This window comes from Streptomyces sp. NPDC002790, assembly GCF_040295505.1.
In the GTDB taxonomy this organism is placed as follows: domain Bacteria; phylum Actinomycetota; class Actinomycetes; order Streptomycetales; family Streptomycetaceae; genus Streptomyces.
The window spans coordinates 1-42,482 of record NZ_JBEOVM010000057.1 but is presented as its reverse complement, the minus strand read 5'-3'; the positions used below and the strand labels follow the sequence as shown (position 1 = coordinate 42,482).

Sequence of the window (42,482 nt, the reverse complement as noted above, 5' to 3'; positions counted from 1 at the left end):
GCCGGCGGGACTTGATGATTCAAGCCCCGCCGGCGATTGAGGCGATCTTTCAAGCCCCTGCGGCGATTGAGCAGCGGGGTCCGGGGCGGCGCCCCGTGGCGTGGGCTCAGTCGACCAGGTCGCGGACCACCGCGTCCGCCAGCAACCGCCCGCGCAGCGTCAGCACCGCACGCCCCCGGTCGAACGGCTCCCGCTCCAGCAACCCGTCCCGCAGAGCGCCTCGCGCGGCCGCGAGCCCATCCGCCCGAAGCAGCTCCAACGGGCAACCGTCACGGAGCCGTAGCTCGAGAAGGATCCGCTCGACGCGGCGGTCCTCCTCCGCCAACACCTCACGCCCCGCCCCGGGCGACCGCCCCTCCGCCAGCGTCGCCGCATACGCCCCCGGGTGCTTGACGTTCCACCACCGCACCCCGCCCACGTGCGAGTGCGCGCCGGGCCCGGCCCCCCACCAGTCGGCCCCGCGCCAGTACAGCTCGTTGTGGAGGCAGCGCCCGGCCTCTGACGTCGCCCAGTTCGACACCTCGTACCAGTCGAACCCGGCCGCGCCGAGGACTTCGTCGGCGATCAGGTAGCGGTCCGCGTGCACGTCGTCGTCGGTCATCGGCACCTCGCCGCGCCGGATCCGCCGCGCGAGCTGCGTGCCCTCCTCGACGATCAGGGCGTACGCGCTGACGTGGTCGGGCCCGGCCCCGAGCGCCGCGTCCAGCGTGGCCCGCCAGTCGTCGTCCGTCTCGCCCGGCGTGCCGTAGATGAGGTCGAGGTTGACGTGGTCGAAGCCCGCCGCCCGCGCCTCCGCCACACATGCCTCGGGCCGCCCCGGCGTATGCGTACGGTCGAGGACCTTCAGGACGTGCTGCCGGGCGCTCTGCATACCGAACGAGATCCGGTTGAAGCCGCCGGCCCGCAGCTCCGCCAGGTACGCCGGGTCCACAGACTCCGGGTTCGCCTCGGTCGTGATCTCCGCGTCGTCCGCGAGCCCGAACTCGTCGCGGACCACGGCCAGCATCCGTACGAGGTCGGCGGCGGGCAGCAGCGTGGGCGTGCCGCCTCCGACGAAGACGGTGCGGACCGGACGCGGGTCGTCTCCGAGGACCTTGCGCGCGAGGCGCACCTCGTCGGCGAGCGTCTGCGCGTAGTTGTCACGGGACGCGAGTACGCCGCCCGTGCCGCGCAACTCAGTGGCCGTGTACGTGTTGAAGTCGCAGTAGCCGCAGCGCGTGGCGCAGTACGGGACGTGCAGGTAGAAGCCGAGGGGTCGGGACCCGGCCCCGGCGAGGGCGGACGCGGGCAGCGAACCGTCGTCGGGCACGGGCTCACCATCGGGAAGTGCGGAAGGCATGCCCCCATTGTCCCGCCTCGCGGGAACTTCCTGAGCGCACCCGCACCGACCCGTGCTCCCGCTCCTCCCGCCTCACTGCGCCTGGAGCACCAGCAGCGCCAGGTCGTCGTCCGGCGGGCTGTCGCCGAAGGCGTGCACGAGCCGCCGGATCCGCTCCGCGAGCAGCGGCGCCGTCAGGCCCGCGCACCCGGCGAGCGCCTGCGCGAGCCCGTCGCCGTCGTCGAACTGGAGGGCCCCGCGGCGCCGCTCCGTCACCCCGTCGGTGACGCCCAGGAGCGTGTCCCCCGTGCCCATCACGAACGTTTCGCTCGTGTAGTCCGGGTCGTCGACGACGCCGAGCAGCATCTGCGGCGTGGCCGCGGCGACGACCTCGCCGCCGGGCCGCATGAGCAGCGGCAGCGGATGCCCGGCGGAGGCGAGGGTGCAGAGCACGCCGTCCTCGGTGGGGGTCAGCTCGCCGTAGAGGAGCGACAGGAAGCGGGCGGTGGAGCCCTCCGGTGGCACGCCGCGGCCGTCGGCCGCGGCGAGCGCGCGGGCCGCGGCGTCGGAGGCCTCGGTCGCGTCGTCGAGCAGCAGCCGGTTGAGCCGGTCGAGGACCTGCGAGACCTGGTACTCCTCGCGGGCCAGGAGCCGCAGCCAGGGGCGTACGAGCCCGATGACGACGGCGGCCTCGGGGCCCTTTCCCTGGACGTCGCCGAGCGCGAAGCACCAGCGTCCGGCGCCGGCCGGGAACACGTCGTAGAAGTCGCCGCCGGGGCCGCCTGCCTCCTTCGGCTCGTACACGAGGGCGCTCTTCACGCCGGGGATCTCGGCGATGGACGTGGGCAGCAGGCCGCGCTGCAGGATGCGGCTGATGGTGGCCTGCCGGGTGAAGCGGCGGGCCGCGCTGACGGCGAGGGCGACGCGCCGGCTGAAGTCCTCGACGAGCCCGGTGACCTCGTCGGGGAATCGGTGCAGTCCGGCCCGTCCGATCAGCAGGATGCCGAGCGCGCGGCCGCCCGCGGAGAGCCGGTAGGCGACCGCCGCGCCGGTGTCCTGGGTGACCGGGCCGCCCTGCCCGTCGAAGGGCCAGGGCACGGGGACGGCGCCGGAGAGGCGGTCGGGCAGCCGCGGGGGTTCCTTCTCCAGGAGTCCGCGGAGCTCTTCGGTGCGGCGTTCGTGGGTGTGCCAGACGCGGGCGAGCCGGGGCAGCTGCACCGGTCCCGCGCCCAGCTCGTCGTGTTCGACAACGCCCGGCAGGCCGCGCCCCTCCTCCTCGTAGAACCAGATGGCGCACCAGTCGGCGAGCCGTGGGACGAGGAGCTGGCCGACGAGCGCGGCGACCATGTCCTCGTCGAGCTGGCCGGCGAGCAGGTCGGAGGCCTCGGCGAGGAAGGAGAGCGCGCCGCGGTTGATCCAGTCCTGGTCCTGGGGGGCGCGCCGGGACGCGGGCGCCAGGATCTCCGCGGCGCGCAGGCCCCTCTGCAGGCTGCGCATGCGGGCCGGGGTGTCGGGAATCTCCGCGGCGGCCGGCGGGGCGTCGGCGGGGACGCGCGCCCAGACGGTCTTGGTGCCGTGCCCGTAGGTGATGCCCCACAACTCGGCGAGGGAGGCGACGAGTTGGAGGCCGCGGCCGTACTCTGGGGTCTCCGGTGAGCGGAAGCCGCGGTCGTTGCGGACGGCGCGGGCCGGGTGTCGGTCGGTGACCTCGACGACGAGTCCGGCGGTGACGCTGCCGTCCGGGGCGGCGTCCTCCAGGCGGCACAGGAGGTCGACTCCGGTGCCGGCGTGCACGACGGCGTTGGTGACGAGTTCGCTGAGTACGACGGTCGCGTCGTCCATGAGGCGTCCGTCGAGGGTGAGAGCCACCGAGAGCTCGGGCAGTTCGGTCCAGTCGGCGAAGGCGGCACGCAGGAACCGGCGGGCGGCAGCGGGCGCGAGCGGGTTTCCGGGCAGCGACGTGCGCGCGACGATCGGCTCCCCGGTCGGCTGCTCGGGCGCGTCCGGGGCGCCAAGAGCGCTCTCCCGCTGGATCGGAATGGAACCCACGTTTCGGCTCCTGAGTAGTTGTGGCAAAGACGCCTCAGGCGACACCGACAGAGTGACAGACTGACCACGCCCATAAGCGCGGAGTTACCTAAGTAGGCCGCTATGAGTGAGAACAGTGGTATGCGTGCACCTCAGAAGGGCTACGGTGACGAAGCCATCCGTGCGAGCGATCTCCGGCCTCTGCTGGCGGCGCTGACGGCCGCCCGGGACGGCACGTTCACGCATGTGCCGATCGCCGCGGACGGGATCGTCGGTGAGCTCGGCGCGACATTCAACCAGCTCGCGGACCGCAGCGTGCACTTCAACGCCGAACTCGCGCGGGTGCGGCGGGAGATCACCCGGCACGGCCGACTCGACGAGCGCCTGGAGGCGAGCCCGGGGCAGGGTACCTGGGTGACCCGGGTGGGCGACGTCAACACCATCGTCGACGCGCTCGTCGCGCCGACCGCGAACGCCACGCGGGTGCTGGAAGCGGTGGCGGGCGGTGACCTGACGCAGCGCGTGGACCTGCACGACGGCAGTCGCCAACTCCGGGGCGATCTGCGGCGGTTGGGGCGTTCGGTCAACAAGATGGTGGACCAGCTCTCCCTGTTCACCGGCGAGGTGACGCGGGTGGCCCGCGAGGTCGGCACCGAGGGCCGGCTCGGCGGGCGCGCCAAGGTGACGGGCCTGTCCGGGAGTTGGCGCGATGTGACCGAGGCGGTCAACACCATGGCGTCGCGGCTCACGGCGCAGGTGCGGGACATCGCGCTCGTGACGACGGCGGTGGCGCGGGGCGACCTGACGCGCACGGTGACGATCGAGGCGACGGGCGAGCTGCTCGAACTGAAGCTGACCGTGAACACGATGGTCGACCAGCTCTCCGCCTTCGCCGACGAAGTGACACGAGTGGCCCGCGAGGTCGGCACCGAGGGCCAACTCGGCGGCCGCGCCCAGGTCCGCGGCGTATCGGGCGTCTGGAAGGACCTCACCGACAACGTCAACTTCATGGCGTCGAACCTGACCTCCCAGGTCCGCAACATCGCCCAGGTCACGACCGCCGTGGCCGACGGCGACCTGAGCCAGAAGATCACGGTCGACGCCCAGGGCGAGATCCTCGAACTCAAGTCGACGATCAACACCATGGTCGACCAACTCTCCGCGTTCGCCGACGAGGTGACACGGGTGGCCCGCGAGGTGGGTACAGAGGGCCAACTCGGCGGCCGCGCCCAGGTCCGCGGCGTATCCGGGGTCTGGAAGGACCTCACCGACAACGTCAACTTCATGGCCGACAACCTGACGTCGCAGGTGCGCAACATCGCGCTCGTGTCGACCGCGGTGGCGCAGGGCGACCTCGGCAAGAAGATCACCGTCGAGGCGAAGGGCGAGATCCTCGAACTCAAGTCGACGATCAACACCATGGTCGACCAGCTCTCCGCCTTCGCCGACGAGGTCACCCGCGTCGCCCGCGAGGTCGGAACCGAGGGCAACCTCGGCGGCCAGGCCCAGGTGCGGGGCGTGTCCGGGGTCTGGAAGGACCTCACCGACAACGTCAACTTCATGGCGTCGAACCTGACCTCCCAGGTCCGCAACATCGCCCAGGTCACGACCGCCGTGGCCCAGGGCGACCTCGGCAAGAAGATCTCGGTGGACGCGCGCGGCGAGATCCTCGAACTGAAGGACACCGTCAACACGATGGTGGAGCAGTTGCGCGGCTTCGCCGACGAGGTGACCCGCGTGGCCCGCGAGGTCGGCACCGACGGCCGGCTCGGCGGGCGTGCAACCGTCCACGGCGTGTCGGGCGTCTGGAAGGACCTGACCGACAACGTCAACTACATGGCGGACAACCTGACTTCACAAGTGCGGAACATCGCGCAGGTCGCCACCGCCGTCGCCCAGGGCGACCTCTCCAAGAAGATCGATGTGGACGCGCGCGGCGAGATCCTCGAACTGAAGACGACCATCAACACGATGGTCGACACGCTCTCCTCGTTCTCCTCCGAGGTGACCCGCGTGGCCCGCGAGGTGGGCTCCCAGGGCCAGTTGGGCGGCCAGGCGCGGGTCGAGGGCGTGTACGGCACGTGGAAGCGCCTGACGACGAACGTGAACGAGCTGGCGCTGAACCTGACCACGCAGGTCCGCGCCATCGCCGAGGTCGCCTCCGCGGTCACCTCGGGGGACATGTCCCGCTCGATCACGGTCGACGCGCAGGGCGAGGTCGCCGAGCTGAAGGACAACATCAACCTGATGGTGGCCAACCTCCGCGAGACGACCCGCGCGAAGGACTGGCTGGAGTCCAACCTGGCCCGCCTCGCCGCCCTGATGCAGGGCCACCGCGACCTGATGGAGGTCGCCGACCTGATCCTGCGCGAGCTGACACCGCTGGTGAACGCCCAGTACGGCGCCTTCTTCCTCGCGGAGGAGGACGACGACGGCACGCGGCAGCCAACGGCCGTACCCACCAAGGGGCTTGCGTACATCGCCGGGTACGGCTCGGGCTCCGCATCTGTCATCGACACGGGCGGGATGCCGGTCCACGGCCTCGTACGGCAGGCGGCCCTGGAGAAGAAGCGGATCCTGGTGGAGGAGGTGCCGCCGGACTACATCAACATCAACAGCGGGCTCGGCGAGGCGGCGCCCGCCTCGGTCGTGATCATCCCGATCCTCTTCGAGGACAAGCTCCTCGGCCTGATCGAGCTGGCCTCCTTCTCCCGCTTCTCCGACGTCCACCTGGCGTTCTTCGACCAGTTCGTGAACACCATCGGCGTCGCCATCAACACCATCATCGCCAACTCCCGTACGGAGTCCCTGCTCGGCGAGTCCCAGCGCCTCGCCATCCAGCTCCAGGAGCGCTCGAACGAACTCCAGCGCCAGCAGGCGGAGTTGCAGCGCTCGAACGCTCAACTGGAGGAGAAAGCCGCCCTGTTGGCGACCTCCTCGCAGTACAAGTCGGAGTTCCTGGCGAACATGTCGCACGAGCTGCGCACCCCGCTCAACTCCCTGCTCATCCTGGCCCGGCTGCTCTCCGACAACCCGGACGGGCATCTCAACGGCCAGGAGGTCCAGTTCGCGACGACGATCCACCGCTCGGGCTCCGACCTGCTCCAGCTCATCAACGACATCCTCGACCTGTCGAAGATCGAGGCCGGCCGGATGGACGTACGCCCCAAGAAGCTCCCCCTCATCAAGGTCCTCGACTACGTCCACGCGACGTTCCGGCCCATCACCCTCGACCGCGGCCTCGCCTTCGAGGTGTCGGTCGGCGAGGACGTGCCGCGCGAGATGTTCTCCGACGAGCAGCGCCTCCAGCAGATCCTGCGCAACCTCCTGTCGAACGCGATCAAGTTCACCGCACAGGGCCGGGTCGAACTGCGGGTCCGCCTGGTCAAGGCCCCCGAAGGGGCCCAGTCGGCCGAGGGCGACGATCTGCTCGCCTTCGCCGTCACCGACACCGGGATCGGCATCCCGCGCGACAAACTCGCCGTCGTCTTCGAGGCGTTCCAGCAGGCCGACGGCACGACGAACCGCAAATACGGCGGCACGGGCCTCGGCCTGTCCATCAGCCGGGAGATCTCCGCGCTGCTCGGCGGCCACATCGTCGCGGAGAGCGAGCCCGGCGAGGGCTCCACCTTCACGCTGTACGTCCCCGTGCGCTGCCCCGGGCACGAGCCGCCTCCCGGGCAGGAGCCGTCCACCCTGCCGCAGTCGGCCCTCGTACCCGAGCAGGGCTCCCCGACGGACATGTACGCGTCGCAGCAGCCGGAACAGGAGGACAACTGGCCGGCGCCGACGAAGCTGGAGCAGTGGAAGACGGGCAGGCCGGGCCTGGTCCTGCCGGGCCGCCGCGTCCTGATCGTCGACGACGACATCCGCAACGTCTTCGCGCTCACCCACGTACTGGGCCGCGTCGGCATGCCCGTCCTGTACGCGGAGAACGGCCGCGAGGGCATCGAGACCCTGGAGAGCCACCCCGATGTCGAACTCGTCCTGATGGACATCATGATGCCCGAGATGGACGGCTACGAGACGATCTCCGTCATCCGCGGTACGCCACGATGGGCCGGACTGCCCATCGTGGCGCTCACCGCCAAGGCCATGCCCGGCGACCGCGAGAAGTCGATCGCCAAGGGCGCGAACGATTACGTACCGAAACCGGTGGACGTCGACCAGTTGCTGAACGTTGTGTGCGAGCTGCTGGCCCCCGAGGAGGCGGACCCGTCCGCAACCGAGGTCTCCGGTACACCGGCGACCACTGAGTGAGGCACCGTCAACATGACCACTGCAGAGTCCACTTCAGCGGATCGGGCCAGCATCCTCCTTGTCGACGACATGGAGGACAACCTGACCGCACTCGAAGCCGTACTGGGCCCCCTCAACGAGCCGTTGGTCAGGGCCCGTTCGGGAGAGGAGGCGATGAAGGCGCTGCTGCGCAGGCAGTTCGCCGTCGTCCTCCTGGACATCCGGATGCCCGGCATGGACGGCTTCGAGACGGCGACGAACATCAAGCGTCTCGACCAGACGAAGGACGTCCCGATCATCTTCCTGACGGGCACGGAGGCCGACACCGGCTACGCCTTCCGCGGCTACGCGACCGGCGCCGCCGACTACCTGACCAAGCCCTTCGACCCATGGGTGCTGCGCGCGAAGGTGACGGTCTTCCTCGACCTGCACCGCAAGAACCGCCAGCTGCAGCGCCTCCTGGCGCGCGAGCACCAGCAGTTGGACGACCTCGCGGCCCGCATGACGACGATGGAGCGCCTCCTGGCCGAGGACGCGAACCCCGACGTGCGCGAACTGCGCCACGACATCGGGGAGATGAAGGAGACGCTGCGGATGGTGCGCCGGGGTTAGGGCCTGTCCGGCGGATCATGGCGCAGTCGCGGGCTCTGGCACGCCCATCTGCGGCGTTGTCGTCAATCACCATCGCTCCGCGATGCCTCAATCCTCCGCCTTGCAGCTCGACGCACCAGAGCCCGCTTGCCTGCACCGATCGATCGAGGCCACACGCAAGCGCCATGATCCGCCGGACAGGCCCTAGCGCACTTCGACCGCGGCGCCTCCTTCCTCGGGCCGTCAGCCCTCGATGCTCCCGGCGTACATCTCGTCGAGCAGCGCCTTGTACTCCCGCTCCACGACCGGGCGCTTCAGCTTCAGGCTGGGCGTCAGCTCGCCGTGCTCGATGTCGAGGTCGCGCGGCAGGAGCTTGAACTTCTTGATGGTCTGCCAGCGCTGCAGGCCCTCGTTGAGCTCCTTCACGTAGCCCTCGACGAGCTGCACCGTCTGCGGCGCCGCGACGACCTCCTCGTACGAGGAGCCGCTGAGGCCGTTCTCCTTGGCCCACTCCAGGATCGACGGCTCGTCGAGCGAGATGAGCGCCGTGCAAAAGTTCCGGTCGGCGCCGTGCACCAGGATGTTGGAGACGTACGGGCACACGGCCTTGAACTGGCCCTCGACCTCGGCGGGCGCGATGTACTTGCCGCCCGACGTCTTGATGAGGTCCTTCTTGCGGTCGGTGATCCGCAGGTAGCCGTCGTTGGACAGCTCGCCGATGTCGCCGGTGTGGAACCAGCCGTCCGACTCCAGGACCTCGGCGGTCTTGTCGGGCAGCCCGTGGTAGCCCTCCATGATGCCGGGGCCGCGCAGCAGGATCTCGCCGTCGTCCGCGATCCGCACCTCGGTGCCGGGCAGCGGCTTGCCGACGGTGCCGGTGCGGTAGGCCTCACCGGGGTTCACGAACGAGGCGGCGCTGGACTCGGTCAGGCCGTAGCCCTCCAGGATGTGCACGCCCGCGCCGGCGAAGAAGTAGCCGATCTCGGGAGCGAGCGCGGCAGAGCCGGACACACACGCCCGCAACTGCCCGCCGAAGGCCTCCCGCAGCTTGCCGTAGACCAGGCGGTCCGCCGCCTTGTGCTTCGAGGCGAGCTTGAACGGCACGGACGCGACGCCGGTGCGGCGGAAGTTGTCCTGGCTGACCTTCGCGTACTCGCGTGCGACCCCGGCCGCCCACTGGAAGATCTTGTACTTGGCGGAGCCACCGGCCCGCGCCTTCGCGGCGACGCCGTTGTAGACCTTCTCGAAGATGCGCGGTACGGCGGCCATGTACGTCGGCTGCACGATCGGCAGATTCTCGATGATCTTGTCCACGCGGCCGTCGACCGCGGTGACGTGCCCGACCTCGATCTGGCCACTGGTCAGCACCTTGCCGAAGACGTGCGCGAGCGGCAGCCACAGGTACTGCACGTCGTCGCCGCTCACGAGCCCGGTCGCCGCGATGGCCTTCGCCATGTACGACCAGTTGTCGTGCGGTAGCCGGACGCCCTTGGGCCGGCCGGTGGTGCCGGAGGTGTAGATGAGCGTGGCGAGCTGGTCCTTCTCGATCGCCCCGACCCGCTCCGTCACGGCGTCCGGGTTCTTCTCCAGGTACGCGGCGCCGCGCGCCTCCAGGTCCTCCAGGGTGAGCACCCAGCCGTCGGGGTCTGCGGCGTCGGGCTCGACACCCGTCGCGTCGATCACCACGACGTGCCGCAGCTCGGGCAGCTCGGCCCTGCGCGCCCGCGCCTTGGCGAGCTGCGCGGCGTCCTCGGCGACGATGACCTTGGACTCGGAGTCGGACAGGATGAACGCCGACTCCTCCTCGTTGGTCTGCGGGTACACGGTGGTGGTCGCCGCGCCCGCGCACATGATGCCGAGGTCGGCGAGCACCCACTCGACACGGGTCGAGGAGGCGAGCGCCACCCGCTCCTGCGGGCCCACTCCCAGCTCGACGAGGCCCGCGGCGATGGCGTACACGCGCTGCGCGGCCTGCGCCCAGCTCAGCGACTTCCAGTCGTCGGGGCCCGTGCCGGAGGCCGAGGGCACCGGATAGCGGTAGGCCTCCGCGTCCGGCGTCGCCGCCACGCGCTCCAGGAAGAGGTTCGCCACGGAGGGCGGACGGTTCTCGATCAAGGTCTGTGTGTCGCTCACGACGTCCTCCGGGGCCCGCGGCAGTGCGGCTGGTTCAGCGGCTTGTTTAACTGGTGAGTAACCATTGGGCAGTGATCAGGGTAAGGGTCACCGTCCTGGCGCGTAAGGGGCTCCGGCCTCCGACTTCATCGGACTCTCCCCCATCTCCCCCACCCCACACACGGCCCTCACAAAAGCAGCGGGCGCCTGCCCTGAGAAACGGACAGACGCCTCTTGCTTCGTACGATCCTCATGCGCGGGGACCGGCGCGGCGGGTTACTTCTTGCTCTTGGCGCCGCCACTGTCGTCACTGGAGAGCACAGCGATGAAGGCTTCCTGCGGCACCTCGACGGAGCCGACCATCTTCATGCGCTTCTTGCCCTCCTTCTGCTTCTCGAGGAGCTTGCGCTTACGGGAGATGTCACCGCCGTAGCACTTGGCGAGGACGTCCTTGCGGATGGCGCGGATGGTCTCGCGGGAGATGACACGGGAGCCGATGGCGGCCTGGACCGGGATCTCGAAGGCCTGCCGCGGGATGAGCTCCCGCAGCTTGGCCACCAGACGCACGCCGTACGCGTACGCGGCGTCCTTGTGGGTGACGGCGGAGAACGCGTCGACGCGGTCGCCGTGCAGCAGGATGTCGACCTTCACCAGGTCGGAGGCCTGTTCGCCGGTGGGCTCGTAGTCCAGGGACGCGTAACCGCGGGTCTTGGACTTCAACTGGTCGAAGAAATCGAAGACGATCTCGGCGAGGGGGAGGGTGTAGCGGATCTCCACCCGGTCCTCGGAGAGGTAGTCCATGCCGAGCAGGGTGCCGCGACGGGTCTGGCAGAGCTCCATGATCGCGCCGATGAACTCGCTGGGCGCGAGGAGCGTGGCGCGCACGACGGGCTCGAAGACCTTGTCGATCTTGCCCTCGGGGAACTCGCTCGGGTTGGTGACCGTGTGCTCGGTGCCGTCCTCCATGTCCACGCGGTAGACCACGTTGGGGGCGGTGGCGATGAGGTCGAGCCCGAACTCGCGCTCGAGCCGCTCCCGGATCACGTCGAGGTGCAGCAGCCCCAGGAAGCCGACGCGGAAGCCGAAGCCGAGCGCGGCGGAGGTCTCCGGCTCGTAGACCAGAGCGGCGTCGTTCAGCTGCAGCTTGTCGAGGGCCTCGCGCAGGTCCGGGTACTCCGAGCCGTCCAGCGGATAGAGACCCGAGAAGACCATCGGCTTCGGGTCCTTGTAACCGCCGAGGGCCTCGGTGGCGCCCTTGTGCAGGGAGGTGATCGTGTCACCGACCTTGGACTGCCGGACGTCCTTCACGCCGGTGATGATGTAGCCGACCTCGCCGACGCCGATGCCGTCGGCCGGGGTCATCTCGGGGGACGACACACCGATCTCGAGCAGCTCGTGCGTGGCCCCGGTGGACATCATCCGGATCCGCTCACGCTTGTTGAGCTGACCGTCGACGACTCGTACGTACGTCACGACGCCCCGGTAGGAGTCGTAGACCGAGTCGAAGATCATCGCGCGGGCGGGGGCGTCGGCGACGCCGACCGGCGGGGGGATCTCGGCGACGACCTTGTCGAGCAGCGCCTCGACGCCCACGCCGGTCTTCGCGGAGACCTTGAGCACATCGTCGGGGTCGCAGCCGATGAGGTTGGCGAGCTCCTCCGAGAACTTCTCCGGCTGGGCGGCCGGAAGGTCGATCTTGTTGAGCACCGGAACGATCTTGAGGTCGTTCTCCATCGCCAGGTACAGGTTGGCGAGGGTCTGCGCCTCGATGCCCTGGGCGGCGTCGACAAGCAGGACCGTCCCCTCGCACGCGGCGAGCGAGCGGGACACCTCGTACGTGAAGTCCACGTGACCCGGCGTGTCGATCATGTTGAGGACGTGGGTACTGCCCTTGTCGGGCCCCTCCGTCGGGGCCCAGGGCAGCCGCACCGCCTGGGACTTGATCGTGATGCCGCGCTCTCGCTCGATGTCCATCCGGTCGAGATACTGAGCACGCATCTGCCGCTGCTCGACCACCCCGGTCAGCTGGAGCATCCGGTCGGCGAGCGTCGACTTGCCGTGGTCGATGTGCGCGATGATGCAGAAGTTGCGAATCAGAGCCGGGTCGGTGCGGCTCGGCTCGGGCACATTTTTAGGGATCGCGGGCACGCAGGGTCCTGTCTCTTGAGGCCTTCTGCCTCGGGTCGGCCTCGGTTGGGATCAATACGTAGCCTCCATGGTCCCATGAGCGGGGGGCTGCGCCCGGTTTGGGCCGCCCGGATGACGGCTGATACCGTGGGCAGCTGTGTCTCATGCCCTCTAAGCCGAGGCACACACTCAGTGACAATCACCGGTACGGGTCCCTGACCGGCCCCGTGCCTGAACCTGAAAAGGCTCATTTCGTGGCGAACATCAAGTCCCAGATCAAGCGGATCAAGACCAACGAGAAGGCGCGACTGCGCAACAAGACGGTCAAGTCCTCCCTCAAGACCTCGATCCGCAAGGCCCGCGAGGCCGTTGCCGCCGGTGACGTCCAGAAGGCCGTCGAGGCTCAGCGCGCTGCCGCGCGTCAGCTCGACAAGGCCGTCTCCAAGGGCGTTATCCACAAGAACCAGGCCGCCAACAAGAAGTCGGCGCTTGCTTCGAAGGTCGCGTCCATCCAGGCCTGAACCTGACCTGACCTGACCTGATCGACCGTCGGTGGGACCCGGGCGGGCCCTCTCTCTCCGCCCCCGACCGACACCCAAGAGCCCGCACGCGACTGCGTTCGCCACGCGGGTGCGGGCTCACACAGCTTGACCCGAGGCCCCACCCTTTTCAGGGCGGGGCCTTCGGCGTTCCCTGGAGTCTCTTCCTCTTCTCCAGCCCGTCCGGCCATCTCCAGCCCGTCCGGCGTTTGAGGACAAGGGGGTCTGGGGGCGCAGCCCCCAGGGACGGGAAGGGGCGGCGGGGGCGATTCCCTAACGCCCCCGCGCCCGGGCAGCCCGCGCCACGGTCACCACAGCCTTCTCCAGCGCGTACTCCGGGTCGTCCCCCGCCCCCTTCACCCCCGCATCCGCCTCCGCCACCGCCCGAAGCGCCACCGCAACCCCATCCGGCGTCCACCCCCGCATCTGCTGCCGCACCCGATCAATCTTCCACGGCGGCATCCCCAACTCCCGCGCAAGATCCGCCGGCCGCCCCCCACGCGCGGACGACAGCTTCCCGATCGCCCGCACCCCCTGAGCCAACGCACTGGTGATCAGCACCGGCGCCACCCCGGTCGACAACGACCACCGCAGCGCCTCCAGCGCCTCGGCCACCCGCCCCTCCACGGCCCGGTCGGCGACGGTGAAGCTGGACGCCTCGGCCCGCCCCGTGTAATACCGCCCGACAACGGCCTCGTCGATGGTCCCCTCGACGTCGGCGGCGAGCTGCGACACCGCGGACGCCAGCTCCCGCAGATCACTCCCGATGGCATCGACGAGCGTCTGCGACGCCTCACCAGTGGCAGACCGCCCGATCGCCCGGAACTCGGCACGCACGAACGCCAGCCGATCCGCCGCCTTCGTCATCTTGGGGCAGGCGACCTCCCTGGCCCCGGCCTTGCGCGCCGCGTCGAGCAGGCCCTTGCCCTTGGCGCCACCGGCGTGCAGCAGCACCAGCGTGATCTCCTCGGCGGGCGAGCCGATGTACGCCTTCACGTCCTTGACCGTGTCCGCGGACAGGTCCTGCGCATTGCGTACGACGACGACCTTGCGCTCGGCGAACAGCGAGGGACTGGTCAGCTCGTCCAGCGTCCCCGGCTGCAACTGATCAGAGGTCAGGTCCCGGACGTCGGTGTCCGCGTCCATGGCGCGCGCGGCCGCCACGATCTGCTGCACCGCGCGGTCGAGCAGCAGCTCCTCCTGCCCCACCGCGACGGTGAGAGGAGCGAGCGGTTCGTCATTTGCAGTCTTCCTGGCCATCGCGCCAAGCATCCCACGCACCACTGACAAGCCCCCCCATCAAGCCCCTGCGGCGATTGAGCAGCGGGGTCCGGGGCGGAGCCCCGAGTCGTCACCGCGGACGGCCTCACAGCAACGGCAACAGCCCTACGGCTCCTCGCGCCACCCCTCCCACTCCGCCGCGAACTCATCCAGCTCCCCGGCGGCCAGCCGCCCCGTCGCGTCCTCGACGACCAGCAGCCACTGCGCGTCCTCGGCGTCGTCCTCACCGGCCAACGCGTCCCGTACGAGCTGGGGTTCCTCGGCCACCCCGAAGCGCTCCCGGAGCGCCTCCGAGGCCTCCTCCGCGGCGTCCCGGTCGGGCAGCACCAGTACGTGTCTCACATCGCTCACGCCACCATTTTCCGGCACACCGGCGGCGCCGCACGCACGGGGTCAGTCCTTGGGCACGACCTGTATGTCGAGCTCGATGCGGACGCTGGAGCCGACGACGGCGATGCCCCTCGCCAGCATGGTCTGCCAGCTCACGGTGAAGTCGTCGCGGTGCAGCTCCGTGGTCGCCCGGCAGGCGGCCCGGGTCTCGCCCTCCATGCCGGTGCCCACGCCCAGGTAGTCGGCCTCCAGCGTGACCGTCCGGGTCACGCCGTGCAGCGTGAGCGCCCCGGTGATCGCCCAGCGGCCGCCGCCTCTGTGCACGAAGCGGTCGCTGTAGAACTCCAGCGTCGGGAAGCGCTCGACGTCGAGGAAATCGGCGGACCTGAGGTGGTCGTCGCGCATCTTGACGTTCGTGTCGATGGACGAGGCGTCGATGACGACGTGCATCGCGGAGTCCTCGACCCGCTCGGCCACCCGCAGCACACCGGCGAACGTGTTGAACCGGCCGTAGACCCGCGCCATCCCGATGTGCCGCGCCGTGAACCCGATCGAGGAGTGCGTCGGCTCGACCTCCCAGTCCCCCGGCGTCGGCAGCGCCGGAGGCGCGGACACCTGGAGCGTGACGTCACCGAGCGCCGCCTGCTCGCCCTCGGCCACGGTGGCCCCACCGCGGAACGACGCGTACCCCTCGGCCGACACCGCGAGCCGGTAGTCCCCTGCGGGCACCGTCGCCACGAACGAGCCGAACGGACCGACGCCCCCGCTCACCACCTTGCGCCCCATCACATCGTTCACCGAGAACTCGGCGCCGCGCACCGGCTCACCCACGGCATCGATGATCCGGCCACTGAGCACCCCCGCGCCCGGCGGCATCGCCCTCCCCCCGAGAGAACTCGAATCTACTGACCGGTTAGTACGGTTTCTCCGCCGGAAGCCAAACATGTCCCACCCACCCCAGAACGCCTGGACAACTGCCTGAACTGCTGTATTCGACAAGCATTCGATCATCGTGGGCGGTTTCGAGGCAACATGCGCCCGCATGGCAAGAAAACGACCCTGAGCGGCATCGGCCGCGCTACGAGGCGACCCGGAGCTCCCCACCGCCCCCTCCCACGACCGCCACCGCCCCGTCCCGGTCCGTCCTGAGCACGGCCGCACCGCGCGCCCGCAGAGCCGCCAGGGTGCTGGGCGCCGGGTGACCGTACGAGTTGTCGCGGCCCACCGAGATCAGCGCGACGCGGGGCGCGGCCCTGCGCAACAGTTCCGGGTCCTGGTAGGCCGAGCCGTGATGGGCGACCTTGAGCACGTCCACCTGGGGCAGCCGGGCCCCGGCGGGCGATCTCAACAGGGCGCGCTGCGCCGGGGGTTCGAGGTCGCCGAGGAGCAGCAGGGCCAGCCCCGCGACGCGGACGAGCAGGGTCACGCTCGCGTCGTTCGGACCGTCCGGCGGCGGGGCCGGGTCCGGCGGCGGCCACAGCACCTGCCAGTCGAGCGGTCCCGCTCTGCGCCGCTCCCCCGCCACCGCGCGCACCACCGGGACCCCGCGCCGGGCGGCCTCCCTCCGCACGAACGCCACCTGCTCCGACGGCTCCTCGAACCCGGTCGCCTCGATCTGACCGACGGCCCTTCCCCGCAACACCCCCGCGAGCCCGGCCACATGGTCCGCGTGGAAGTGCGTGAGCACCACCGCCGGGATCCGGGTGACGCCAAGCGAGCGCAGGCACCGGTCGACGAGCAGCGGGTCGGGGCCCGCGTCCACCACCACTCCGGCCCCCGCCCCGGCCGCGAGCACCAGGGCGTCGCCCTGCCCCACGTCGCACATGGCCAGGCGCCAGCCGGCCGGCGGCCAGCCGGTGACGCCCCGCACGAGCGGCGCGGGCCGCGTGATCACCAGGACGAGCAGCAGCGCGCAGACCCCGCAGATCCAGGGTGACGCGAGTGCTCTGCGCCCCACGAGCACGAGGGCCAACGTGCCGAGCGCGAGCAGCGCTCCGCCGCGCCAGCCACCCGGCCAGTCCAACCCGCTGCCGGGCAGTGCGGCCCCGGCCCTGGCGATGTCCGCGATCCACCCGGTGGGCCAACCGGCGCACCAGGCCAGGGACTTCGCCACCGGCATCGCGAGCGGCGCCGTCGCCAGCGCCGCGAACCCGAGCACGGTCGCCGGCGCGACCGCGAACTCCGCGAGCAGGTTGCACGGCACCGCCACCAGGCTCACCCGCGCCGCCAGCACCGCGACGACCGGAGCGCACACCGCCTGCGCGGCGGCGGCGGCCCCCAGCGCCTCGGCGAGCCGCGCCGGCACCCCGCGGCCACGCAGCGCCGCACTCCACCGCGGGGCCAGCGTCAACAGCGCGCCCGTGGCGAGCACCGACAGCAGGAACCCGTAACTCCGCGCCAGCCACGGGTCGTACAGGACGAGCAGCAGCACCGCTGTGGCCAGGGCCGGGATCAGGGATCTGCGGCGCCCGGTGGCCACGGCGAGCAGTGCGATCAGCCCGCACGCCGCCGCCCGCAGCACGCTCGGCTCGGGCCGGCACACCACGACGAAGCCGAGCGTGAGGGCCCCGCCGAGCACCGCGGTCGTCCGCAACGGCAGCCCGATCCGGGGCGCCAGGCCGCGCCGCTCGACGCGTTGTGCCGTGCCGGGCGGGCCGATCAACAGGGCCAGCAGGATCGTGAAATTGGCCCCACTGACCGCCATGAGGTGCAACAGGTCCGTCTCCTCGAAGGCGGTGTGCAGCTCCGGTGTCACACGCGCCGTGTCGCCGACGACGAGCCCGGGGAGCAGTGCGCGCGCGTCCGCGTCGAGCCCGCCGGTGGCCTCGCGCAGCCCCGCCCGCAGCGTCCCGGCCACCCGCTGCGACCGGCTCGGCGACCCCACGACCCGTGCCCGCTCCTCGCTCCCGACCCGCAGCACCGCCGCGACCCGGTCCCCCGCGACCATCGTCGGCGCGAAACTCCCCCGCACCCGCAACCGGGTACTGGGCAGCACGGCCAGCCACGAACTGCCTTGCACCTGCGACCACTTGTCGGGCACCTCCGAGGACGCAAAGCCCGTTTCCCCTCGACCTCCTCCAGACTCCCCCTCCCCTCCGTCCCCTCCATGCCCCCTGTCCCCTCTGTCGGCCCCCTCGCCTCCCGCGTTCACCAGGACCAGCACAGGCGCCCGCGTCCGCACCGTGTCCCCGTCCGGCCCCGTCACCCGCACCACATCCGCCTCCACCAGCACCGACGCCGGCGCCACGTGGTCCCCGCGGATTCGCGGCCGGGTGAGCCGGGGGTCGGAGGTAACCTCCAACTCGACGCCCCCGCGGGCGAATTGAGCCCCGAGTTCAGGCACGGGGCCGCGCCGCAGGTCAGCCCCGTGCAGACCGGCGGAGGCCGCGGCCGCGGCGGTGCACAGGAGCAGCGCCGCCGCCGACGGACCACGCCAGGACCGCGCCACACGCCTGGCCCCGCCACGCCCCGCGATCAGCAACCCCGCCCCACCGAGCGCACACGCCACCGCCACGAGCCCCGCCCACCACGGCGAACCGGCCACCGTCAGCGCCGCCGTGCCCCACGCCGCCAGCGCGGGCGGCACCAACCGCAGGTCCAGCGGCCCCTCTTGGCGAGGATGCGCGTCACCGAGCCGCCCGACCCTGGACACCGCCTCCCCGTCACCGCCAACGACCGGTCGACGCAAGACCGGACGGTTCACGGACGGCGGACGCAAGACCCGACGGTTCACGGCCGCACCGCATTCTGCAGATCCTCGAAGCGGCGATCCCCGATGCCATTGACCTCGCGCAGCTCGTCGACGGAGCGGAAGCCGCCGTGCTCCGTGCGGTAGTCGACGATGTGCTGCGCCAGTACGGGGCCGACGCCCGGCAAGGTGTCGAGCTGTTCCAGGGTGGCGGTATTGAGGCCGATCGGGCCCGCCGGGGCCGACGCTCCCGCCGCCCCGCCCGACGGCGCGGCGGCGGCAGCCGCCGCGGGTGCGCCCACCTGGACCTGCTCGCCGTCCACGAGGAGCCGCGCCCTGTTGAGCCCCTCGGTGTCCGTACCGGGGCGCAGCCCGCCGGCCGCCCGTAACGCGTCCGCGACGCGGGCCCCGGCGGGCAGCCGGTGGACCCCCGGCCTGCGCACCTTTCCGCTGACGTCCACGACGATCCCCGCGGCGCCGCTCGCCACGGGCTCCGGCCCCACCGCGGCGGGCGAGGCATCGCCGTCCGAGGGCGGCCCCACGGCTCGCGGCGCCGCCGCCCGCACCGTCTCGGGCGCCCGCACCGGCTGCGTTCGGCCCGCCCAGAAGTGCTGCACGGCGAAGAGCCCCACCACTGCGACGAGGACGGCCAGCGCCACGGCCCCGCGCCGCTCGACCCCGCACCGCGTCTGCACCCACAGCGGCAACCGGTCCCGCAGGGCGAGCGCCGCACGCTCCCGCCGTGAGGGCGCCGGGACCGCAGCAGGCTCGACCGGCGGCTCGGGCTCGGGATCGGGCTCACGCACCCACGACGGAGCGGGAGCAGCCCGTGCCGTAGCCGTACCCCGCACCTCCCGCTCCGGCGGCGCGAACAGCGCCTCCGCCCGCAGCCGGGTCCGCTCCGCCTCGACGCGCCTGCGCCGAGCGCGCCGCCGCACCACGTGCCGCTGCCGGGCGCGGCTGTCCGACGCGGCGCCGCGCCCCGGCCCGCTTGATGCGTGTGCTGTCCGTGTCCGTGATCGAAGTTCCATGTCACGAGACGGTAGGCACCGCGCCGCCGACAAGTGGATCTTGCTCAACTTCCGGGGACAACCCACAAGTTGTGGAAAACTCCGTCACCCACACGACCCCCACGAGGCCCCCACGCGACCGACGGAGTACGCGCCGCCCTACGTCCGCGGCGAGACCACGGCCCCCAGCAGTCCCGGTCCCGTGTGCGCCCCGATCACCGCTCCCACCTCGCTGACGTGCAGCTCGGCCAGGCCCGGCACCTGCTCGCGCAGCCACTGCGCGAGCGCCTCCGCCCGCTCCGGCGCGGCCAGATGGTGCACGGCCACGTCCACCTGCGCGCTGCCCGCCCGCTCGGCCACGATCTCCTGCAGCCGCGCGATCGCCTTCGACGACGTACGGACCTTTTCCAGGAGTTCGATGCGGCCGCCGTCGAGCTGGAGCAGCGGCTTGACCGCGAGAGCGGACCCGAACAGTGCCTGCGCGGCGCCGATCCGGCCGCCCCGCCGCAGATAGTCCAGCGTGTCGACGTAGAAGTACGCCGAGGTGCCCGAGGCCCGCTTCTCCGCCGCGTTCACCGCCTCGTCGGCCGTGCCTCCCGCGTCGGCCGCCTCCGCCGCCGCGAGCGCGCAGAAGCCGAGGGCCATGGCCACCATCCCGGTGTCAACGACGCGCACCGGGACCGGGGCCTCGCGCGCGGCCAGCACCGCGGCGTCGTACGTCCCGGAGATCTCGGCGGACAGGTGCAGCGAGACGATGGCGGTGGCGCCGGACTCGGCCACCTTGCGGTAGGTCTCGGCGAACCGCTCCGGGCTGGGTCTCGACGTCGTCACCGAGCGGCGCTTCTGCAGCGCCTCCGCGACCGAGCGAGCGGAGATCTCCGTACCCTCTTCGAGCGCCCGGTCACCCAGGACCACGGTCAACGGCACCGCCGTGATGCCGTGGCGCTCCATCGTCCGCTGCGGCAGGTAGGCCGTTGAATCGGTGACGATCGCGACATGGCGGGACATGCACCGGAGATTACCTGCCACGGTCGCCCGGCGGCAGCCCGGCCCCTGCCTCCCGGCCGTCGTCCGACACGGTCCCGGGGGCGATCAAGTCGTGCTCTCCGGACGGGGTTTCTTCTCCCACGGATACGCGGGGCGTACACCTGGCGGAGTGATCGCGGCCCGGTTCCGCTCCCGGTCCCGCCGCTGCCCGCGGTCCGTCCGCGGCGCCTCCCGGGCGGCGCCCGGCTCGGATTCGGCGCCGGATTCCGCTCCCGGCGCCGGCTCGGTCGTCCAGTGCCGCAGCGCCCCTGCCTCCAGGTCGATCTGCGAACTCAGGGCGTCCAGGTCGTCGCTCGCGAACCGGCCGGCCCGGTCGCGAGCCGCGTGCCGCAGCGCGTCGGCGGAGCGCGTGATCCGCTCCGTACGCGTCCTGAGCTCCGGCAGCACCCGAGCCACCTGCTCCTTGTCGGGCTCGCTCTCCATGCGCTTCAGCTCGGCGTCCACCTCGTGCCCGTGCGCGCTCAGGCGCTCGAAGAGGCCGAGGGACTCCTTGAGCGAGGAGTCCTCCGCCACGCGCGCGTGCAGCGCGTCCTGCGTGGCCCGCATGGAGGTGCGCAGATGCAGCCGCAGCTGCGCCAACTCGGCGGCCGCTCCGGGCTGCACATAGCTCCTGGCGCGCAGTGTGGTGTCCTCCACCGCACGCCGCGCCTGCTCGACCTTGCGGTCCACCCCGCGCTTGGCCGCGCCGACCGCCTTCACCGTCACGTACCCGCCGAACGCCAGGAACACGACGAAGAGCAGCGCAATGATCACAAGCACGGTTTCCATAGCGCTCTCTCCTCCAGGTCGCCCCGCCGGGCCGCTCTCTCCACCGTAAACGGAGCGGGCAGGCCGAGGGTTCCAGCGGAACCCCCAACCTGCCCGTAGGGAACAACCCTGAGCCGCGGGACCGCGCCTACGCGGGCACGATGTTCACGAGCTTCGGCGCCCGCACGATCACCTTGCGGATGCCGGCGCCGTCCAGCGCAGCGACGACCTTCTCGTCGGCCAGGGCGATCTTCTCCAGCTCCTCGTCGGAGATCGCAGGGGAGACCTCCAGGCGGGCCTTGACCTTGCCCTTGATCTGGACGACGCAGGTCACGGCCTCGTCGACCGCGTACGCGGGGTCGGCGACCGGGAAGTCCTGGTGGACGACGGAGTCGCTGTGGCCCAGCTTGCGCCACAGCTCCTCGGCGACGTGCGGGGCCAGCGACGCGACCAGCAGCACCAGGCGCTCGGCAACAGAGCGCGGCAGCGAGGCTCCCCCGTACGACTTGACCAGGTGGTTGTTCAGCTCGGTGACCTTGGCGATCGCGGTGTTGAACCGCATGCCCTCCAGGTCGCCGCGGACGCCGTCGATCGCCTTGTGCAGGGCACGCAGCGTGGCCACGTCGATGTCCGCCTCGGGCACGTCCACGACGGTGACCTCGCCGGTCTCCTCGTCGACGACGTTGCGCCACAGGCGCTGGAGCAGCCGGAACTGGCCGACCACCGCGCGCGTGTCCCACGGCCGGGAGACGTCCAGCGGGCCCATCGCCATCTCGTACAGGCGCAGCGTGTCCGCGCCGTACTCGGCGCAGATCTCGTCCGGCGTGACGGCGTTCTTCAGGGACTTGCCCATCTTGCCGAGCAGCCGGGAGACCTTCTCGCCCGCGTAGTAGTAGGCGCCGTCGCGCTCCTCCACCTCGGCGGCCGGTACGGCGATCCCGCGCGCGTCCCGGTAGACGTACGCCTGGATCATGCCCTGGTTGTAGAGCTTGTGGAACGGCTCGGCCGACGAGATGTGGCCCAGGTCGAACAGCACCTTCGACCAGAAGCGCGCGTACAGCAGGTGCAGTACGGCGTGCTCGGCGCCGCCCACGTACAGGTCGACACCGCCGGTGGGCATGCCCTCGCGGGGGCCCATCCAGTACTGCTCGATCTCCGGGTCGACCAGCTTCTCGCTGTTGTTCGGGTCCAGGTAGCGCAGCTCGTACCAGCAGGAACCCGCCCAGTTGGGCATGGTGTTGGTCTCGCGGCGGAACGGGCGCGGGCCCTTGCCGTCGCCCAGGTCCAGCGTGACGTTGACCCAGTCCTCGTTGCGCGACAGCGGCGTCTCGGGCTTGGTGTCGGCGTCGTCCGGGTCGAAGGTGCGCGGGCTGTAGTCGTCGACCTCGGGCAGCTCCAGCGGCAGCATCGACTCGGGCAGCGCGTGGGCGATGCCGTCCTCGTCGTAGGCGATCGGGAAGGGCTCGCCCCAGTAGCGCTGGCGGCTGAACAGCCAGTCGCGCAGCCGGAAGTTGACCGTGCCCGCGCCGATGCCCTCGCGCTCCAGCCACTCGGTCGTCCGCGCCTTGGCGTCGGCGACGCCCAGGCCGTCCAGGGAGATGTTCTCGCCGCTGGAGTTGACCAGCTTCGCGTCGCCCGAGACGAACGCGTCGTCCCACGTCGCCGGGTCGGTGCCACGGTCGTCCGAGGGCTGCACGACACAGCGCATCGGCAGCTCGAAGGCGCGCGCGAAGGCGAAGTCGCGGCTGTCGTGGGCCGGGACGGCCATGATCGCGCCGGTGCCGTAGCCCATCAGTACGTAGTCGGCGATGAAGACCGGGACCTGCTCGCCGCTGACCGGGTTGATCGCGTACGCGCCCGTGAAGACGCCGGTCTTGTCCTTGGCCTCGGTCTGGCGCTCGACGTCGGACTTCGAGGCGGCCTGCTTGCGGTAGGCGGCGACGGCGTCGGCGGGGGTCGCGTGACCGCCCGTCCACACGTCGTGCGTGCCCTCAGGCCAGGCGTCCGGGGTGATCTTCTCGACCAGCTCGTGCTCGGGGGCCAGCACCATGTAGGTGGCGCCGAACAGGGTGTCCTGGCGGGTCGAGAAGACGGTGATCTTCTCCTCGCCGGAGCCAGAGCCGGAGCCGGCACCCTCGGCGGACGGTACGGCGAAGTCGATGCGCGCGCCCTCGGAGCGGCCGATCCAGTTGCGCTGCTGCAGCTTGATCGCCTCGGGCCAGTCCAGGCCGTCCAGGTCGTCGATCAGGCGGTCCGCGTAGGCCGTGATGCGCATGTTCCACTGGCGCAGCTTCGACTTGAAGACGGGGAAGTTGCCGCGCTCGGAGCGGCCGTCGGCGGTGACCTCCTCGTTGGCCAGGACGGTGCCCAGGCCCGGCGCCCAGTTCACGGGCGCGTCGGAGGCGTACGCCAGGCGGTAGTCGCTCAGGATGTCGGCGCGCTCGGCCTCGCTCCGGCCGCCCCAGTCGCCGCCACCGGGCACGGCGCGCTCACCGGTCTCGAACTGCTTGACCAGGTCGGCGATCGGACGGGCCTTCTTCAGGTCGTCGTCGTACCAGGAGTTGAAGATCTGCAGGAAGATCCACTGCGTCCACTTGTAGACCTCGGGGTCGATCGTGGCGAACGACCGGCGGTTGTCATGGCCCAGGCCGAGCCGACGCAGCTGCGCCTTCATGGTGACCATGTTGGCCTCGGTCGACGTGCGCGGGTGGGTGCCCGTCTGCACGGCGTACTGCTCGGCCGGCAGGCCGAACGCGTCGAAGCCCAGGGTGTGCAGCACGTTGTGGCCCGTCATGCGCTGGAAGCGCGCGAAGACGTCCGTGGCGATGTAGCCCAGCGGGTGGCCGACGTGCAGGCCCGCACCGGAGGGGTACGGGAACATGTCCATGATGAACTTCTTGGGCCGCGAGACGACCTGCTGGTCGCCCGCCAGGTCACCGCTCGGGTTCGGCGCCTCGTACGTGCCGTCGGCGTCCCAGAAGTCCTGCCAGCGTGCCTCGATGTCGGCGGCCATGACCGCCGTGTAGCGGTGCGGCGCGACCGCCGCCTCGGAAGCGGCGGCGGTGTTCGTCTCGCTCATGATCCTCAAAGCTCCATCGATCGTCTCTGCCGGCGGCCCGTGCCTGGGAAATGAAAAAGCCCCTCGCACAGGAGGGGACGCCGCGCCGATTCCGACCACTCACCCAGGGGGCGGGTCGGGACTGATCAGCGCGGCTCGCTAAGCAGAAGGCGTACGGCACGCATGGCGTCAGGGTACCGCAGCCGCCACCCGGCCTGCGACGGGCCTCCCCGCGGGCCACCGCACCCCAGGGGTTACTCGGCGTACCGACCCCTATCGGGACAACGTAAAGACCAAACATCTCGTAGATAACAGCGAGATAACTCAAACCTCGTACTGCCCGGTATGCCTCGATCTAGAGTGCGGGCCGTGGGACCACCGTGCCGAACCGTTCGGAGTCACCCCCATGAACCCTCGAACCCCCCGCTCTTTGAACTCCCTTCGTACGACGGGGAGTTCACTCACCCCCGGTGCCAGCCGTCGCAGGAGAACAGGGCTGCTCATCGCGGGAGTCCTCCTCCTGTTGCCCGTGCTCGTGTCCACCGGCGGCGACGCCGTGCGGACGACGCTCGACTTCGGCGCGGGCGTGCTCTGCCTGGTCTCGCTGACCTCGTCCGTCGTCTGGGGCCTGGTCGCCTCCGACCGGGTCTTCCTCACCTCGCGGCAGCGGCTGCTCGCGCAGGCCGTGCACCGGATCACCGCGGTCGCCTCGCTGGTCTTCCTGCTGCTGCACATCAGCGTGAAGCTCGCGCTCTCGCACGTGACGCTGCTCGGCGCGCTGGTGCCGTTCTCCGGGGGCTTCAGCGGCAGCGCGGGCCTGATCGGCCTGGGGGCGACCGCCGGACTCCTCATGGTCACCACGGGCGTCACGGGCGCGCTGCGCAGCTCCATGGCCTCCCCCGCCCGGCTCGCCACCCGCTGGCGCGCGACCCACATGCTCGCCTACCCGGCCTGGTGCTTCGCCCTCATGCACGGCATGTACGCGGGCCGACCCGCGAAGGGGTACGTGACCGTCCTGTACTGCCTGGCACTGGTCGCGGTCGCCGGCGCGATCGCCCTTCGGGCGTCGCCGCAGGCCGTGCGGCGCAAGGTGGCGGTGCGCATCCTCGAATTCCTGGACGCGGGACCGCGCGCGGGCGGCACCAGGCGGGCCGGGTCACCCCTCCCACAGCCCCGCACGGAGCCCGCACCGGCCGCCCCGCAGGCCCGCCCGGAGCCCGCCCCGCAGCCCGCCTTCGACCCGCCTCCCCCGACGCAGGCCGACATCGGCTTCGCGGCCGCCTACCGCGCAGTGTCCGCCGTCCCCCGCTCGGAGCTGCCCACGCAGTCGGTCCCGCACCTGGAGCAGTACCCCGAACCCATGGCATCCGAGCGCTGGCCCGCCCCCTCCCCGCCGCCACCGGCCCAGGCCCCGCCCTCCCTGTACGACCCGACGTACGACACCCCCTACGGAGGCGTGCCCGGCTACCCCGCCCCCTACGGGGACGGCACGAACAGCGGCGCCTACGAAGGTCTCCGCGAAGACGTCTACGAAGGCCTCTACAGAGAAGCGCCCGATCCCACCGAACCGCTCCCCGGCCCCTACCAAGCACCCACTTCCGGTGAGCCCTGGACCACGCCCTACGGAGGCCCGCAGTGAACACCGCACTGCCCGACGTCCCTGAAGTCCGGGTCGTCGGACTTCCCCAGCTCACTTCGGGGTTCGACCTCGTGGAGCGGCTCGACCTCGACATGCACCTGAAGGTGCACGGACCACTGGAAGCCATGGCGGGCGAGCCGCTCGCGCAGCTGGCCCAGGCGATATCCCTGCGCGGCCGGGGCGGCGCGGGCTTCCCCTTCGCCAAGAAGCTTCGCGCGGTCGCGGAGTCGGCGATCCGGCGCGGAGTGCGCCCGGTGGTCGTCGTCAACGGCAGCGAGGACGAGCCGGCCTGCCGCAAGGACACCGTGCTGATCAACCGGGCACCGCATCTGATCCTGGACGGCGCCCTGCTCGTCGCGGAGGCGATCGGCGCGCGCACGCTCGTCATCGGCGTGACCCGCGACAGCACCGAGGCGTCGATGCAGGCGGCCCTCGCCGAGCGCGGCCTGACGAACCGTCGGAACGCACCGCTCCGCGCGCGCGTGCAGCGCAATCCGGTGCGCATGGTCACCGGGGAGTCCTCGGCCCTGATCCGCTCGGCGGACGGCGGCCCGCCCATGCCGCCGGGCCGCAAGGTCCGCGCCTCCGACTCCGGCGTCGGCGGCGCCCCCACGCTCCTGTCGAACGCGGAGACCTTCGCCCAGCTCGCCATCGCGACCCGCACGGGCGCCGAGCGCTACTGCCGCACAGGGCTGCACGACGAGCCCGGCACGGTCCTGCTGACGCTCTCCGGGGCGGTCGCCCGCCCGATGGTCCTGGAAGTGCCGTCCGGCGTCCCGCTGGGCTACGTACTCCAGCTCGCGGGCGCTCCCCCGCTCCCCCAGGGCGTCCTCACGGGCGGCTATCACGGCAAATGGCTCGACGGGATGGGCGCGCAGGACGCCATCGTCTCCCGCGCCTCCCTGGAGGCCTCGGGCGGCGCGCTCGGCGCCGGGGCGATCCTGCCGATCGGCCCGGACACCTGCCCGCTCGGCGAGGCCCTGAAGGTGGCGCAGTGGCTGGCCTCGGAGAGCGCGGGCCAGTGCGGCCCCTGCTACCTGGGGCTGCCCGCGGCGGCGCGCGGCCTCGAGGACGTACTGAACGGAGGCGGCCCGACCGCCCTGGAGGCGCTGCGCGAGGTCACGCGCGCGGTGAAGCGGCGCGGGGCGTGCAAGCACCCGGACGGTTCGGCGGCGTTCATCGAGTCGACGATCTCGGCGTTCACCGACGACCTGGCCGCGCACGTGCTGGGCGCCGGCTGCGGCCGCCCGGTGCTCGGTGTGCTGCCGCTGCACGCGGAGGCGCCTGCGAGCCCGGCGTCCACCGGGAAGCGGCTCGCCGTCGACTGGACGCTGTGCCAGGGCCACGGCCTGTGCGCGGACATCGTGCCGGAGCTGCTGCAGTTGGGCCCCGACGGCTTCCCGACGGTCGCGGAGGCGGCCGTGCCCGGCTACTCCGAGGCGAACGCGGTGCGGGCCGTACGCCGCTGCCCCGCCCTTGCACTGCGGATCGAGGGGGACGCCTCGGCGGCCCCACAGGACCGCAGGCCCTCGCGCCCGGCGCTCCCGCCCGGCCGCAGCCGCGCCCGGAGGTAGCCCGTAGACACGAACAAAGACGGGCCATCCGAATCGGATGGCCCGTCTCACATTCCTGTGGAGCTAAGGAGAATCGAACTCCTGACCTCCTGCATGCCATGCAGGCGCTCTACCAACTGAGCTATAGCCCCGCGCTTTGGTCCTCCGGGGCTCCCTTGTCGGTCTCCCCGGCGGCGTCGCCAACATTACACGGTCACCTGGGTGCATCACCAAATCGTTTCCCTTCCGCCCCCTTCTGTAGGGAAAAGTCGCCCTTGACGACTACTAGTGTTCCCTCATGTGACTGTGCTCGCCCTGCCCCGCACCCGCCATGCACCGGCAGCGCTGGGAGCCTGCCTGCTCTCGTTCACGGCCTTCGTGATCGCCCAGCGCGCGGCCGACGTCTCCATGATCGACCTGATGGTCTACCGGGCGGAGGGCTGGACGGTCCGCACGGGCGGCGACCTGTACGCACTGCGCGCGACCTACGCCGACCTGCCGACCACCTACCCGCCGTTCGCCGCGCTGCTGTTCCTGCCGCTGACGTTCCTGGACGTGGTGACCATGAAGGTCGCCGCGACCGCCCTGAACCTCGCCCTCCTCTTCGGTTTCGTGCACCTCTCCATGCGCCTCGTACGACGCCACGCGCGCGTGGAGCACGCCTTGTGGGTGGCGGCCGTCGCCGTGTGGTGCGAGCCGGTGTGGACGACGCTGCGCTACGGGCAGGTCAACCTGCTGCTCGCCGTGCTCGTCCTGTGGGACCTGACGCGCCGGCCGGGGCACCGCTGGGTGGGCCTGGGGATCGGCGTCGCGGCGGCGATCAAACTGACGCCCGCGCTGTTCGCCGTCTTCCTGCTGTGCACGGGGCTCGCCCAGTTGGCGCGGGGCGGGGCCTGGCGGCCGTGGGTGCGCGGGGCCTGCGTGGCGGTGGGCTCGTTCGTCTGCGTGACCGTACTGACGGCCGTCGTCCTGCCTCGCGACTCCCGGTACTTCTGGACGCGGATGGTCTTCGAGTCGGACCGCCCCGGCCACGCCGAGGAGACCGGCAACCAGTCGCTGCGCGGCGTACTGGCCCGGCTGCTGCACACCGCGGACCCCGGCGCCTGGTGGGTCCTCGCCGCCGCCGTGACGGCCCTCGCCGGGCTCACGGTCGCGGTCGCGGCGGCACTGCGCGGGCGCCTCGCCCAGGCGACGGTGGCGTGCGCGACGACGGCGCTCCTGGTCAGCCCGGTCTCGTGGTCCCACCACTGGATCTGGTGCGTGCCGTTGGCGCTGCTCGTGTGGGAGTCGGGCCGTCAGAAGGCCGCGCTCGCCCTGACCTTGACGTTCTGCACCTACGCACTGTGGTGGGTACCGCACACGCACGGGCGGCCCGAACTCCACCAGAACGTAGGGGAGTCGATGCTTTCGGCGCTCTACGTAGGAGTGGCCTGCGCCTTCCTGGCGTACGCGGCGATCTCGGAGGTCAGGCTCTGGCGAACGAGTAGAAGCGCTTGAGCGTGCAGTGCTCGTCCAGGAGGCGGCCGTAGATCGGCTCGCCCTCCAACTCCCGGTACGTCTCGATCGGGTCGCCTTTTATGATCAGCGCCCGCGCGCACTCCTCGCACCAGTACTGGTAGTCGGGGTTCAGCGGCTCCATGTCGCGCACGATGGGCGTGCCGCTGCCGCACCAGTCGCACTTCCTCCTGTGTGCACCCATGTGTTCCGCTCAGCTCCAGCTGTGGCCGCAGGCCGTGCACACGTACGAGATCCCGCCGTTGTCGCCGAGCATCTGGGCGACGTGGATGGAGCCGCAGGACGGACAGTTGAGGGACGGGGCTTCTTCCGAACCGGCCGGGGGCTCGGCGGATATCGCTGCCATACCGAGGAAGCGATCGGCTTCCTCGTTGATGCTCAAGGGCATCGCGTACTCCCTCCCCAGCGGGCCACCTTCGTCGGTCGGACACAGCCCCGTTCCGGCCGTCCGATTCTGCCACGGCGGAAGCGACCCGGTCAGCGACGCCCGCGTACCAGTCCGGACACGACGTCCGCAGAGGTATACGCCCCGGGCGGCCCCGGCGCCTCAAACCCACCGCGAAATCGGCAACGAAAAATCCCGCCCCTTACGGGACGGGATCTCTGATTCCTGTGGAGCTAAGGAGAATCGAACTCCTGACCTCCTGCATGCCATGCAGGCGCTCTACCAACTGAGCTATAGCCCCTCGCGTTCTTCCCCCTCCGGGCTTTCCCCCGGCGGGCCGAACAAGAAGAACTTTAGCCTGCGACCTGCCGGAAAGTGAAATCCGGCCCAGCGGGCCTGGAGCAGGCCCTAGTCGTCGTCGCCGAGGACCGGTTCGGGCAGCGTGCCGGCGTTGTGCTCCAGCAGACGCCAGCCGCGGACGCCCTCGCCGAGGACGGACCAGCAGCAGTTCGACAGGCCGCCGAGCCCCTCCCAGTGGTGGGCCTCCAGGCCGAGCAGCCGACCGATGGTGGTGCGGATGGTGCCACCGTGGCTGACCACGACGAGCAGGCCGTCGTCGGGCAGCTTGTCCGCGTGCCGCAGCACGACGGGCGCGGCCCGGTCGGCGACCTCGGTCTCCAGCTCACCACCGCCGCGGCGCACGGGCTCGCCGCGCTTCCACGCCGCGTACTGCTCGCCGAAGCGGGCGATGATCTCCTCGTGCGTGAGGCCCTGCCACTCCCCCGCGTACGTCTCGCGCAGGCCCTCGTCGTACGTGGCGTCGAGGCCCGTGAGCGCGGTCAGTTCGGCGGCGGTGGTCGAGGCGCGCGCGAGGTCGGACGCGACGATCGCGTCCGGCCTCAGGGAGGCGAGCAGCCGGGCAGCGCGGTGGGCCTGCGCGACACCGGTCTCGGTCAGGCCGATGTCCGTGGTGCCCTGGAAGCGGCGCTCCAGGTTCCACGCGGTCTGGCCGTGCCGCCACAGGACGACGCGCCGCCCCCGGGAAGCGCTCGTCACAGCACGTCCTCGGCCTCGACCTCCGCGGCCCGCTCCTTGGCGTGCTCCTCGCCCTTGCCGCGGGTGGCCTTGGCCTCCTCGGGCAGGTCGATCTCGGGGCAGTCCTTCCACAGCCGCTCCAGGGCGTAGAAGACGCGCTCCTCGCTGTGCTGGACGTGGACGACGATGTCGACGTAGTCGAGCAGGATCCAGCGGGCGTCACGGTCGCCCTCGCGGCGCACCGGCTTGACGCCGAGCTCCTTGTTCAGCTTCTCCTCGATCTCGTCGACGATCGACTTGACCTGGCGGTCGTTGGGCGCCGAAGCGAGCAGGAAGGCATCCGTGATGGACAGCACATCGCTGACGTCGTAGGCGATGATGTCGTGCGCGAGCTTGTCTGCGGCCGCCTGCGCGGCGACGTTGAGGAGCTCGATGGAACGGTCAGTGGCGGTCACTACAAGGCTTTCCGTCGGCGGTCTGAATCCCCTGAGAGATCCCTCAGGGGGTACCCCAAGGGTCTCACGGTCCGCCGACACGCCCGACGGCCTTACCGGTGGGCGGTCACCGGCCGGTGTAGTCCCGGCCCAGCACGACGGAGACGTCCGCGTTCCGCGCCGCCTTGCCCTTCGTCACGGAGGACGTCGGCAGGCCCAGCGTCTTGGCGACCTCTACGGCGTCCTTCTTGTGCGCGGCGTCCGCGTACGCGACCCGGGAGGTCGCGATCGCCGTTCCGGTTCCGCCCGACACGAACGTGTAGCCGCCGTTGACCAGGGCGACGCGGGCCTTCTCTGTGCGGGCCTTGTCACCGGTGGCGTTCTCGATGCCGACGCGCGGGGAGTCGCCGCTGGACGGGGACTTCACGGTGCCGCCGAGCACGTTCTCGACCACGGAGTCCGCGGTGGACCGGGAGACGCTGCCGCCCTGCTGCACCGGAAGGAGGTCGGTCTTGTAGTCGCCCTCCTTGGCCCGGTCGGCGAGCTTGGCGAGGAAGGCCCCGAGGTCCTTCTCGGTCAGCGACGGGTCGAGGATCTGGGCGAGCGTCTGCACGGTCGTCGTCGCGGCCTGCGGGTCGGACGACAGCTTGCGCAGCACGCCCTGCATGACCTGCCCGAACCGGCTCAACTGCGCCGTCTGCGGCTCGCCCTTGGCCCGGTACGTGGCGTACGCCACGGCAGCGGGGCCGCTGAGGGTCTGGTCCGCGCCCTTGTGGACGAGCACGGTGCCCTTCTTGGCGGGGTCGGGCACGCTCGTGTCGGTGCTGACGTCGATGTTCCCGACGAGCTCGACGAGGTTGTTGAGGTACGGGGTGTCGAGCCGCCAGGTGCCCTGGATGTCGGTGCCGAGCAGGGTGTCGAGGCCGTCGCTCGTGCCGGAGGAGCCGTCCTCGTCGACGGACTTGGCGAGCGTGGTGCCGGTGCCGTCCTCGTCCGCCAGGGCGAGGGAGTTCGGCAGCAGGACGGCGGTGGCCCGCTTCGTGGTGGTGTTGTTCACGAGCAGCGCCGTGGACGTCCCGCCGCCCTTGGTGTTGTGCAGGTGGACGACGATGACGTCACGGTTCTGCGGACCGGTCGCGGCGGCCGCGCCGGCCTTCGCCGCGTCCTTCGACAGGAACGGCAGCTTGTCCTGGGACCAGAGGTAGCCGGCGCCGCCGACCAGGCACAGGGCGAGGACGACGACGAGGGCGACGCCCCGGTTGCGCCCGCGGCGCCGCGCCTCCTCGCGCCGCTCGGTGCGCGACTCGGTGAACTTCAGCCAGTCGATGACGTCTTCGGAGTCCTCGTCCGGCTCCTCGACGAACTCGAACTGCTCGGTGCGGTAGTCGCGCTCGGGCTGCGGGGCCTGTGGCGGCGCGGGCGCCCGAGCCGGCTGCGGGGCCTGCTGCGGGATGTACGCCGTGGCCTGCTGGGGCTGTGGCTGGTACGGCTGCTGGGCCTGCTGCGGTGCTCCGCCGTAGGTGTCGTACGTGTCGTAGGTGTCGTACGAAGGGGCCTGCTGGGGCTGGTAAGGCTGCTGGGGCTGCTGCCCGGTCGGCTGCTGCTGCTGCCCGCCCGCGTACGGGTCGTAGCCGTATCCATACGGGGAGTTCTGCTCGTACGACGGCGCCTGCTGGACCGGCCGGTAGACCGGCCGGCCGGACTCGTCATATCCGACCAGCTCGTAACTCTGCTGGTCGTAACCGTCGTATCGGTCGTTCACCGATGCCCCTCTCGGCGGTGCAGGGTTCAGTCGCCTCGGTACAGCTGGCGCTTGTCGATATAGCGCACCACACCGTCCGGCACCATGTACCAGATGGGGTCACCCTTGGCGACCCTGTCGCGGCAGTCCGTGGACGAGATGGCGAGGGCGGGAACCTCGACGAACGAGACGCCGCCCTCCGGCAGACCCGGGTCGGCGAGCGTGTGGCCCGGCCGCGTGACTCCGATGAAGTGTGCCAGGGAGAACAGCTCGTCGGTGTAACGCCAGGTGAGGATCTGGCCGAGAGCGTCGGCACCCGTGATGAAGAAGAGGTCGGCCTCGGGGTTGAGCTGACGCAGATCGCGCAGTGTGTCCGTCGTATAGGTCGGACCACCGCGGTCGATGTCGATGCGGCTCACCGAGAACTGCGGGTTCTCGGCGGTCGCGATGACCGTCATCAGATAGCGGTCCTCGGCAGGAGAGACGTTCTTGTCGCTCTTCTGCCAGGGCTGCCCGGTGGGCACGAACACGACCTCGTCCAGGTCGAACTGTGCGGCGACCTCACTGGCCGCCACCAGGTGTCCGTGGTGGATCGGGTCGAACGTTCCGCCCATGACGCCGAGGCGTCGCTTGGTCGGTGAGGCCCACTCGTGATCCGGGCCGCCGGCCGGGCTGTTGACCGGGCCGGTAGGCATGTCCTGCGCTCCCATGCGAGCAGAGCCTACTGGCCCGTTCCCCATGGTCTCGCCCGGGTTCAGCGGTCGCGGTTGAACCGGGTGGTGATCCACAGCAGCAGAATGAGGATGATGAAGGCCCCGCCGCCCGTCACGAGGGGGCTGAGGCTTTCGTGGTTGCCGCCGTGCTCGCCCTCGGCAGCGAGAGTGGCGAGCTGGGCAGCGGTGCTGGGGAGGCTCATCGTCAGCAGGACCTATCCGGTGTGGGATCGGGAGAAGGACTTCTGACCCATCGTAAGCGGTGGGTTCAGTCGTCGCTCTTGTAGCCCCGCAACAAGAACCAGGCGAGGAAGCCCGCGCCCAGTACGCCCACAATCAGCACGGTGCGCAACAGGTTCCCCGCGCCCTGTTCCGATGCCGCGCTGATGACGTGATCGATGTGCTCCATGACGGTTCGCTCCTTCGGTGTGCTGCCCCGTCACGGTATATCCGCCTAGGGTGGACCCCACCTTGGGGGCACGGCCGGAACACGGCGAAACACGTCGAATCTCACGGACATGGGGGAAGTCGGATGCCCGACGAACCGAACGAGCAGCACGAGAACGTACCGAGCAGGCAGCGTCGGCGCTTCCCGGGGATCTCCTCGCGGGCGTACGAGCACCCCGCGGACCGCTCGGCGCTTGTGGCGCTGCGCAAGCTCAGCGGGTTCGACACGGTCTTCAAGGCGCTGAGCGGACTGCTGCCCGAGCGCAGCCTGCGCCTGCTGTTCCTGTCGGACTCGGTGCGGGTGTCCGAGGAGCAGTTCGCGCACCTCAACACGATGCTGCGGGACGCCTGTTACATCCTGGACCTGGAGAAGGTCCCACCGATGTACGTCAATCAGGACCCGCAGCCGAACGCGATGTGCATCGGCCTCGACGAGCCGATCATCGTCGTCACCACGGGACTTGTGGAACTCCTCGACGAGGAGGAGATGCGGGCCGTGGTCGGCCACGAGGTGGGCCACGCGCTGTCGGGCCACTCGGTCTACCGGACGATCCTGCTGTTCCTGACCAGCCTCGCGCTGCGCGTCGCGTGGATCCCGCTCGGCAACCTCGCGATCATGGCGATCGTGACGGCGCTGCGCGAGTGGTTCCGCAAGTCCGAACTCTCCGCGGACCGCGCCGGGTTGCTGGTCGGCCAGGACCTGGAGGCCTCCATGCGCGGCCTGATGAAGATCGCGGGCGGCAACCATCTGCACCAGATGAACGTGGACGCGTTCCTCAAGCAGGCCGAGGAGTACGAGGCCGGGGGCGATCTGCGCGACTCCGTGCTGAAGATCCTCAACGTGCTGCCGCGCTCGCACCCGTTCACCACGGTGCGCGCCGCAGAGCTGAAGAAGTGGGCGGCGAGCCGTGACTACCAGCGCCTGATGGACGGTCACTACCCGCGCCGCAGCGAGGACAAGGACACCTCGGTGACGGACTCGTGGCGCGAGTCGGCCTCGCACTACACGGAGAACATGAAGACCTCGAAGGACCCGCTGATGAAGCTGGTCAGCGACATCGCGGGTGGTGCGGGGGACCTGGGCGGCCGGGTGCGGCGCGGCTTCGGGAACTTCGGCGGCGGGGGCAACAGCGGGAACCACGGCACGACCGACGAGGGTGAGGACACGGGCAACGGCAGCGGCGAGCGCTGATCCGCCCCCCTGCCCGAACCGCTCGGGCCTCACGTGCGGGGCTACACGTGCGGTTGCGCGTCCGGCGCGAGTGCGCCGCACAGCGCGGACGCACTGTCCGTCGCGTACGGGTCGGTGCCGGCCGGGCCGCCCTCCTTCGCGCTCTGGCCCGCGAGCAGCGGATGCAGATACCCGGCGGCGTCGGACGAGCAGGCGAGCGGGCCCGCCTGGACGTAGGACACCACCAGTTCGGTCTGGTGGTTGCGCAGGTCCTGGCGGTCGAAGCGGAAGTGCATGGAGCGGCGGACGGTGAACAGGGAGGCCTTCGCCTTCTTGTCGCCGTTGTCGGCTGGACGCAGCGCGTAGACGAAGGTGTGGTCCGAGGTCACTTCGAGGGTGTCCGCGTCGGTCTCGGCCACGTGCAGCGCGCCGCGGACCCGGATGCGCGAATCGGCGAGGGCGGCCTGCGAGGGATCGAAGCGGACGAGCCAGCCGGTGGCCGCGTGCCGCCCGTCGGTGACCGGCCTGTTGACGCTCTGGTCGAACTGCGGGAGCTGCTGCGGGTCGATCAGCATCCGCACGGGGCGCACGGCGCCGCGTGTGAGCACGTCGGGGTCGAGCGAGGAGTCGACGAGGTAGTCCTTGGCCGTGGTCAGCGCGGTGACGACCTGGCTGTCGGAGAAGTGCGCGGTGGCCTTGGGGTCGACCGGGAGGTCGATGGCGCGGGCGGCGCGCTTGAACCGGGCGGCGGGGCTGTGCTCGTACAGCTCCTGCACGGAATCGGAGCCGGGGACCCGGCCCGTCGGCGCGAGCGGTATCACCGTCATCCGCAGCGGCTCGGTGTTCCGGGCCGCCGGGGTGGTCCGGTAGGGGCTCCGTACGCCCATGTAGACGGCGGTGCCGAACGCGATCACGATCAGGACGACGAGTATGACGGCCTGCCGGGTGAGGCCCCGGCGCAGCACGGGCAGTCGGCGCACGGCCGGCGAGTGGTCGGTGATGCGCTCCTGCGCGGAGAACTCCTGGAGCCGGGCAGCCTTGACGAACGATTCGTCGAACACGACGGATCGGTACTCTTCCTCGCTGCCGCCACTGTTGGGACCGCTGTCCGGTGTTCCCTCCGGTGGGTCTCCTGGCCCGCTCATACCCTCAGGGTAGGTCTCCCCGACGTCAGGTAAACGCCCTGGTGCACGTCAACTTCCACGACCCCCGCGCGAGCGCCCCGAGCGCCCCCTCACGGGGTCCGGGGAACCGCCGAGACCGCGGGCTGTGAGTAGTCCGCGGAGGCGGAGGGCGTGCCCGGCACGTTCTTCTCCAGTTCGGTCGTCGCGGGCGGCGGGACCTCGTCCTGGCTGCCCGACGACGCGCCCCGGTAGACGGCCGTGAAGGCGAGGGCGACCATGCCGATGCCCATCAGCAGGGCGAGCGCCCAGGCGACGGGCCTGCGCCAGCGGACGCCGCCCACGGGCCGGCCCTCGCGGTCGAGCTCCTCCTCGTACAGCTCGTCCGACTCGTCCCCGTACGCGCCGAATTCGCCGTCTTCGCCGCGGCCGTACCCGTCCACCTCGTCGTAGAACTCGTCGTCGGGTGCCGGCCGGATGCGGGTCCTGCGGGCCTCGGCCTCCTGGGCCTCGGCGCGCGCCTGCGCGGCGGCGAGCAGCCGCTCGACCGCGGTGGGTTCATGGACCTCGGCAGCCTTGACGAAGTCCTCGTCGAAGACCACGGAGGCGAACTCTTCGTCCCAGCCCCCGCGGTCGTGGTCGTCGTCGGGCTCCCAGCCGTCCGGGAACGGCGAGCCCCCCACGTCCTCCGGCACGCGTCCAGCGTAGACCGAAGGGGTCAATTTGGGCAGACGGTAAGGGAATTCATCGGGTGTGGCCGTCGCCCGTGACGATGTACTTCGTGCTCGTCAGCTCGGGAAGGCCCATCGGGCCGCGGGCGTGCAGCTTCTGCGTGGAGATGCCGATCTCGGCGCCGAAACCGAACTGGCCGCCGTCGGTGAACCGTGTCGAGGCGTTCACGGCGACGGTCGTGGAGTCGACGAGCTGCGTGAAGCGGCGGGCGGCCGCCTGCGAGGTCGTGACGATGGCCTCGGTGTGCCCCGAGGACCACAGGCGGATGTGCTCGACGGCCCGGTCCATGTCGTCGACGACCGCGGCCGCGATGTCGTACGAGAGGTACTCGGTCTCCCAGTCGTCCGGGGTCGCCTCGACGACGGTGGCCTTGGACCCGGCCGCGTACTTCGTGATCCGCCGGTCCGCGTGCACGGTGACGCCGGCCTCCGCGAGCGCGTCGAGGGCGCGCGGCACGAACGCGTCGGCGATGTCCTGGTGGACGAGGAGCGTCTCCGCCGCGTTGCACACGGAGACGCGGTGCGCCTTGGAGTTGACGAGGATGTCGACGGCCATGTCGAGGTCGGCGTCGGCGTCCACGTAGACGTGGCAGTTGCCGGTGCCGGTCTCGATCACGGGGACGGTCGAGTTCTCGACGACGTTCTTGATGAGCGAGGCACCGCCGCGCGGGATCAGCACGTCGACCAGGCCGCGGGCGCGCATCAACTCGGTCACCGAGTCGCGGCTCTCGCCGGGGACGAGCTGGATCGCGTCGGCGGGCAGCCCCGCGCCGCCGACGGCGTCGCGCAGCACCCGGACGAGCGCGGTGTTCGACTCGTACGCCGATGAACTGCCGCGCAGGAGGACCGCGTTGCCCGACTTGAGGCAGAGGGCGGCGGCGTCGACCGTGACGTTCGGTCGGGCCTCGTAGATGATGCCGACGACACCGAGCGGGACCCGGATCTGGCGCAGGTCGATGCCGTTCGGGAGGGTGTTGCCGCGTACGACCGTGCCGATGGGGTCGGGCAGGGCGATGACGTCGCGCACGTCCGAGGCGATGGCCCGGACGCGCTCCGGGGTGAGCGTCAGCCGGTCGATGATCGCCTCGGGGGTGCCGGCCTCGCGGGCCTTGGCGATGTCCTTGGCGTTGGCCTCGACGATTTCCGCGGTACGTACTTCCAGGGCGTCGGCGATGGCGCCGAGGGCGTCGTCCTTGTGGGCGCGCGGCAGGGCGGCGAGGTCGTGGGCCGCGGACCTGGCGCGGTACGCGGTCTGGGTGACCGGGGTCATGGAGTCGTACGGGTTCAGCGGCAGCGACGTCATGCTCCGCAGGGTATCGGGGGCGTGGGGGCGGTCGACCGGTGTTTCGGGGGGTGAGACGTGGCTGAAATGCGGCCTTGGCCACAGTGGCTGAGGTTTCCGCCTCGTGACGGCTGAGCGTGGCTGGGGTGCGCAGTTCCCCGCGCCCCTTTTTGCCTAGAAGGGGTGGACGCCGACCGGAGTTGCCGGCAGGGGGCCGAAGCCCTCCGCGATGCGTTGGTGGTAGGTCTGGCGGTCGATGACCTCCAGGCCGACGATTTCCCAGGGCGGGAGCTGCGACGTACGGCGGTGTTCGCCCCACAGGCGCAGGGCCACCGCCGCCGCGTCGTGCAGGTCGCGGGCCTCTTCCCAGTAGCGGATCTCGGCGTGGTCCACGGCGTAGCGGCTCGTCAGCAGGAAGGGGTGGTCGTGCGCGAGCTGTTCGAGGCCGCGGCGCACCTCCGCGAGCGATGCCTCCTCGCCGGAGACGCTGAGCGTGACGTGCCACAGACGGGGGCCCTGTTCGGCGCTGCCCTCAGCGCTCGCCTCGGCGGTCTCTCCCGCGGTGTCCCCGTCGTACGCGTCTCCCGCGGCCACGCTCGTCAGCACCCGCTCCGCCGAACCTCGGGGCCCCTTGGACGCGACCCCCGGGCGCGCTCGTCTCACGACGGCCTCCTTTGCGCAATGGTCGTGCGACCTTCCCCGGATGAACTCCCTGCCTCAAGAGTTGAGCAGGACACGGAGCTTCTTGGGGCGGTTTTGGGGAAGGTCCCCCACGGGTGGCAGGCTTTCGGCCTTTCACACAGGGGGTTTCGAAGGCACGCGGCCCGTTTCAAGCCTGGAGGATGACCAAGTCGTCCCTGTGTACGACTTCCCGCTCGTAGGCGGGGCCGAGGTCGCGGGCCAGTTCGCGCGTGGAGCGGCCGATCAGCTGCGGGATCTCCTTGGCGTCGAAGTTGACGAGCCCGCGGGCGACCGCGCGCCCCCGCTCGTCGCGCAGTTCGACCGGGTCGCCCGCGCCGAACTCGCCCTCCACGCCCGCGATCCCGGCGGGCAGCAGCGATGTGCGCCGCTCGACGACGGCTCGTACCGCGCCGTCGTCGAGGGTGATCGCGCCCTGCGGCGTCGACGCGTGCTGCAGCCACAGCAGGCGGTCGGCGCTGCGGCGGCCCGTGGCGTGGAAGTACGTGCCGGTGTCGCGGGCGGCTAGGGCGTCGGAGGCGTGGCTCGCGCTCGTCAGCACCACGGGGATGCCGGCGGCCGCCGCGATCGAGGCGGCCTCGACCTTGGTGACCATGCCGCCGGTGCCGACGCCCGCCTTCCCGGCGGAGCCGATCTTGACGTGCGCCGTGTCGGCGGGGCCGCGCACCTCGGCGACGCGGGAGCTGCCGGGCTTGGCGGGGTCGCCGTCGTAGAGGCCGTCGACGTCGGAGAGCAGCACGAGCAGGTCCGCGTGCACGAGGTGGGCGACGAGCGCCGCGAGCCGGTCGTTGTCGCCGAAGCGGATCTCGTCCGTGGCCACCGTGTCGTTCTCGTTGACGATCGGGAAGGCGCCCATCGCCAGGAGTTGGTCGAGGGTCCGCGAGGCGTTGCGGTGGTGGGCGCGGCGGGCCATGTCGTCGCTGGTCAGGAGGACCTGGCCGACGCGGACCCCGTAGCGCGCGAAAGAGGCGGTGTAGCGGGCGACGAGGAGGCCCTGGCCGACGCTCGCCGCGGCCTGCTGGCGGGCGAGGTCCTTGGGACGGCGGGTCAGGCCCAGTGGGGCGAGTCCCGCGGCGATGGCGCCGGAGGAGACGAGGACGATCTCCTTCTCCCCGCCTCCGCGCTGCTTCGCCAGGACGTCGACGAGCGCGTCGACCCGGTCCGCGTCCAGGCCCCCCGCCGCCGTGGTGAGTGACGACGATCCGACCTTGACGACGATCCGGCGGGCGTCCGCCACACCTTGGCGCGCCGCCCCTGCTGCTGCCCCAGTTGTTGCCCCTGACATGCCTGGCAATGTACGTGACCTGCCCCTTCGACCGCTCTTGGGTTTCGAGGTACGGACAACGCCGTGGACGCCCCGTAATCAGGACGCGGGCAGGACGGGGAACCGACCCCGTCCTTTCACGCCATTTGACCCCGTTTCTACTGCTTGTGGGCTTGGAGGATTGCTAGGGGGCCACAGAAAGTCATACGGTCAGTGGTCAGCATTTCCGCGAGGTGGACCTCCCCCACGGTCCCCCCACCCTCCGAGACCCCCTGCCAGGAGCCCAGCCCGTGCCCTCCGCCGGACGTGCCTCGCGCCGCCTCGTGCAGCTTTCAGCTCTGTTCACGATGTTCGCGCTCTATGTGGCCCAGCTCGTCAGCGCGCTCGTTCCGTATGTTCCCCTCTTCGTCGCCGCGAGCGCGGCCGGACTCGCCCTCGACACCTACCTGCAGTACAGGCAGCCGGGGCTGCTCTCGCTGCTCGGCAAGATCCGCTTCGACGTGACGGTGCGGCAACTGCTGCGCGACATGCTGATCTTCGTCGGCCTGCTGCGCATCAGCGGCATCAACCCGCTCGACGAGCAGGCGCCGCTGCTGGTCATGGTGCTCGCGATGTACCTGCTGCACTTCGCCTGCCAGGCGGCAGCGGTCCTGGTGCGCCGCACCCGCACGCTGCCGATCGTCACGCGGAACATCGACACGTCCGCGCTGAACCTGTGTGCCTCGCCGCCGCGCCTGCTGGCCCGGCGGGCGGCGCACCGCCTGCTGACCTTCGCGATCCCCTCCACCCTCGGCCTGGTCATCACCGCGTCGACGACCAACGCCCTGTGGGGCGTCATCGGCATCGGCGTCTCGATCGTCCTGTTCCTCTTCGGCACGGCCTACCTCGGTACGTGGCTGCTGCCCAAGAAGCGTCCGCTGAACGACGACAAGGTCATCGCCTGGCTCGACGCGTGGCTGGCCGACTACCGGCCCACCGTCGGCATGTACTTCTCCGGCGGCACCACCTCCGCGTACCAGGCGAACATGTGGCTCTCCACGCTCGCCGCGGTCGACGGCAAGCCGCTGATCGTGCTGCGCGAGCGCTTCATGGTGAACAAGATCGACGCCACCGATGTGCCGATCATCTGCTTCCCGAAGGTCGCCACGATGTTCTCCCTGGAGAACTCGACGCTGAAGATGCTGCTGCACCCGGCGAACGCCGCGAAGACCTCGCAGGTCCTGCGCATCCCCACGATCAAGCACGCGTTCACCAACCACGGCGAGTCCGACAAGCTGTCGTCCTGCAACCCGTACGCGAAGGCGTACGACGAGGTGTGGGTGGCCGGTCCCGCGGCGCGCGACCGGTACCAGCTCGCGGACGTCGGCGTCGACGACCGGGATGTCGTCGAGGTGGGCCGCCCGCAGCTGGCGCCCATCGAGCTCGCGGACGGGCCGGCCACGGGTGCGTACACGACCGTTCTGTACGCGCCCACCTGGGAGGGCTGGGACGGCAACCCCGGCAATACGTCGGTGATCCTGGCGGGCGAGAACATCGTCCGGCAGCTGGTCGACGACCCCAAGGTCCGGCTGATCTACAAGCCGCACCCGATGACCGGTTCGCAGGTCCCCGCCGCCGGTGAGGCCAACAAGCGCATCATGGCGATGATCGAGGAGGCCAACACCCGCCGCTCCGGCGCGCGTCCGGGTCCCGAGGCCGCCGTCGAGCTCGAGCGCCGCTTCGAGGCGCTGAACGAGCTGACGTCCACCAAGTTCCCCAAGGGCACGGACGAGATGGAGCGGATGATGCTCCAGGGCCGGCCCGACGGGGATCGGGCGGCGGCGGTGGCCGAGGCGACCGAGGCGTGGGAGGAGGCGTACTGGGCCTCGTTCCCCGAGTGGGAGCACCTGATCATCACCGAGGCGCGGCCCGCGATCTTCACGTGCTTCAACGCGGCGGACGTCCTCGTCTCCGACGTCTCCTCGGTCGTCTCCGACTGGCTGAGCAGCGAGAAGCCGTACGCGGTGGCCAACACGTCGGGGCTTTCGGAGGACGACTTCCGTACGGGGTTCCCGACGGTGCGGGCGGCGACGGTCCTGTCGCCCGGGGCGACCGAGGTTCCCGAGCTGCTCGCAGTGGTGCGCGGCGAGGTGGAGGACGTCCACGCGGAGGGCCGGGTGGCCCTGAAGGAGCATCTCCTCGGTCCGTCGGACCCGCCGTCCATCGACCGCTTCAACGTCGCCGTACGCGCCCTGTGCGCCAAGGCCGACGAGCGGCGGGTGCGGATGGCGGCGCGGGGCGAGGATGAGGTGCCGCCCACGCGTGAGGACTCCGTCGAGGAGCAGGTGGCCGAGGTGGAGGCCGCGGAGCCGGAGGACACGGTGACGGCGTAGCCGTCCGTTCACGCGGAGGGGCCCGGGAGACGTTCTCCCGGGCCCCTCCGCGTACGCACACCCCCGCCCCCACGCCACGGTGCTCCGCCCCGGCCCCGGCGCCTCAATCGCCGGCGGGGCTGGAATGGCTCGAGCGCCGGCCGGACGGGAAAGGGCTCGAGCGTCACCCGGGCTGAAAAGATCGGGGCTCTGCCCCGGACCCCGCTGCTCAATCGCCGCAGGGGCTTGATTTTGCCCGCTTCACCGCAGATGACGCCTCGGGCGC

General features: G+C 70.9%; 33 protein-coding genes and 2 tRNA genes. 8 read left to right on the top strand and 27 right to left on the bottom strand.

The features are described 5' to 3' along the window. Positions 1-106: 106 nt before the first annotated feature. Positions 107-1,339: a radical SAM family heme chaperone HemW gene (gene hemW, locus ABT004_RS23335; protein WP_351340105.1), complete on the bottom strand. Its 1,233-nt coding sequence runs from the start codon at positions 1,337-1,339 to the stop codon at positions 107-109. 72 nt (positions 1,340-1,411) lie between these two features. Next, positions 1,412-3,367: a SpoIIE family protein phosphatase gene (locus ABT004_RS23330; RefSeq protein ID WP_351340102.1), complete on the bottom strand. Its 1,956-nt coding sequence runs from the start codon at positions 3,365-3,367 to the stop codon at positions 1,412-1,414. Positions 3,368-3,469: 102 nt separating this feature from the next. Here ABT004_RS23330 and ABT004_RS23325 point away from each other — a divergent pair, with 102 nt between their 5' ends. Together ABT004_RS23325 and ABT004_RS23320 are read left to right on the top strand one after the other, a co-directional pair. Then, complete coding sequence (locus tag ABT004_RS23325) at positions 3,470-7,606, top strand: HAMP domain-containing protein (RefSeq protein WP_351340099.1); 4,137 nt, start codon at positions 3,470-3,472, stop codon at positions 7,604-7,606. 12 nt (positions 7,607-7,618) lie between these two features. Then, positions 7,619-8,197, top strand: a complete 579-nt coding sequence (locus ABT004_RS23320) for a response regulator (RefSeq protein WP_351340097.1) — start codon at positions 7,619-7,621, stop codon at positions 8,195-8,197. Between the two features lie 222 nt (positions 8,198-8,419). On the opposite strand, the gene ABT004_RS23315 is transcribed toward ABT004_RS23320, so the two are convergent. Both ABT004_RS23315 and lepA read right to left on the bottom strand, forming a co-directional pair. Then, complete coding sequence (locus ABT004_RS23315) at positions 8,420-10,309, bottom strand: AMP-dependent synthetase/ligase (RefSeq protein WP_351340094.1); 1,890 nt, start codon at positions 10,307-10,309, stop codon at positions 8,420-8,422. A gap of 255 nt (positions 10,310-10,564) precedes the next feature. After that, positions 10,565-12,436 carry a translation elongation factor 4 gene (gene lepA, locus ABT004_RS23310; RefSeq protein WP_351340091.1) on the bottom strand — a complete coding sequence of 624 codons (1,872 nt, stop codon included), beginning with the start codon at positions 12,434-12,436 and terminating at the stop codon, positions 10,565-10,567. Positions 12,437-12,669: 233 nt separating this feature from the next. Between lepA and rpsT the strand changes: the two genes are divergently transcribed. Continuing rightward, entirely contained in the window at positions 12,670-12,936 is a 267-nt protein-coding gene (rpsT, locus tag ABT004_RS23305; protein ID WP_351340089.1) for a 30S ribosomal protein S20, read from the top strand. A gap of 291 nt (positions 12,937-13,227) precedes the next feature. Here rpsT and holA read toward each other — a convergent pair whose 3' ends face one another. The 8 genes from holA to leuS form a co-directional block, all read right to left on the bottom strand. Beyond that, positions 13,228-14,214, bottom strand: a complete 987-nt coding sequence (gene holA, locus ABT004_RS23300) for a DNA polymerase III subunit delta (RefSeq protein ID WP_351340086.1) — start codon at positions 14,212-14,214, stop codon at positions 13,228-13,230. A gap of 126 nt (positions 14,215-14,340) precedes the next feature. Then, the gene (locus ABT004_RS23295) at positions 14,341-14,586 is read right to left on the bottom strand and encodes a hypothetical protein (RefSeq protein WP_351340083.1); all 246 of its coding nucleotides are present in this window, start codon (positions 14,584-14,586) and stop codon (positions 14,341-14,343) included. A gap of 42 nt (positions 14,587-14,628) precedes the next feature. Further along, positions 14,629-15,441 carry a YceI family protein gene (locus tag ABT004_RS23290; RefSeq protein WP_351340080.1) on the bottom strand — a complete coding sequence of 271 codons (813 nt, stop codon included), beginning with the start codon at positions 15,439-15,441 and terminating at the stop codon, positions 14,629-14,631. A 202-nt stretch (positions 15,442-15,643) separates the two neighbouring features. Then, complete coding sequence (locus ABT004_RS23285; protein WP_351340077.1) at positions 15,644-18,253, bottom strand: ComEC/Rec2 family competence protein; 2,610 nt, start codon at positions 18,251-18,253, stop codon at positions 15,644-15,646. A gap of 41 nt (positions 18,254-18,294) precedes the next feature. After that, entirely contained in the window at positions 18,295-19,284 is a 990-nt protein-coding gene (locus ABT004_RS23280; protein ID WP_351340075.1) for a ComEA family DNA-binding protein, read from the bottom strand. 138 nt (positions 19,285-19,422) lie between these two features. Continuing rightward, positions 19,423-20,271: a DegV family protein gene (locus ABT004_RS23275; RefSeq protein ID WP_351340072.1), complete on the bottom strand. Its 849-nt coding sequence runs from the start codon at positions 20,269-20,271 to the stop codon at positions 19,423-19,425. Between the two features lie 84 nt (positions 20,272-20,355). Beyond that, positions 20,356-21,078 (bottom strand): hypothetical protein, encoded by a 723-nt coding sequence (locus ABT004_RS23270; RefSeq protein ID WP_351340069.1) that lies wholly within the window; start codon positions 21,076-21,078, stop codon positions 20,356-20,358. Between the two features lie 127 nt (positions 21,079-21,205). Further along, positions 21,206-24,136 carry a leucine--tRNA ligase gene (gene leuS, locus ABT004_RS23265; RefSeq protein WP_351340066.1) on the bottom strand — a complete coding sequence of 977 codons (2,931 nt, stop codon included), beginning with the start codon at positions 24,134-24,136 and terminating at the stop codon, positions 21,206-21,208. 385 nt (positions 24,137-24,521) lie between these two features. Between leuS and ABT004_RS23260 the strand changes: the two genes are divergently transcribed. Together ABT004_RS23260 and ABT004_RS23255 are read left to right on the top strand one after the other, a co-directional pair. Next, positions 24,522-25,754 carry a ferric reductase-like transmembrane domain-containing protein gene (locus tag ABT004_RS23260; RefSeq protein WP_351340064.1) on the top strand — a complete coding sequence of 411 codons (1,233 nt, stop codon included), beginning with the start codon at positions 24,522-24,524 and terminating at the stop codon, positions 25,752-25,754. Next, on the top strand, positions 25,751-27,328 hold the full coding sequence (locus tag ABT004_RS23255; RefSeq protein WP_351340061.1) for an NADH-ubiquinone oxidoreductase-F iron-sulfur binding region domain-containing protein: 1,578 nt from the start codon (positions 25,751-25,753) through the stop codon (positions 27,326-27,328). Before ABT004_RS23260 ends, ABT004_RS23255 begins: the two co-directional genes overlap by 4 nt. Before the next feature lie 58 nt (positions 27,329-27,386). Here ABT004_RS23255 and ABT004_RS23250 read toward each other — a convergent pair. Then, positions 27,387-27,459 (bottom strand) — tRNA-Ala (locus ABT004_RS23250). A gap of 148 nt (positions 27,460-27,607) precedes the next feature. On the opposite strand from ABT004_RS23250, the gene ABT004_RS23245 reads away from it, so the two are divergent. Next, positions 27,608-28,804: a glycosyltransferase 87 family protein gene (locus ABT004_RS23245; protein WP_351340059.1), complete on the top strand. Its 1,197-nt coding sequence runs from the start codon at positions 27,608-27,610 to the stop codon at positions 28,802-28,804. On the opposite strand, the gene ABT004_RS23240 is transcribed toward ABT004_RS23245, so the two are convergent. The 9 genes from ABT004_RS23240 to ABT004_RS23200 all read right to left on the bottom strand — a co-directional run bounded on the left by ABT004_RS23240 (position 28,773) and on the right by ABT004_RS23200 (position 33,539). Further along, a complete protein-coding gene (locus ABT004_RS23240; RefSeq protein WP_266719727.1) occupies positions 28,773-29,006 on the bottom strand; it encodes a hypothetical protein in 234 nt (77 codons plus the stop codon). The genes ABT004_RS23245 and ABT004_RS23240 overlap by 32 nt on opposite strands. 9 nt (positions 29,007-29,015) lie before the next feature. Beyond that, on the bottom strand, positions 29,016-29,210 hold the full coding sequence (locus ABT004_RS23235) for a hypothetical protein (protein WP_351340057.1): 195 nt from the start codon (positions 29,208-29,210) through the stop codon (positions 29,016-29,018). Positions 29,211-29,435: 225 nt separating this feature from the next. Further along, a tRNA-Ala gene (locus ABT004_RS23230) sits at positions 29,436-29,508 on the bottom strand. A 107-nt stretch (positions 29,509-29,615) separates the two neighbouring features. Further along, a complete protein-coding gene (locus tag ABT004_RS23225; protein WP_351340055.1) occupies positions 29,616-30,263 on the bottom strand; it encodes a histidine phosphatase family protein in 648 nt (215 codons plus the stop codon). Continuing rightward, entirely contained in the window at positions 30,260-30,697 is a 438-nt protein-coding gene (gene rsfS, locus ABT004_RS23220) for a ribosome silencing factor (RefSeq protein ID WP_351340050.1), read from the bottom strand. Before rsfS ends, ABT004_RS23225 begins: the two co-directional genes overlap by 4 nt. Positions 30,698-30,803: 106 nt before the next feature. After that, complete coding sequence (locus ABT004_RS23215; RefSeq protein ID WP_351340048.1) at positions 30,804-32,438, bottom strand: LCP family protein; 1,635 nt, start codon at positions 32,436-32,438, stop codon at positions 30,804-30,806. A gap of 26 nt (positions 32,439-32,464) precedes the next feature. Next, positions 32,465-33,127, bottom strand: coding sequence for a nicotinate-nucleotide adenylyltransferase (gene nadD, locus ABT004_RS23210; RefSeq protein WP_351340046.1), 663 nt, complete (start codon positions 33,125-33,127; stop codon positions 32,465-32,467). Between the two features lie 44 nt (positions 33,128-33,171). After that, positions 33,172-33,333 (bottom strand): hypothetical protein, encoded by a 162-nt coding sequence (locus tag ABT004_RS23205; protein ID WP_351340043.1) that lies wholly within the window; start codon positions 33,331-33,333, stop codon positions 33,172-33,174. 65 nt (positions 33,334-33,398) lie between these two features. Continuing rightward, positions 33,399-33,539 carry a hypothetical protein gene (locus ABT004_RS23200; RefSeq protein WP_351340041.1) on the bottom strand — a complete coding sequence of 47 codons (141 nt, stop codon included), beginning with the start codon at positions 33,537-33,539 and terminating at the stop codon, positions 33,399-33,401. A gap of 123 nt (positions 33,540-33,662) precedes the next feature. Between ABT004_RS23200 and ABT004_RS23195 the strand changes: the two genes are divergently transcribed. Continuing rightward, positions 33,663-34,769 (top strand): M48 family metallopeptidase, encoded by a 1,107-nt coding sequence (locus tag ABT004_RS23195; RefSeq protein ID WP_351340038.1) that lies wholly within the window; start codon positions 33,663-33,665, stop codon positions 34,767-34,769. 41 nt (positions 34,770-34,810) lie between these two features. Here ABT004_RS23195 and ABT004_RS23190 read toward each other — a convergent pair whose 3' ends face one another. The 5 genes from ABT004_RS23190 to proB all read right to left on the bottom strand — a co-directional run bounded on the left by ABT004_RS23190 (position 34,811) and on the right by proB (position 39,866). Beyond that, the gene (locus ABT004_RS23190; protein ID WP_351340036.1) at positions 34,811-35,893 is read right to left on the bottom strand and encodes an SCO2583 family membrane protein; all 1,083 of its coding nucleotides are present in this window, start codon (positions 35,891-35,893) and stop codon (positions 34,811-34,813) included. An 89-nt stretch (positions 35,894-35,982) separates the two neighbouring features. After that, the gene (locus ABT004_RS23185) at positions 35,983-36,564 is read right to left on the bottom strand and encodes an SCO2584 family spore wall biosynthesis protein (RefSeq protein ID WP_451193290.1); all 582 of its coding nucleotides are present in this window, start codon (positions 36,562-36,564) and stop codon (positions 35,983-35,985) included. A 49-nt stretch (positions 36,565-36,613) separates the two neighbouring features. After that, on the bottom strand, positions 36,614-37,903 hold the full coding sequence (locus ABT004_RS23180; RefSeq protein ID WP_351340031.1) for a glutamate-5-semialdehyde dehydrogenase: 1,290 nt from the start codon (positions 37,901-37,903) through the stop codon (positions 36,614-36,616). 153 nt (positions 37,904-38,056) lie between these two features. Next, on the bottom strand, positions 38,057-38,545 hold the full coding sequence (locus ABT004_RS23175) for a DUF8830 family protein (protein ID WP_351340029.1): 489 nt from the start codon (positions 38,543-38,545) through the stop codon (positions 38,057-38,059). A gap of 166 nt (positions 38,546-38,711) precedes the next feature. Beyond that, positions 38,712-39,866, bottom strand: a complete 1,155-nt coding sequence (gene proB, locus ABT004_RS23170; RefSeq protein ID WP_351340026.1) for a glutamate 5-kinase — start codon at positions 39,864-39,866, stop codon at positions 38,712-38,714. Positions 39,867-40,135: 269 nt separating this feature from the next. On the opposite strand from proB, the gene ABT004_RS23165 reads away from it, so the two are divergent. Continuing rightward, positions 40,136-42,217: a hypothetical protein gene (locus tag ABT004_RS23165; RefSeq protein ID WP_351340025.1), complete on the top strand. Its 2,082-nt coding sequence runs from the start codon at positions 40,136-40,138 to the stop codon at positions 42,215-42,217. The last annotated feature ends 265 nt before the right edge of the window (positions 42,218-42,482 follow it).

What these genes read in the sequence shown, in the direction of transcription:
- hemW (WP_351340105.1), bottom strand. Translation starts at nt 1,339, where the DNA reads ATGCCTTCCGCACTTCCCGATGGTGAGCCCGTGCCCGACGACGGTTCG.
- ABT004_RS23325 (WP_351340099.1), top strand. Translation starts at nt 3,470, where the DNA reads ATGAGTGAGAACAGTGGTATGCGTGCACCTCAGAAGGGCTACGGTGAC.
- ABT004_RS23320 (WP_351340097.1), top strand. Translation starts at nt 7,619, where the DNA reads ATGACCACTGCAGAGTCCACTTCAGCGGATCGGGCCAGCATCCTCCTT.
- holA (WP_351340086.1), bottom strand. Translation starts at nt 14,214, where the DNA reads ATGGCCAGGAAGACTGCAAATGACGAACCGCTCGCTCCTCTCACCGTC.
- ABT004_RS23290 (WP_351340080.1), bottom strand. Translation starts at nt 15,441, where the DNA reads ATGCCGCCGGGCGCGGGGGTGCTCAGTGGCCGGATCATCGATGCCGTG.
- ABT004_RS23280 (WP_351340075.1), bottom strand. Translation starts at nt 19,284, where the DNA reads ATGGAACTTCGATCACGGACACGGACAGCACACGCATCAAGCGGGCCG.
- ABT004_RS23275 (WP_351340072.1), bottom strand. Translation starts at nt 20,271, where the DNA reads ATGTCCCGCCATGTCGCGATCGTCACCGATTCAACGGCCTACCTGCCG.
- ABT004_RS23270 (WP_351340069.1), bottom strand. Translation starts at nt 21,078, where the DNA reads ATGGAAACCGTGCTTGTGATCATTGCGCTGCTCTTCGTCGTGTTCCTG.
- leuS (WP_351340066.1), bottom strand. Translation starts at nt 24,136, where the DNA reads ATGAGCGAGACGAACACCGCCGCCGCTTCCGAGGCGGCGGTCGCGCCG.
- ABT004_RS23260 (WP_351340064.1), top strand. Translation starts at nt 24,522, where the DNA reads ATGAACCCTCGAACCCCCCGCTCTTTGAACTCCCTTCGTACGACGGGG.
- ABT004_RS23240 (WP_266719727.1), bottom strand. Translation starts at nt 29,006, where the DNA reads ATGGGTGCACACAGGAGGAAGTGCGACTGGTGCGGCAGCGGCACGCCC.
- ABT004_RS23235 (WP_351340057.1), bottom strand. Translation starts at nt 29,210, where the DNA reads ATGCCCTTGAGCATCAACGAGGAAGCCGATCGCTTCCTCGGTATGGCA.
- nadD (WP_351340046.1), bottom strand. Translation starts at nt 33,127, where the DNA reads ATGGGAGCGCAGGACATGCCTACCGGCCCGGTCAACAGCCCGGCCGGC.
- ABT004_RS23205 (WP_351340043.1), bottom strand. Translation starts at nt 33,333, where the DNA reads ATGAGCCTCCCCAGCACCGCTGCCCAGCTCGCCACTCTCGCTGCCGAG.
- ABT004_RS23200 (WP_351340041.1), bottom strand. Translation starts at nt 33,539, where the DNA reads ATGGAGCACATCGATCACGTCATCAGCGCGGCATCGGAACAGGGCGCG.
- ABT004_RS23195 (WP_351340038.1), top strand. Translation starts at nt 33,663, where the DNA reads ATGCCCGACGAACCGAACGAGCAGCACGAGAACGTACCGAGCAGGCAG.
- ABT004_RS23190 (WP_351340036.1), bottom strand. Translation starts at nt 35,893, where the DNA reads ATGAGCGGGCCAGGAGACCCACCGGAGGGAACACCGGACAGCGGTCCC.
- ABT004_RS23180 (WP_351340031.1), bottom strand. Translation starts at nt 37,903, where the DNA reads ATGACGTCGCTGCCGCTGAACCCGTACGACTCCATGACCCCGGTCACC.
- proB (WP_351340026.1), bottom strand. Translation starts at nt 39,866, where the DNA reads ATGTCAGGGGCAACAACTGGGGCAGCAGCAGGGGCGGCGCGCCAAGGT.